This is a genomic window from Exiguobacterium sp. s50 (assembly GCF_018618175.1).
GTDB lineage: Bacteria > Bacillota > Bacilli > Exiguobacteriales > Exiguobacteriaceae > Exiguobacterium > Exiguobacterium chiriqhucha.
In genome coordinates this window covers 1-57,671 of the sequence record NZ_JACSLP010000006.1, presented here as the reverse complement: position 1 = coordinate 57,671, position 57,671 = coordinate 1, and the positions used below count along the sequence as shown (strand labels likewise).

The 57,671-nt window shown below is 54.7% G+C and carries 57 protein-coding genes, 1 pseudogene and 1 riboswitch (1 of these 59 running past the window's edge); of the genes and pseudogenes, 4 read left to right on the top strand and 54 right to left on the bottom strand.

Features of this window, described 5'->3' with window-relative positions:
• From thiT to gmk, 13 genes and pseudogenes are all read right to left on the bottom strand, one after another.
• Positions 1-234 carry the beginning of an energy-coupled thiamine transporter ThiT gene (gene thiT / locus KNP68_RS09790; RefSeq protein ID WP_021067081.1) on the bottom strand. It extends 339 nt beyond the left edge of the window, so the window shows 234 of its 573 coding nt (coding positions 1-234); the start codon lies at positions 232-234; its stop codon lies beyond the left edge, outside the window.
• Positions 235-310: 76 nt separating this feature from the next.
• A riboswitch (TPP riboswitch) is annotated at positions 311-411 on the bottom strand.
• A gap of 19 nt (positions 412-430) precedes the next feature.
• The gene (gene rpe, locus KNP68_RS09785) at positions 431-1,087 is read right to left on the bottom strand and encodes a ribulose-phosphate 3-epimerase (protein ID WP_029595716.1); all 657 of its coding nucleotides are present in this window, start codon (positions 1,085-1,087) and stop codon (positions 431-433) included.
• A 1-nt stretch (position 1,088) separates the two neighbouring features.
• Complete coding sequence (gene rsgA / locus KNP68_RS09780; RefSeq protein ID WP_021067079.1) at positions 1,089-1,973, bottom strand: ribosome small subunit-dependent GTPase A; 885 nt, start codon at positions 1,971-1,973, stop codon at positions 1,089-1,091.
• Between the two features lie 44 nt (positions 1,974-2,017).
• A complete protein-coding gene (pknB, locus tag KNP68_RS09775) occupies positions 2,018-3,961 on the bottom strand; it encodes a Stk1 family PASTA domain-containing Ser/Thr kinase (protein ID WP_029595717.1) in 1,944 nt (647 codons plus the stop codon).
• A 5-nt stretch (positions 3,962-3,966) separates the two neighbouring features.
• Complete coding sequence (locus tag KNP68_RS09770; RefSeq protein ID WP_021067077.1) at positions 3,967-4,701, bottom strand: Stp1/IreP family PP2C-type Ser/Thr phosphatase; 735 nt, start codon at positions 4,699-4,701, stop codon at positions 3,967-3,969.
• Between the two features lie 8 nt (positions 4,702-4,709).
• Positions 4,710-5,795, bottom strand: a complete 1,086-nt coding sequence (rlmN, locus tag KNP68_RS09765; protein WP_021067076.1) for a dual-specificity RNA methyltransferase RlmN — start codon at positions 5,793-5,795, stop codon at positions 4,710-4,712.
• Positions 5,796-5,797: 2 nt separating this feature from the next.
• Positions 5,798-7,126, bottom strand: coding sequence for a 16S rRNA (cytosine(967)-C(5))-methyltransferase RsmB (gene rsmB / locus KNP68_RS09760; RefSeq protein WP_021067075.1), 1,329 nt, complete (start codon positions 7,124-7,126; stop codon positions 5,798-5,800).
• 1 nt (position 7,127) lies between these two features.
• The gene (fmt, locus tag KNP68_RS09755) at positions 7,128-8,042 is read right to left on the bottom strand and encodes a methionyl-tRNA formyltransferase (RefSeq protein WP_353048041.1); all 915 of its coding nucleotides are present in this window, start codon (positions 8,040-8,042) and stop codon (positions 7,128-7,130) included.
• Between the two features lie 45 nt (positions 8,043-8,087).
• Positions 8,088-8,513: pseudogene (def, locus tag KNP68_RS15305) on the bottom strand (peptide deformylase); the annotation flags it as partial.
• Positions 8,514-8,524: 11 nt separating this feature from the next.
• Positions 8,525-10,849 carry a primosomal protein N' gene (priA, locus tag KNP68_RS09750; RefSeq protein ID WP_131471150.1) on the bottom strand — a complete coding sequence of 775 codons (2,325 nt, stop codon included), beginning with the start codon at positions 10,847-10,849 and terminating at the stop codon, positions 8,525-8,527.
• A complete protein-coding gene (gene coaBC / locus KNP68_RS09745; RefSeq protein WP_131471149.1) occupies positions 10,846-12,036 on the bottom strand; it encodes a bifunctional phosphopantothenoylcysteine decarboxylase/phosphopantothenate--cysteine ligase CoaBC in 1,191 nt (396 codons plus the stop codon). Before coaBC ends, priA begins: the two co-directional genes overlap by 4 nt.
• Positions 12,037-12,095: 59 nt before the next feature.
• Entirely contained in the window at positions 12,096-12,305 is a 210-nt protein-coding gene (gene rpoZ / locus KNP68_RS09740) for a DNA-directed RNA polymerase subunit omega (RefSeq protein ID WP_021067071.1), read from the bottom strand.
• On the bottom strand, positions 12,305-12,952 hold the full coding sequence (gene gmk / locus KNP68_RS09735; protein WP_165569409.1) for a guanylate kinase: 648 nt from the start codon (positions 12,950-12,952) through the stop codon (positions 12,305-12,307). The genes rpoZ and gmk overlap by 1 nt, the downstream gene beginning before the upstream one ends.
• Before the next feature lie 131 nt (positions 12,953-13,083).
• On the opposite strand from gmk, the gene KNP68_RS09730 reads away from it, so the two are divergent.
• Positions 13,084-14,772 (top strand): Rqc2 family fibronectin-binding protein, encoded by a 1,689-nt coding sequence (locus KNP68_RS09730; protein WP_131471176.1) that lies wholly within the window; start codon positions 13,084-13,086, stop codon positions 14,770-14,772.
• Positions 14,773-15,173: 401 nt separating this feature from the next.
• Here the strand turns inward: KNP68_RS09730 and KNP68_RS09725 are convergent, their stop codons facing one another.
• From KNP68_RS09725 to KNP68_RS09550, 36 genes are all read right to left on the bottom strand, one after another.
• Positions 15,174-16,109, bottom strand: a complete 936-nt coding sequence (locus KNP68_RS09725; RefSeq protein ID WP_021067068.1) for an FUSC family protein — start codon at positions 16,107-16,109, stop codon at positions 15,174-15,176.
• On the bottom strand, positions 16,106-16,906 hold the full coding sequence (locus KNP68_RS09720; protein ID WP_251131492.1) for a hypothetical protein: 801 nt from the start codon (positions 16,904-16,906) through the stop codon (positions 16,106-16,108). The genes KNP68_RS09725 and KNP68_RS09720 overlap by 4 nt, the downstream gene beginning before the upstream one ends.
• Positions 16,907-17,037: 131 nt before the next feature.
• Positions 17,038-17,667 carry an orotate phosphoribosyltransferase gene (gene pyrE / locus KNP68_RS09715; RefSeq protein WP_214799516.1) on the bottom strand — a complete coding sequence of 210 codons (630 nt, stop codon included), beginning with the start codon at positions 17,665-17,667 and terminating at the stop codon, positions 17,038-17,040.
• Positions 17,651-18,355, bottom strand: coding sequence for an orotidine-5'-phosphate decarboxylase (gene pyrF / locus KNP68_RS09710; protein WP_214799514.1), 705 nt, complete (start codon positions 18,353-18,355; stop codon positions 17,651-17,653). The genes pyrE and pyrF overlap by 17 nt, the downstream gene beginning before the upstream one ends.
• Entirely contained in the window at positions 18,330-19,256 is a 927-nt protein-coding gene (locus tag KNP68_RS09705; RefSeq protein ID WP_021067064.1) for a dihydroorotate dehydrogenase, read from the bottom strand. The genes pyrF and KNP68_RS09705 overlap by 26 nt, the downstream gene beginning before the upstream one ends.
• On the bottom strand, positions 19,253-19,972 hold the full coding sequence (locus KNP68_RS09700) for a dihydroorotate dehydrogenase electron transfer subunit (RefSeq protein ID WP_214799512.1): 720 nt from the start codon (positions 19,970-19,972) through the stop codon (positions 19,253-19,255). The genes KNP68_RS09705 and KNP68_RS09700 overlap by 4 nt, the downstream gene beginning before the upstream one ends.
• On the bottom strand, positions 19,969-23,172 hold the full coding sequence (gene carB / locus KNP68_RS09695; RefSeq protein WP_214799510.1) for a carbamoyl-phosphate synthase large subunit: 3,204 nt from the start codon (positions 23,170-23,172) through the stop codon (positions 19,969-19,971). Before carB ends, KNP68_RS09700 begins: the two co-directional genes overlap by 4 nt.
• Before the next feature lies 1 nt (position 23,173).
• Entirely contained in the window at positions 23,174-24,256 is a 1,083-nt protein-coding gene (locus tag KNP68_RS09690; protein WP_214799508.1) for a carbamoyl phosphate synthase small subunit, read from the bottom strand.
• Positions 24,234-25,514 (bottom strand): dihydroorotase, encoded by a 1,281-nt coding sequence (locus tag KNP68_RS09685; protein WP_214799506.1) that lies wholly within the window; start codon positions 25,512-25,514, stop codon positions 24,234-24,236. The genes KNP68_RS09690 and KNP68_RS09685 overlap by 23 nt, the downstream gene beginning before the upstream one ends.
• Positions 25,511-26,416: an aspartate carbamoyltransferase catalytic subunit gene (locus tag KNP68_RS09680; protein WP_214752273.1), complete on the bottom strand. Its 906-nt coding sequence runs from the start codon at positions 26,414-26,416 to the stop codon at positions 25,511-25,513. Before KNP68_RS09680 ends, KNP68_RS09685 begins: the two co-directional genes overlap by 4 nt.
• 130 nt (positions 26,417-26,546) lie before the next feature.
• On the bottom strand, positions 26,547-27,848 hold the full coding sequence (locus KNP68_RS09675) for a uracil-xanthine permease family protein (protein ID WP_214752274.1): 1,302 nt from the start codon (positions 27,846-27,848) through the stop codon (positions 26,547-26,549).
• 50 nt (positions 27,849-27,898) lie between these two features.
• A complete protein-coding gene (pyrR, locus tag KNP68_RS09670) occupies positions 27,899-28,432 on the bottom strand; it encodes a bifunctional pyr operon transcriptional regulator/uracil phosphoribosyltransferase PyrR (protein ID WP_214752275.1) in 534 nt (177 codons plus the stop codon).
• Positions 28,433-28,633: 201 nt separating this feature from the next.
• Positions 28,634-29,545, bottom strand: coding sequence for an RluA family pseudouridine synthase (locus KNP68_RS09665; protein WP_214799504.1), 912 nt, complete (start codon positions 29,543-29,545; stop codon positions 28,634-28,636).
• Complete coding sequence (gene lspA / locus KNP68_RS09660; protein ID WP_021067055.1) at positions 29,545-30,018, bottom strand: signal peptidase II; 474 nt, start codon at positions 30,016-30,018, stop codon at positions 29,545-29,547. Before lspA ends, KNP68_RS09665 begins: the two co-directional genes overlap by 1 nt.
• Before the next feature lie 58 nt (positions 30,019-30,076).
• Positions 30,077-32,803, bottom strand: coding sequence for an isoleucine--tRNA ligase (gene ileS, locus KNP68_RS09655; RefSeq protein WP_214799502.1), 2,727 nt, complete (start codon positions 32,801-32,803; stop codon positions 30,077-30,079).
• A gap of 270 nt (positions 32,804-33,073) precedes the next feature.
• The gene (locus KNP68_RS09650) at positions 33,074-33,619 is read right to left on the bottom strand and encodes a DivIVA domain-containing protein (protein WP_021067053.1); all 546 of its coding nucleotides are present in this window, start codon (positions 33,617-33,619) and stop codon (positions 33,074-33,076) included.
• An 18-nt stretch (positions 33,620-33,637) separates the two neighbouring features.
• Positions 33,638-34,408 (bottom strand): YlmH family RNA-binding protein, encoded by a 771-nt coding sequence (locus KNP68_RS09645; protein ID WP_214799500.1) that lies wholly within the window; start codon positions 34,406-34,408, stop codon positions 33,638-33,640.
• Complete coding sequence (locus KNP68_RS09640; RefSeq protein WP_021067051.1) at positions 34,409-34,681, bottom strand: YggT family protein; 273 nt, start codon at positions 34,679-34,681, stop codon at positions 34,409-34,411.
• Positions 34,682-34,685: 4 nt separating this feature from the next.
• Positions 34,686-35,153, bottom strand: a complete 468-nt coding sequence (locus tag KNP68_RS09635; protein ID WP_029595732.1) for a cell division protein SepF — start codon at positions 35,151-35,153, stop codon at positions 34,686-34,688.
• A 23-nt stretch (positions 35,154-35,176) separates the two neighbouring features.
• Positions 35,177-35,830, bottom strand: a complete 654-nt coding sequence (locus tag KNP68_RS09630; RefSeq protein ID WP_214713827.1) for a YggS family pyridoxal phosphate-dependent enzyme — start codon at positions 35,828-35,830, stop codon at positions 35,177-35,179.
• Positions 35,827-36,588 carry a peptidoglycan editing factor PgeF gene (pgeF, locus tag KNP68_RS09625; protein ID WP_214713829.1) on the bottom strand — a complete coding sequence of 254 codons (762 nt, stop codon included), beginning with the start codon at positions 36,586-36,588 and terminating at the stop codon, positions 35,827-35,829. The genes KNP68_RS09630 and pgeF overlap by 4 nt, the downstream gene beginning before the upstream one ends.
• A gap of 54 nt (positions 36,589-36,642) precedes the next feature.
• The gene (gene ftsZ, locus KNP68_RS09620) at positions 36,643-37,788 is read right to left on the bottom strand and encodes a cell division protein FtsZ (RefSeq protein WP_021067047.1); all 1,146 of its coding nucleotides are present in this window, start codon (positions 37,786-37,788) and stop codon (positions 36,643-36,645) included.
• Positions 37,789-37,836: 48 nt separating this feature from the next.
• On the bottom strand, positions 37,837-39,132 hold the full coding sequence (ftsA, locus tag KNP68_RS09615; protein WP_214713831.1) for a cell division protein FtsA: 1,296 nt from the start codon (positions 39,130-39,132) through the stop codon (positions 37,837-37,839).
• Between the two features lie 227 nt (positions 39,133-39,359).
• The gene (locus KNP68_RS09610; protein ID WP_214713833.1) at positions 39,360-40,130 is read right to left on the bottom strand and encodes a cell division protein FtsQ/DivIB; all 771 of its coding nucleotides are present in this window, start codon (positions 40,128-40,130) and stop codon (positions 39,360-39,362) included.
• Between the two features lie 13 nt (positions 40,131-40,143).
• Positions 40,144-41,220, bottom strand: coding sequence for an undecaprenyldiphospho-muramoylpentapeptide beta-N-acetylglucosaminyltransferase (gene murG / locus KNP68_RS09605; protein WP_029595735.1), 1,077 nt, complete (start codon positions 41,218-41,220; stop codon positions 40,144-40,146).
• Entirely contained in the window at positions 41,217-42,554 is a 1,338-nt protein-coding gene (murD, locus tag KNP68_RS09600) for a UDP-N-acetylmuramoyl-L-alanine--D-glutamate ligase (RefSeq protein ID WP_251131491.1), read from the bottom strand. The genes murG and murD overlap by 4 nt, the downstream gene beginning before the upstream one ends.
• Positions 42,555-42,569: 15 nt before the next feature.
• Entirely contained in the window at positions 42,570-43,529 is a 960-nt protein-coding gene (gene mraY, locus KNP68_RS09595) for a phospho-N-acetylmuramoyl-pentapeptide-transferase (RefSeq protein ID WP_214799498.1), read from the bottom strand.
• A 21-nt stretch (positions 43,530-43,550) separates the two neighbouring features.
• Positions 43,551-44,858 (bottom strand): UDP-N-acetylmuramoyl-tripeptide--D-alanyl-D-alanine ligase, encoded by a 1,308-nt coding sequence (locus KNP68_RS09590; protein WP_251131490.1) that lies wholly within the window; start codon positions 44,856-44,858, stop codon positions 43,551-43,553.
• 58 nt (positions 44,859-44,916) lie between these two features.
• Positions 44,917-47,025, bottom strand: coding sequence for a penicillin-binding protein (locus KNP68_RS09585; protein ID WP_353048032.1), 2,109 nt, complete (start codon positions 47,023-47,025; stop codon positions 44,917-44,919).
• Between the two features lie 38 nt (positions 47,026-47,063).
• Positions 47,064-47,426 carry a cell division protein FtsL gene (gene ftsL, locus KNP68_RS09580; RefSeq protein ID WP_251130760.1) on the bottom strand — a complete coding sequence of 121 codons (363 nt, stop codon included), beginning with the start codon at positions 47,424-47,426 and terminating at the stop codon, positions 47,064-47,066.
• A gap of 23 nt (positions 47,427-47,449) precedes the next feature.
• Entirely contained in the window at positions 47,450-48,382 is a 933-nt protein-coding gene (gene rsmH / locus KNP68_RS09575) for a 16S rRNA (cytosine(1402)-N(4))-methyltransferase RsmH (protein ID WP_021067038.1), read from the bottom strand.
• A 168-nt stretch (positions 48,383-48,550) separates the two neighbouring features.
• Positions 48,551-50,107: a bacillithiol biosynthesis cysteine-adding enzyme BshC gene (gene bshC, locus KNP68_RS09570; protein WP_353048033.1), complete on the bottom strand. Its 1,557-nt coding sequence runs from the start codon at positions 50,105-50,107 to the stop codon at positions 48,551-48,553.
• A 24-nt stretch (positions 50,108-50,131) separates the two neighbouring features.
• A complete protein-coding gene (locus KNP68_RS09565; RefSeq protein ID WP_353048239.1) occupies positions 50,132-50,485 on the bottom strand; it encodes a DUF3397 domain-containing protein in 354 nt (117 codons plus the stop codon).
• Positions 50,485-51,324: a ketopantoate reductase C-terminal domain-containing protein gene (locus KNP68_RS09560; RefSeq protein WP_214799496.1), complete on the bottom strand. Its 840-nt coding sequence runs from the start codon at positions 51,322-51,324 to the stop codon at positions 50,485-50,487. Before KNP68_RS09560 ends, KNP68_RS09565 begins: the two co-directional genes overlap by 1 nt.
• Positions 51,325-51,432: 108 nt before the next feature.
• The gene (rpmF, locus tag KNP68_RS09555) at positions 51,433-51,606 is read right to left on the bottom strand and encodes a 50S ribosomal protein L32 (protein WP_015881300.1); all 174 of its coding nucleotides are present in this window, start codon (positions 51,604-51,606) and stop codon (positions 51,433-51,435) included.
• 22 nt (positions 51,607-51,628) lie between these two features.
• Positions 51,629-52,156 carry a YceD family protein gene (locus tag KNP68_RS09550; protein WP_029595742.1) on the bottom strand — a complete coding sequence of 176 codons (528 nt, stop codon included), beginning with the start codon at positions 52,154-52,156 and terminating at the stop codon, positions 51,629-51,631.
• Positions 52,157-52,313: 157 nt separating this feature from the next.
• Between KNP68_RS09550 and KNP68_RS09545 the strand changes: the two genes are divergently transcribed.
• Entirely contained in the window at positions 52,314-53,444 is a 1,131-nt protein-coding gene (locus KNP68_RS09545; RefSeq protein WP_214799494.1) for a tRNA(Met) cytidine acetate ligase, read from the top strand.
• Here KNP68_RS09545 and KNP68_RS09540 read toward each other — a convergent pair.
• From KNP68_RS09540 to KNP68_RS09520, 5 genes are read right to left on the bottom strand one after another with little or no spacing between them, the layout of a single operon-like run.
• Complete coding sequence (locus KNP68_RS09540) at positions 53,423-54,415, bottom strand: SepM family pheromone-processing serine protease (protein WP_214799492.1); 993 nt, start codon at positions 54,413-54,415, stop codon at positions 53,423-53,425. The genes KNP68_RS09545 and KNP68_RS09540 overlap by 22 nt on opposite strands.
• Complete coding sequence (coaD, locus tag KNP68_RS09535) at positions 54,412-54,909, bottom strand: pantetheine-phosphate adenylyltransferase (protein WP_029595744.1); 498 nt, start codon at positions 54,907-54,909, stop codon at positions 54,412-54,414. The genes KNP68_RS09540 and coaD overlap by 4 nt, the downstream gene beginning before the upstream one ends.
• Before the next feature lie 4 nt (positions 54,910-54,913).
• Positions 54,914-55,480, bottom strand: a complete 567-nt coding sequence (gene rsmD, locus KNP68_RS09530) for a 16S rRNA (guanine(966)-N(2))-methyltransferase RsmD (RefSeq protein WP_214799490.1) — start codon at positions 55,478-55,480, stop codon at positions 54,914-54,916.
• 53 nt (positions 55,481-55,533) lie between these two features.
• Entirely contained in the window at positions 55,534-55,797 is a 264-nt protein-coding gene (locus KNP68_RS09525) for a DUF2129 domain-containing protein (protein WP_021067029.1), read from the bottom strand.
• On the bottom strand, positions 55,781-56,227 hold the full coding sequence (locus KNP68_RS09520; protein ID WP_034777059.1) for a YlbF/YmcA family competence regulator: 447 nt from the start codon (positions 56,225-56,227) through the stop codon (positions 55,781-55,783). Before KNP68_RS09520 ends, KNP68_RS09525 begins: the two co-directional genes overlap by 17 nt.
• A gap of 130 nt (positions 56,228-56,357) precedes the next feature.
• On the opposite strand from KNP68_RS09520, the gene KNP68_RS09515 reads away from it, so the two are divergent.
• Together KNP68_RS09515 and KNP68_RS09510 are read left to right on the top strand one after the other, a co-directional pair.
• Entirely contained in the window at positions 56,358-57,113 is a 756-nt protein-coding gene (locus KNP68_RS09515; RefSeq protein ID WP_021067027.1) for an ATP-grasp domain-containing protein, read from the top strand.
• Between the two features lie 103 nt (positions 57,114-57,216).
• The gene (locus KNP68_RS09510) at positions 57,217-57,579 is read left to right on the top strand and encodes a YugN family protein (protein WP_021067026.1); all 363 of its coding nucleotides are present in this window, start codon (positions 57,217-57,219) and stop codon (positions 57,577-57,579) included.
• Positions 57,580-57,671: the final 92 nt, after the last annotated feature.

Here is a 57,671-nt window from a genome sequence, read left to right as displayed (position 1 = left end):
GACCGGCGTGAAGATATAGGCCCCGAACAGCAGTTGCAGCGTTCCGACAAGTGCACCGGTCGCAAGTCCGCCTTTCAAACCGTGACGATACGCCATGACGAAAATCGGCAACATCGCCAAGCTGATTGACCCGCCTTGCGGCATCCGGAACGGGATGAGCAAATCAAAAATCAAACCGAGTGCGGCGAACAATGAGATTTCAATGAGCGCCTGTAATTTTAAACGTTGTTTCATCTATTTCCCTCCTTAAAATATGAGCGAACGACAAAAAGCAGCATGACGTAAACGCCATGCTGCTATCGAGTAGCAACGTGCATTTTCGCCACATCCCTACGTCCGTGTGAACGGAACAGGTTCAAAGGGTTAGCGTATGCCTCTCAGCCACAGAATGTGACACCCCTTGCGACAATATTTGTTGTTCTATGGACGATTATACACGAGATGCGTTGCGAATGCTATCGATTGCGTCTTTATAGCTCGGCTCGTTATAGATGGCCGAGCCGGCCACGAGCACGTCAGCACCGGCATCGATACATAATTTCGCAGTCTCCGCGTTGACGCCTCCGTCAATCTCGATTTCAAAGTCGAGACGGCGCGCTTGGCGCATCTCGTTCAACGCCGCGATTTTCGGCACGACCGATTCGATGAACTTCTGACCCCCAAAGCCAGGGTTCACCGTCATGAGAAGTACCATGTCGACGTCACCGAGCACGTGTTCAATCAATGACAGCGGCGTATGCGGGTTGAGAACGACGCCACACTTGGCTCCGGCCGCCTTAATTTGTTGAAGCACGCGATGCAAATGGTTCGTCGCTTCGACGTGGACGGTGACGATGTCCGCTCCCGCCTTGATGAAGTCTTCGACGAAGCGCTCCGGTTGGTCGATCATCAAGTGGACGTCTAACACCATGTCCGACTTCTTCCGTAAGCTCGCGAGCACCGGGAGACCGATCGAGATGTTCGGGACGAATTGACCGTCCATGACGTCAAAATGGATATAATCCGCGCCGGCCTCTTGGACCGCCTTCACTTCTGCCTCTAGGTTGGCGAAGTCCGCCGCTAAAATCGAGGGTGCAATTTTAATCATGTCAGTACCTCCGTTGTCTATCGTTTAACTCTGCCATAAACGTAACATAATTCTCATAACGGGTGGAAGCGATTTCTCCCGCCTCGACGGCCGCTTTGACGGCACAACCCGGTTCGTTCAAATGGGCACAGCCTCGGAACTTACAGTCGTCATGCCGCTCGACGAACTCAGGGAAGCACCAGCGCATCTCCTCGACTTCGAGTTCTTCTGGGAACTCGAGGCTTGAGAAACCAGGCGTGTCAGCGACGAGCCCGTCAGCGAGCGTGATGAGCGTGACGTGACGCGTCGTGTGCTTGCCTCGGCCGAGCGACTTCGAGATTTTCCCGGTCGCGAGTTCTAGTTCCGGCGCGACCGCGTTCAAGAGCGAACTCTTGCCAACTCCGGTCTGTCCGGCAAACACGCTCGTCTTCTCTTTAAACGACCCACGAATTTGTTCAATCCCCGACCCGGTCTCCGTCGACGTCTCGATGACCTCATAGCCGATTGACCGATATAAGGCCGCTGCCGCTTGAATCGTTTCGAGTTCCGACTCCGTCAACAAGTCCATTTTCGTTAAGACAATAATCGGATGGACTTGCTTCGATTCGATTAAGACGAGGAAACGGTCGAGCAGATGGAACGAGAACGCCGGTTCCTTGACCGAGAACAGCAAGAACGCTTGATCGATGTTAGCGATCGGCGGGCGGACGAGATGGTTCGACCGCTCATCGACGGCCAAGATATAGCCTGTGCCGTCCCCTTGGTCTTGAATATCGACATCGTCGCCGACGACCGGCGAGATGTTCCGGTTGCGGAAATTGCCGCGGGCGCGACAACGGATCTCTTGTTTCTCTTCCGTCATGACATCATAAAACCCGCCTTGTAATCGAATAATCGTACCTTTCATCCTATGACCTCCTTAGAAAAAGAGGCGACGCGCGCGCCACCTCTTCATTGTGAATCTTTTGCTTGTGCGTACGTCACCGTATCCGTCCGGACGACTTCCCCGTCGACTTCGATCGTCGCGGTTCCGACTTCGTCCGGTGCAATGACGAGCGTATACGAGTAAGTCGTCGTCTCCGTTATCTTATCACGCAACACTTCGACTTCGCCACGGGCGTCTACCGTCCGAATGACGACCTCGAGTGCCACAGGTTCTTCGCCTTCAGCAGGCGGATCGATTTCGACGTTGACTTCCCGTTCAATCGAGACGTCGGTCGGTTCGACCCCTTGCGACACGATGACGGTCAATTCCGTCCCCGGGTCGACGGCTGTTCCAGCCGTCGGTAACTGACGAATGATTTGGTTGGCGGGCACGCTCGTTGAATACTCGTCTCGTTTGACGATTTTCAAGCTATTCTGTTCGGCGTACGTCGTCGCTTCCTCAAACGTATACCCGGCTAAATTGGCGAGTTCGACTTTATTGCTACCGGTCGAGACGACGAGCGTCACCGTCTCTTCAGACGGGACGACCTCGTTGTCCGGAGCAATCGACTGGGAGATGACATCGCCGCTGTCGACCGTCTCCGACGCCTCGGATTGAATTTCGATATCCGCAAAGTCGAGGTCTTTGAGCGTCCGCTCGGCCGCCGACTGAGACAATCCTTCGACGTCCGGCATCGCGACCGTCTCTTTCCCGGCCGACACGACAATCGTCACGGTCGTTCCGCGTTTCGGTTTCCGACCGGCTTGCGGTGTCTGCGAAATGACGTCGCCAGCGGCGATGTTATCGCTCGCCCGCTCTGTCGCTTCGACGACAAAACCGGCTGTTTCGAGTTCGGTCGTCGCTTCGTCGTTCGTCATCCCGACGACGTCTGGCACGACGGCACGGGACATCTCATCGGCGATGACATATGCCCCGATTCCGCCGCCAATCAACAAGAAGAGGAGTAGGAGCCAAAGCCACCACTTCTTCTTCCGTTTCGGCTTCGGGTTCGCTGTCTCAGGTTCGGTCGGTGCGACCGGTTGTTCCGGTGTCTCTTTGACGTTCGGTTCGTCCGGGACGACCGGTGACATGACGAGCGTCTGATCGAATGCGTCCTGTTCCGTACTGAGGCGTTTCGGTTCGTTCGCACGTTCCGGGTCGAGCGCCGTCATGCAATCCTTCTTAAAGGCGGCGACCGATGTGTGACGGGCGCCCGGTGATTTCGCCAGCGCCTGCATGATGCAGTTCTCAAGCGCTTGCGGGATGTTCGGGTTCAAATCCATCGGTCGAATCGGGTCGTCTTGCAAATGTTGAAGTGCGACGGCGACTGGCGTCTCCCCGATGAACGGAACGCGTCCGGTCACGAGTTCATACAGGACGGCACCGAGTGAATAAATATCTGACTTCTCATCGGCGAACTTTCCGCGCGCCTGTTCTGGAGAAAAGTAATGGACCGAGCCGAGCACTGACATCGTATGGGTCAGCGTCGCGTTCGACATGGCCACCGCAATCCCAAAGTCCGTCACTTTGACGTTGCCGCTCTGATCGATCATCATGTTTTGCGGTTTGATGTCCCGATGAATGATTCGATTCGCATGGGCATGGTCGATGGCATCACAAATCTGTCCCATGATGCGAAGCGCCTCGTCGACAGATATGTACTCTTCTTGCAAATATTGTTTGAGCGTCATCCCATCGACGTGTTCCATGACGATGTAATAGATGTCACGCTCGTCTCCGACGTCGTAGATGGCGACGATATTCGGATGGTTCAGACTAGTCGCCGCGTGGGCTTCCCGTTCGAACCGGCGTATAAATTGTTCGTTATGCGAGAATTCAGATCGCAACACCTTGATGGCGACGGTTCGGTTTAAAATCTCATCGTGAGCCCGGTAGACATTTGCCATGCCGCCGCTGCCGATTTGCTGTTCGATCCGATAACGATCGTTGATTCGTTCTCCACTTCGCATCGGATTCATCCTCTCTTTCTATCTGTGAACTGGACGAGGGCAACGGTGATGTTGTCACTCCCACCCAAACGGTTGGCTTGATCGATCAATTGATCCGCCTTGACGTCCGCCGAGACGGGACGTTTCAAGACTTGCTTGATTTCCTCATCAGTCAAATGAGTCGTCAAGCCGTCCGTACAGATTAAAATCGTGTCAAACTCGGGTTCGGCAAACACTTGCAGATCAGGTTCGACATGCTCATTCGAGCCGATTGAACGGGTGATAATGTTACGTTTCGGATGGACGCGCATCTCTTCCTCGGTCAATTCGCCGAGTTGTTTCAACACGTTCACGTAGGAATGATCTTCCGTCAATTGCTGCAGCTTATCATCTCTCAAGGCATATACACGACTATCCCCGACGTGGACGATGACGATCGTCTCGTCGTGCCAACAGACACCGGCAATCGTCGTCCCCATCATGAGGAGGTTGGCTTGTTTCGAGAAATCGAGCACTTGATCATTGGCCAGTTCCACGTTTTGGCGGAACCAATTCTCCATCTCCATCGGCGAGGCCGGAAGCGTCGAGAAGGCACGGCGAAACTGCTCGATGACGAGCTGACTCGCGACCTCCCCGGCTTCATGTCCCCCCATCCCGTCGGCCACGAGAGCAATTCCGGCATGTTCGTCCCCTAAAATCAAGACGGCATCCTCGTTCTGTGCTCTCACTTGGCCTCGGTCGGTTCGGTATGCTAATTCCATCTTCGTGATTACCTCGTTTCTTGTTCGCGCTCCTTCGCTCGAAGCTGCCCACAAGCCGCATCGATATCCGAACCTTGTTCGCGACGAATCGTCACGTTCACTTTTCGATCTTTGAGCACTTTTTCAAAGGCAAAAATTTGTTTACGTGGTGTGCGGACGTAATCGCGCTCGAGCACGTGGTTGACTGGAATCAAGTTGACGTGGCATTTAACGCCTTTCAACAAGTCAGCGAGTTGATGCGCGTGTTCTTCCGTGTCGTTAACCCCGCCGAATAAACCGTATTCGAACGTGATGCGGCGACCGCTCTTCTCTGTATAGTAGTTGACGGCTTCCATCAACTTGTCCAAGTTGTAAGCACGGTTGATCGGCATAAGGCGTGTCCGAATCTCCGTCGTCGGTGCGTGAAGCGAGATTGCGAAGTTGATGCGCATGCCTTCATCGGCAAACTTGTAAATCTTCGGTACGATCCCACTCGTCGACACGGTGATGTGACGTGAACCGATGTTCAAGCCGTCATCGTGGTTGACCGTGCGCAAGAAGCGCATCAATTCGTCGTAGTTATCGAACGGTTCGCCGATTCCCATGACGACGACCGAGTCGACCCGCTCTTCGCTCGCGTCGAGCGCGCGCTGGACGTCGAGGACTTGGGCCGTGATTTCACCGGCCTCTAAGTTACGTTTCAAACCACCGAGCGTCGAAGCACAGAACGTGCAACCGATGCGGCAGCCGACTTGCGTCGTGACACAGACCGAGTTTCCGTACTCATGGCGCATGAGTACCGTCTCGATAGAATAACCGTCTTGAAGCTCGAACAAGAACTTGATTGTCCCGTCCTTTGATTCTTGACGGACGAGTTCTTTCAATGTCGTCAATTGGAACGCCGCGTCTAATTTCTCGCGGAGCGGTTTCGAGACGTTCGTCATATCGTCGAACGATGTCACACGCTTGACGTACATCCAGTCATATAACTGTTTCGCGCGGAACGATTTTTCTCCTGCCTCAATCAGCCATTGTTCGAGCTCTGAGTACGTGAGGGAATAGAGTGACGGCTTGGCACCGACTAATGGATTTTTTTCAACTGCTTTTGGATTCATGTTTATACCTCTTTCTTGAATGCGGCGATATAGAAACCGTCCGTCCCGAACGACGTCGGGAGTAATTTGAGTTCAGCGCGGTCCGATGACATCATCGGGTGCAATACTTGTGGAAGACGGTCTTGGAGTGTCTCATCCCACGTCAATCCGTTCGACAAAATGTAATCTGCCTGCTGTTCATTCTCAGTAGGGTCGATGGTACATGTCGAGTACACTAGCGTACCACCTCGTTTAAGCAGTGGCAAGACGGCGTCAATGATTTCACGTTGGACTTTCGGCAGTCCGGCGAGGGCGGACTTGTCTTTCGTCCATTTGATATCGGGCTTGCGACGGATGACACCGAGTCCCGAGCATGGGACGTCGAGTAAAATCCGGTCGAAGCTCTCCGGTTCAAATTTATCCCCGGCCTGGCGGGCATCGAGGGCAAGTGCGGTCACTCCATCGATATGCAGACGCTTCGCTTGACGTTCAATCAACTTCGCTTTATGCGGATGCAAGTCGAGGGCGACGAGCGTTCCACCGTCCATGCGTTCTGCCGTATGCATCGCTTTTCCACCTGGTGCGGCACACGCATCGAGGACGCGTTCCATTTTCCCGGCTTGAAGCGCATCGGCGACGATCATCGAGCTCTCATCTTGAATCGACAACAAGCCCATATCGATGAACGCTGTCGAGTGAACGTTTCCGGATTCGATGATGAGTCCGTCCGCTGACAGCTCCGAGCGTGTCGCGACGACATCGACTTCGGCGAGCCGTTCAATCATCTCTTCGACCGTGACGCGCTGGCGGTTGACCCGAACCGTGACCGGAGCCGGCTCATTGTTTAATTTACACATCGCCTCGGTCGCTTCGACACCGTACGTTTCCACCCATTCGGCGACGAGCCAATCGGGATGGCTATGTTCGATGGCAATCCGTTCAGCGTCCGGAAGCGTGCTCAAATCCGGGAACCCGTCCCGAATGACGTTGCGCAACACGCCGTTGACGAACTTACCGGTACCCGAATGGCCCCGTTTTTTCGCAATCTCTACCGCTTCGTGCAAGACGGCCCGATCCGGAATCTTGTCGAGGTAAAACAGTTGATAGACACTCATCCGTAAGAGCGGCAAGACGAAACGGTCCAATTTTTTCGGGTTTTGAACCCGCTTCTCTAAAATATAATCGAGCGTCCGTTTCCGGCCGAGCGTCCCATAGACGAGCTCTGTGTATAGGCCGACATCTTTCGTCGCCAATTTCTTCTGTTTCAATAAATCGTTGACCGCAATCGTCGAATAGGCGCCGCCTTGTTCGATTTTGATTAGCGTATCCAGTGCTGCAACTCGTACGTTCATATTATCCTCCTAGTCGATCGCCGACTTGTAACTTTTGGCCGGCCCCACGCATAAATGTGGCCCCGTCCATTCGTTTTTTACCAGATGGTTGCAAGTCGACCACTTTAATGGCGACCGCGTCGCCTGTCGCGACGACAAATCCATCCTCTTCAAGTCGTACAATCGTTCCCGGTTCACCCGTCCCTGTCGTTTTCGACCCGAAGAACAGTTTGACCCGTTCCCCGGCAATCGTCGTATACGCCGTCGGGAACGGATTCATCCCTCTGATGTGGTTATAAATATCTGCACCGGCACGGGTCCAGTCAATCTGTTCCCGCTCTCGGCTAATGTTCGGTGCGAACGTGACGTCACGCTCGTCTTGCGGTACGGCTTCAATCCAACCAGCGAGGAAGGCAGGAAGCGTCTTGAGCAACAAGTCTGATCCTGCGACCGCGAGCTTGTCGAACAACGTACCGACCGTGTCCAATTCTTCAATCGGGACGACCGTGTTGGCAATCATGTCGCCAGCATCGAGCTTATCGACCATATACATGATGGTGACACCCGTCTCTTTGTCCCCATCGAGGATGGCTTGATGAATCGGCGCGCCACCTCGATATTTCGGCAACAGCGAGGCATGGACGTTGATGGCGCCATGTTTTGGTGCTTCTAACAGTTCGGTCGGGACGATTTGTCCGTACGCCGCCGTCACAATCAAGTCCGGTTCGAGTGCCAAGATATCCGCGAAATCGGTCCGCACCTTTTCAGGCTGTAACACCGGGATATTGTGGCGCAGGGCACACTCTTTCACCGGCGTCGGTTTCAGTTCGCGTTTACGGCCGACCGGTTTGTCCGGTTGCGAGACGACACCTACGACATTGTATCCTTCTTCGAGCAAGCGCTCAAGTACGGATACGGCAAACGTCGGCGTCCCCATGAAGACGATACGCTGATCCGTCCCTTTGTCCGGCACGGCGAGCTTGTCCGTGAACAATACTCCGTCCAAATGGTCGATCTCATGTTGAATCGCCCGAGCGAAGAATCCGCTCGCCTTCACTTGTTGGGTGCGGCCTTTCAAATCCTGCGTCTTGACGACGATCGTCTCATGCCGTTCGACGAAACCGAACTCACCCGGGATACTCAAGCAGCCTTCAAGACCGATCTCGGTCCCGGACGTCTCGATGATTTCCGGATTGATCAACACGAGCGGTCCCGTCTCATCATCCGTATGGACGACAGCGAGCCGTTGATTCAAATTGACCTGTGGGGCGGCCACGCCGACCCCATCATATTCATACATCGTGTCGAACAGTCGATCGACCGTCTGACGCAATTTTTTATCAAACTTTGTCACCGGATCACACGTGACCCGTAAAATCTCATTTGGAATCTCTACTACTTTATACATCTGGTTCCACCTCACATGAATACGTATGGGTTTACGTCGATACTCAATTGATATTCTTTTTTGCTAATCGCCTTTGCCCGTGCCTGTTGCAGCGTGGCGAGGACCGGATATAACGCTTCCGGATGTTTCGTCTTGATGAACAACTGATAGCGGAACAAGTTCTTCAGTTTCGACAACGGTGCCGGCATCGGCCCGTTCAGTCGCGACTGGGCCACGTGCGCCTCGACGAAATCGGCGGCGAACAGCTCGGCCTCGGCTTGGGCGACGAGCGGACTTTCCGCCGCGAACGTGACGAGCGTGACGTACCAATATGGGGGATGATTACCGACTTGGCGCAGTTGCATCTCCCGGGCGTAAAACGATTCATAATCATGTTCACTCGCCGTCTCGATGACATAATGGTCCGGGTTGTACGTCTGAACGTACGCCTCACCCGGCAGACTACCGCGTCCGGCCCGACCGGCGACTTGGGTCACGAGTTGGAACGTACGCTCGGTCGCCCGGAAATCGGGCATGCCGAGCGTCGCATCCGCCGCGAGCACGCCGACGAGCGTGACGTTCGGGAAATCGAGCCCTTTGGCGATCATCTGGGTACCGAGCAAAATGTCGGCCTCCCCATCCTCAAAGCGTTTCAATAGTTGTTCGTGCGACCCTTTGCGTGACGTCGTGTCTTGGTCCATCCGAATGATCCGCGCCTCAGGGATGCGATTCAACAGCTCGGTCTCGATCTTTTGCGTCCCGGTGCCGAACTGTTTGATTTTCTTGCTGTCACACGACGGGCACTTCGACGGCATACCGATCTCATAGCCGCAGTAGTGGCATTTGAGCCGGTCGCCGTGTTGGTGATACGTCAAGTTGACGGCGCAGTGCGGACAGGTAAGCCCTTCCCCACAGTCGCGACACATGACGAACGTCGTGAAACCACGACGGTTGAGCAAGATGACACACTGTTCTTTTTTCGCGATGCGGTCGTTGATGGCGACAAATAAATCTTCTGAAAACATCGTCGTGTTGCCTTTGGCGAGCTCACGCCGCATGTCGATAATATGGACAGGCGGCATCTCGCCACCGTACCGTTCGCTCAGTTGCAAATAGCGATAGACGCCTTTTTGGGCGCGGGCGTAAGACTCGAGTGACGGGGTCGCACTTCCGAGGACGACCGGGCACTCGTGGTACTCGGCCCGCCAAATCGCGACGTCACGCGCGTGATAGCGCGGGTTCTCTTCTTGCTTGTACGTCGTCTCATGCTCTTCGTCCAAGATGATGAGGCCGATGTTTTCGAGCGGTGCGAAAATCGCCGAGCGTGCCCCGACGACGACATCGACTTCACGTCGTTTGATTTTGCGCCACTCGTCATATTTCTCTCCTTGTGACAAGGCGCTATGGAGCACGGCGACCCGGTCTCCGAAGCGACGTTTGAATCGTTTGACCATCATCGGCGTGAGCGAGATTTCCGGGACGAGCAAAATCGCCTGCTTGCCGTCATCGACGACTTGACCGATCGCTTCTAAATAGACCTCGGTCTTCCCACTGCCGGTGACACCGTGCAAGAGTAACGTCTCCCCGGCTTCCGCATCGCGGATGGCATGGACAGCCGTGGCTTGACTTTCATTCAGTTCGACCGTCTCGATGACCTGTTCAATCGTGGCGTACGGGTCGCGGTTCAGTTCGACCTCGGTCACTTTGACGGCACGGAGCGACTCCATCTTTTGCAGTTGTGCGCGCGACAAGCCAATTTGACGTAACGACGACCAATACATCCGCGGGACGTCCTTTAGCAACTGAATCGCTTCTTGTTGTTTCTTCGCCCGGGCCGGGATGAGCGTCGCATCGATGAGTTCGATGACGAGGTCCGTCTTCACCGTCCGTTTCTCTTTTAACACCGGCGCGAGCAAGATGTCCCCTTTTTTGGCGAGCGCCAAGATGATGGACTGCGTCTCTTTCGGATACTCCGAAAGATGGGTGCCGGCTCGAACGCCGTCCGGGAGCGTCTCGCCTTTAATCTCTTTGTCGTAACTCACTTTCAGCGCTGCCGGCAACATGGCGAGGAGTGCCGACGACCGGAAACAGAGCGTCGTCTCTTTCACATGGGTCGATAAGTCGAGCAACTCGTCCGTCAGTGATGATTCTTCATCTAATAGGGCTTCGAGCGGTTTCAACCCTTCGCGCGTCCCTTCTGAGACACCGGTGACGATTCCGAGCAGGCGTCGTGAGCCGAACGGGACCGAGACACGCATGCCCGGTTCGATTAACGTCTCGAACTGGGGCGGCACTTCATAATCGAACGGACGGTCGATCGTGATGACGGGCGCATCGACATGGACGTGGGCGATCATCGCAAATCTTCCTTAAAATGTGTGAGCAACTCGACAGCGAGTTCACGTTTGCTCTGTCGCGGTAAGCGGACATGAGCCCCGTCCGCCCGAAACAACGTGACTTCGTTGTCATCGGCGCGGAAGCCGATATCTGGCTGGGACACATCGTTGGCGACGAGATAGTCAACCCGTTTACGGGCGATTTTATCGCGGGCGTGTTGCTCGAGATTCTCCGTCTCGGCCGCAAAACCGACGAGGAGCTGATGCGTCTTCTTCTCCCCGAGCGTCTTCAAGATATCGGTCGTCTCTTCGAGTTCGATCGTCAACGGGCCGTGCACTTTTTTATGTTTCTCGCTATGGACCGTCTTCGGGCGATAGTCGGCGACGGCGGCCGATTTGATGACGAGGTCTTGGTCATCGAAACGCGCGAGCACCGTCTCGAGCATATCCGTGCCTGATTCGACGGCGATGGCGGTCACGCCGTCCGGTACGGGTACTTGCAGCGGTCCGTGGACGAGCGTGACGTATGCGCCCATATCGCGGGCAGCCGCGGCGAGCGCGACGCCCATCTTGCCAGAGGAGTCGTTCGATAAAAAGCGGACCGGGTCGATGCGTTCGACCGTCGGACCGGCCGTGATTAGCACGCGTTTCCCGAGCAGATGTTTCGGGACGAACTGGCTCTCGACGATACGGACGAGGTCTTCCGGTTCCGGAAGGCGTCCGCCACCGATCCACCCGCACGCGAGATTGCCGACGCCCGGTTCGATGATTTGATAGCCGAACGTTTTGAGCGTCTCGATATTGCGGCGCGTGGCCGGATGTTCGAGCATATTGACGTTCATCGCCGGTGAGACGATGACGGGACATTTGGCCGCTAAAATCGAGGTCGTGATGAAGTCATCGGCAATACCGGCTGCGAGTTTCGCAATCATGTTCGCCGTGGCGGGTGCAACGACGATCAAGTCACTCGTATCGACGACGTCGATGTGGGCGATTTTGGTCGGATCGTGTTCCTCGAACACGTCGGTGTATACCGGATTTCGGCTGAGCGCCTGAAACGTCGCTTTGCCGACGAATTCTTCGGCTGACGCGGTCATCGCCACTCGAACGTTCGCACCGGCCTGGACGAGTTTCGACGTGAGCGCGCACGCCTTATACGCCGCGATACCGCCGCTCACACAAAGCAAGATATTCCGATCGTTCAACATTCACAATTCTCCCCCTTATAGACAATGAGACCCAAGTCGTATCCGACTTGGGTCACACTTCATCCGTTGTTTTTTTCGTTCGTGATGATTGTCGTGTCACCCGAATACAATTCTTCAAGCGCTTGACCGACCGGCTTATACGATTTTGGCGCGGCGATTTTTGTTGCTTTTCCGTCCTGGATTTGGCGGGCCCGCTTCGCGGCCACCGTGACGATTGTGTATTTCGACGGGATGATACGTTGTAAGGCATCAATCGAAGGGTATAACATTAAATGACCTCCATCATGGCTTTTTTATAGAGAGACGCGACACGTTCACGTTTACAATGTTCGGCCGTCACGATCGCTTTGATAAGATCGATCGCTTTATCCACTTCATCATTCGTAACGACGTAATCGTATGCATCCATCAATTCAATTTCTTCCCGGGCGACGAGCAAGCGTTGCTTGATCACGTCTTCCGATTCCGTGCCTCGACCGACTAAGCGGTTACGTAGTTCTTGCAGGCTTGGCGGAGCCAAGAATAAAAAGACCGCTTCCGGGAAACGCTCTTTCACTTGGAAAGCGCCCTGGACTTCAATCTCGAGGATGACGTCCTTCCCGCTTTCGAGTGTCTCACGAACCCATTCAACCGGTGTCCCATAATAGTTGCCGACAAATTCAGCGTGCTCGAGCAATTGTTTATGCTCGATCATGTGTTCAAATTGTTCTCTCGTCTTAAAGAAGTAGTGTACGCCTTCCACTTCTCCTTCGCGCGGTTTGCGGGTCGTCGCCGAGACCGAATATTGAAGGTTGTTGTCCTTCTCTTCACGGAGTACTCGACAAACGGTACCTTTCCCGACGCCGCTCGGGCCAGACAAGACGATTAATAATCCTCGTTCTTTAAAATTCACTGCAAGACCTCCATCTTCTAACATCACATTTAATTATAATAGCAGTCAATCAATTGTTCCGGCAAGAAGAAGTTCGGATTTCCTACTTCATCGTACCATATTTTCCGTGAATCTGATAACGTAGAGACAGAAAAAGAACAAAGGTGATGAGACTAGTGGCATATGATGGATTAATGACATATCGTGTTGTAACAGAATTACAAGCGCTCGTCGGGGGGCGCATCAATCGCGTGCACCAACCGTATTCGCTCGATTTGATGATTCAAGTCCGCTCGAACCGCCAAAGCGTCCAATTGCTCGTTTCGGCGAATGCGATGTACGCACGGCTCCAACTGACCGACAACCCGACCAAGAACCCGCAAGAACCGCCGATGTTTTGTATGATGCTCCGAAAACACATCGAAGGCGGCTTCATCACGGCAATCGAACAAGTCGGACGTGACCGTGTCATCGTCCTGTCGATCCGTTCACGAAACGAGCTCGGCGACGAAGAGAATAAGAAAGTGTATATCGAACTGATGGGGCGTCACTCGAACGTCGTCTTGACGAACGAGGACGGCAAGATTTTAGACGCCATCAAACATCTTCCGCCGTCACAAAACACATACCGGACAATCATGCCGGGCAGCGAGTACTTACTGCCACCGGCCCAAGACAAGTGTGATCCGTTGACGGAGCGTGAAGCCGGTGTGAAACGTATCGACTGGAACGCCGGCTCGCTCGACAAGCAGCTCGTGGCCAGTTTCGCCGGGCTCAGCCCGCAAATCGCCCAAGAGATCGTCCACCGGGCCAAACTCCCGAACCGGGCCAGCATCGAGGAGTCGTTCGTCAGCGTGATGAGCGACCTCGAAGGCCCTTACGTCTTCCAACAGCTCGCGTCGGGCAAAGAGCGCTTCAGTCCGATCGTGCTCACGTCCGGTGAGATCACTTCTGAAGAGCGCTATGAGACGAGCAAAGACGTGCTCGACCGTTTCTTTTATGAGAAAGCGAACCGCGACCGTGTCAAACAACAAGCCCACGATGTCGAGCGTCTGCTCAAGTCCGAGCTTGAGAAAAACCTGTTGAAACGTAAGCGACTGCTTGACGATTTGAAGGCGACGGAACGGTCCGACGAACTTCAGAAATACGGGGAGCTGTTGACAACGTACTTGTTCCAGCTCGAGAAAGGCATGACCGTCGCCCACGTCGTCGATTATTACGACGAGGAAGGCGGCATGATCGACATCCCGCTCAACAAGCTCAAGACACCGAACGAGAACGCACAAGCGTACTACAAGAAATACAACAAGTTGAAAGTCGCCAAAGTCGAAGTACAGAAACAAATCGAATTGAACGACGCCGAAATTGAGTATTTAGAGACGCTCGTCGCCCAGCTCGACGTCGCCTCACCGGCCGACATCGTCGAGATTCGAGAAGAGTTGGCCGAAGGCGGCTACATGAAGCAACGGAATCAAAAGAAGAAACAGACGAAGAAAATTTCGCTCGAGGCGTATACGTCGTCGACGGGGACAGAGTTCTTCGTCGGGAAGAACAATACGCAAAACGATCATTTGACGTTCAAGTTCGCCCGTCGCGACGAGATTTGGCTTCATGTGAAAGATATTCCCGGATCCCACGTCATCATCCGTTCGGGCGAACCTGACGAGACGACGTTGCTCGAGGCGGCGACCGTCGCCGCTTATTTCTCGAAGGCCCGTGCCTCGAGCGGTGTGCCGGTCGATTACACGAAAGCACGTTACGTGAAAAAGCCGAGCGGTGCCAAGCCTGGATTCGTCATATATACGGACCAGCAGACGGTGTACGTCACGCCGGATGAGCGGCTCGTCAAATCACTCCAGCAATGAGTTCTGGCCACGTCACATGACGTGGCTTTTTCTTGTTAGCCCATGGTCACTCGTCCTCTCGGCGCCTACGCTTTCCGCAGGCAACCCCGGAGCCGCATCGCGACTCAATGTCGCTGCTGGGTCTCCGTTGGGTTGCTTTCCTGCAGGAGTCGGGACGCCGGCGGACGAACGAAAGGATTGGTACACGTCTGATCGACAGGCGAGCAGACACATGCCAAGGCCGGCACCCGAACTCCTAGGGGATAGCGATGCAAGGATGACCCTGTAAAGTGCGGCACGCACTGCGGAGGCATCCGCATCGCCCCAGGAACGGAGGGTGTCGCCAAAGGCATGTGTAAATATGACATCTTCACTTACATTGACAACAAATAAAGGCCCCGTCGCTAAAACGGGGCCTTCGTTTATTTCGGATTATGTTTGAACGCTTCGAGCTGTTCATGATAGTCGAGCAAGTGCCCGTGTAAAATTTCAGAAACGGATAAATCCTCATGCGGCAACGTGAACAGCGCATGCGGCTTGTCACACGTATAAAGGATATCGTGATGATGCGCGAGGAGGTATAAAAACTCGGACTCGAACACCCGGCGTTCTTCCTCGTCCATGACCAATAGCGCCTCCCGATGTTCAGCGAGACTCTCGAGCAACAAGACGAGCTTGTCCTCAAGGTGAATCAATAACCGGTATTGCTTCATCGTCAAATGCTTCAATTTCACGTTCGTCACTTTCATATCCTCTTGGAGCATCATGTGCAGCTCCTGATGGCCGAGGATACGGGCCCGCGTCTCGAGCAACTCGGACGGGGACCCGACGAGCTCGCGCCAGTGCTGGAACATATACGCCGACGTCTTCCGAATCTCACTGAGCAACCGCTCCTCGTAACGAGGCGGCATGAACGCATAGTTGACACCGAGCGAGACGAAGACACCGACGGCCGTCAACAATGAACGGGTCCACGCATAGTGGAAGAAGTCGGTCGTCGGGTTCTCGAGCATGAGCACGATCGCGAACGCCGCATACGTCGACATGTGCGTCTTATCGAACGTCGTATTGAGCGTGAGAGCGACGATGACGGCGAGCCCGATTGAAATCGGGTTGACCCCGAACGCATAGACGATCAGGAGACCGCACATGAGCCCGACCATCGTTCCGAAGATGCGGCTGAAGACGATTTTCGATGACCGCTTCACGGTCGGTTGCATCGCGACGACGGCCGCGATGGCCCCCATGCCTGAATAGATGCCGAACACGTACCAGGACAAAGCGATGGTGATGGCGACGGCGATGCCGGTTTTCAAAGTTCGAAGTCCGACTTTTGGGATGTAACGTTTGTTCATCATTTAAGCTCGACCTTTCCTGTCTCGGAAATGAGTTCGATGTTTGGTCGGTTCGAGTTCGACAGATGGTACACGCCGCCCCCGATTTCGTTGAACCGTTCCGACGCCGTCACGTTGCCTGTGGTCGTGACGTTCACTTGTCCGGTCGCATTACGCGGCGCGTACGCGAGCGTCCCCGCCTCCGTCTGAATCGTCATGCTTTGATTGACGACGATGTCGCTCACGGTCGCGTTCCGATATGAACGGATATCTCCCGTGACGACACGGACGGTTTCGAGTGTCGTATCACTCCGTGTTTCGACGCGAAGCCGATCACTTTCGAGTTTTTTTACATTAACGGCGTTCGCCTCCAAGACGATCGTCTTGGCAATCAATCCTTGGCCGGTCACTTGCTCGGCCTCGACTTCAATCGATGTCATCGAGCTCGGCAAGGCGACTCGGATTTTATAACGGGATGGTTCATCACTCGCCCGACTACCGAATTGACTGAATTGGCCGTAGCGCTCGACGACCGAAATCGTATCGCCGACCGATTTGACTTTGATGTGACGCTCTTTCGAGTTCGTCTGTAACACATCAATGTGGATTTTCTCATTCGTGCTACGAACGAATTCGACATTGCCGTGCGCCGTCTCGAGCCGAAGTTTCTTCATTTGATAGCGGTCCTCGTACGTGTCCCCAAGTGCCAACACGTGACTGAATATGAATAAATTCAAGAAGAAAATGAGGGGCAAGACGGTGAGGACGAGTCCGAACGCAAGTTTACGATGTTTCGGGATCGCTTGAAAACGGACTTTCAAGGATTTTCCCTTCATTCTAGAATACGCCATACACATCTCCTTTATTGACTGCTTTCCCTATTCTAACATGTTCAGTATGCCATGTACCGAATAGAAAAAGAATCCGCCCGGAGGTGGATTCTCGTTACAGATTATGAAGATAAGACACGTTCGCTCCAACCTGTCGGATCGTTTCGCCAGTCCCGTAAGGAAGCATATTCTTCTTTACTGATGATTCGCTTCTTGACGGCAACGTCGAGCAAATCCGAAAGTGTAATCAGTGCATGCGCAGTGAAGCCCGAGTCTAACAGATTGATGGCGAGGCGGCTCAGACTATAGGAGAAAATCGCTTGAATCTTGACGACTTCCCCGCCGGCTTCCTCAATCGCTTTGGCGGCCTCGATGCTCGACGAGCCGGTCGACAACAAGTCTTCAATCACGACGACACGAGCCCCCGGTTCAAACCGGCCCTCGATTTGATTCCCTTTCCCATGTCCTTTCGCACTCGAACGGACATAGACGAGCGGCAACCCGAGCCGGTCGGCGACAAGCGTCGCATGGGGAATTCCCGCTGTCGCTGTCCCGGCGATGACGTCGACATCGAGCGGACGGATCACCTCAACGAGCGCATCGATGATGAGGTTGCGGACGTCAGGATAGCTGAGCGTCAAGCGATTGTCACAATAAATCGGACTCCTCATCCCGCTCGACCACGTATACGGGTTTTCCGGTGACAGGGTCACGGCCTCGATTTGTAATAAAGCTTCAGCGATTTGTCTCATAAGTTCGACTCCATTCTTGTAAGTAGTATGCATAGGCAGCGTTCGGGTCTTCGGCCCGGGTGATGGGTCGGCCGACGACGATGGCCGACACGCCTGCGTCACGAGCCGCTTTCGGCGTGGCGATCCGGACTTGGTCGTCCGTTGTTTCGTTCACCCGGATACCGGGCGTCACGGTCAAAAATGACGAGCCGAGCGCTTGGCGAATCGAGTGGGCCTCATGCACGGACGCGACGACTCCGTCGAGCCCGGCCCGGTCGGCCATGGCAGCCTGGCGAAGGACGGCCTGTTCCAATCCCCCTTCGATGTGTAGCTCTTCGGCGAGCATTCGTTCATCGGTCGACGTCAACTGGGTGACCCCAATCAATTTCGTCGTATCGGTCACCTCGCGTAAACCGTCCAAGGCGTAACGCATCATCGTCTCGCCGCCGAGCGTATGGACGTTCGTCAACTCGACGCCGAGGCGGCCGATTTGACGGAGCGTCCGCCGTGCCGTCTCCGGGATGTCATGAACTTTGACGTCTAAAAAGACCGGGTACCCGCTGTCGACGAGTTGCTCGACAAAGCGGCCCCCTTCCCGATAGAACAGTTCCATCCCGACTTTGACGGCCGGTTTTTGTTCGATTCGTTCCAATAATCGGAACGCGTCGGCGCCCGTTTCGACATCAAGCGCGAGATACAGTCTGTTCATAAGCTTTCCCCCTGATGTCTAAAATATGATCGATCCCAAGTTCGTCAAGTCGTCCTGGTAACGCTTCGATGATTTCCTGACAGACGTAAGGATTTTCAAAATTGGCCGTTCCGACCGCGACTGCCGAAGCACCCGCATAAATGAACTCCAAGACGTCGTCGACCGTCCGCACGCCGCCCATCCCGATAATCGGGATCTCGACGGCTTGGGCGACCTCATAGACCATCCGAATGGCGACCGGTTTGACGGCCGGTCCAGACAAACCACCGATGCGGTTGGCGAGAATCGGCTGCCCGGTCGTGACGTCGATGCGCATCCCGACGAGCGTGTTGATCATCGTAATGCCATCGGCCCCGGCCGCTTCGACCGCTTTCGCCATCGCTGTGATTGACGTGACGTTCGGTGACAGTTTGACGTATACCGGTTTTGTTGACGCCGCTTTGACGAGTCGGGTCAATTCCGCCGCCATGTCGGGATCGGTCCCGAACTGCATCCCCCCGCACTTCACGTTCGGGCACGAGATGTTCAGTTCGAGCGCCTTGATGGTCGGGTCGGCACTGAGCTCTCGCGCGACATGAATGTACTCTTCGGGCGTCGAGCCGGCCACATTGGCGATAATCTCGGTATCGAACGCGGACAAGAACGGTAATTTGTGTTCGATGATGGCGTCGACACCCGGGTTTTGGAGGCCGATGGCGTTCAACATGCCTTGTGCCGTCTCGGCGACCCGCGGCGTCCCGTTGCCGAATCGTGACTCGCCTGTCGCCGCTTTAATCATGATACCGCCTAACATCGATAAGTCATAGAGTTTGGCGAACTCTTCCCCGAATCCGAAACAGCCTGATGCCGGCATAATCGGATTCTTTAACTGTAAGCCTGGCAAATCGACGTGTAGTCTCATAGTGTCACCTCTTCTGCCCGAAATACCGGTCCGTCACTGCACACTTTGACGTAACCGCCTGGCGCTTCGCACACGCAAGCGAAACAAGCGCCGATGCCACACCCCATCCGATTCTCAATCGAGATATATCGCTCTTCGATATGTGACGCGGCGACCGCTTTCAGCATCGGTTCCGGCCCGCAGCTGAATAAGACATCGGCGTCGACCCGCGCGAGCGGACCTGTCACAAATCCCATTTCTCCATACGTTCCATCGACCGTCGTGATGATCGTCTCCCCCAGTTCACGGAACGCGTCTTCATAAAAAATGCTCGTTTTCGTATCAAACCCGAGAATTGCTACCGTCTCGATGCCACGGGCGGCGAGCAGGCGCCGCGTGTAGTAGAGCGGCGGCACCCCGATGCCCCCACCGACGAGCACGACCCGTTTACCCGTCTGTTCGAGCGGGAAACCGTTGCCGAGCGGTCCGAGGACGTCTAAGACGTCTCCCGTCCGACGCGCGGCCAAATCTGCCGTCCCGCTGCCGATCACTTTATACAGGAATGTGACGACGTTGTCTTCGACGTTCGCGACCGAGAGCGGCCGGCGCAACAGCTCTGACGTCTTCACATGGAAGAACGTGCCCGGCGCAACGGCCTGCGGTGCGATCTCGATTTTCATCTCCATCGTCGCCGGCGCAATCAATCGGTTCGATAAAATGGTCGCGAGTTGTCTCATACGGTCACCCCGAATGTCGTGAAGGCCGGTAAACTCGTCGTTTGGAACGACAGGCTCTCGATGACTTGGAGCAGCGCCTCGACCGTGTCGAGCGACGTCAGGCAGAGCACCCCTTGCTCGGCCGCGGCCCGACGGATGATGAACCCGTCTTTCGTCGCAAGGGCGTCACGCGTCGTCGTGTTCAAGACGATATCGACTTCCCCTCGTTCGATGACGCTCAGCATCGTCTCTCCGGCCTCATTGATTTTCCCGACCGGGTGGACCGGCAAGCCATCTGTCGAAAGCGCATGCGCCGTGCCAGACGTGGCCATCAGGCGGAATCCGAGTCGGTTGAAACGGCGGGCGATGTCGAGCGCCTCTTCCTTGTCTTGGTCGGCGACCGTCAACAGGACGTTCCCTTTCAAGGCGATCGTCATGCCGGCGGCGACGAGTCCTTTATATAACGCCTTTTCGAGCGTGCGATCTGTCGCCATGACTTCACCGGTCGATTTCATCTCCGGCCCAAGTGATGGGTCGACTTCTTTCAGTTTCGCGAAACTGAATACCGGGACTTTGACCGAAATCGCGTCCGCTTCCGGATGTAAGCCGGTCCCTAAACCGAGGTCTTTCAAACTCGTTCCGAGAATCGTCTGCGTGGCGATGCGTGCGACCGGAAGGCCCGTCACTTTAGAGATGAACGGGACGGTCCGGCTCGCCCGCGGGTTGACCTCGATGACGTATAAGTCGTCCGCGTAGACGAACTGGATATTGAGCAACCCTTTGATCCGGAACGCCTTGGCGAGTTTAATCGTGTAATCGACGACTTTCTGTTTCAACGCTTCGCTCAACCGCTGCGGCGGGTACACGGCAATCGAGTCGCCCGAGTGGACCCCGGCCCGTTCGATATGTTCCATGATGCCCGGGATGTAGACGTCCGTCCCGTCACAGATGGCGTCGACTTCAATCTCGATGCCCGTCAAGTAGCGGTCAATCAGTACGGGACGGTCTTTCGAGGCGACGACGGCGTGGCGCATATACCGCTCGAGCTCCGAGCGCTCATAAACGATTTCCATCGCCCGGCCGCCGAGGACGTATGATGGGCGGACGAGTACCGGATAGCCAAGCATGTCGGCACACGCGACGGCCTCTTCGACCGTGACCGCCGTCTTGCCTGGAGGTTGGGCGAGCTGTTCGGCCGAGAGCGTCGCTTCGAACGCTTTCCGGTCTTCGGCGCGATCGATGTCTTCAAGCGATGTCCCTAAAATCTGGACCCCTTCTGCTTCGAGCGAGGCTGCCAAGTTGATGGCCGTCTGGCCACCGAACTGGACGATGACGCCGAGTGGCTGTTCGTTGCGGATGACCTCGAGTACGTCCTCGGTCGTAAGCGGTTCGAAGTAGAGCCGGTCCGAGATTGAGAAGTCGGTCGACACCGTCTCCGGGTTGTTGTTTATGATGATCGCTTCATAACCTGCGTCACGAATCGTCTGAATCGAGTGGACGGTCGCGTAGTCGAACTCGACACCTTGACCGATGCGGATTGGGCCCGAGCCGAGGACGAGAATCGACGGCTTGTCCGTCTTCACGGCCTCGTTCTCAACTTCGTACGTCCCGTAAAAGTATGGTGTTTCCGAGGCGAACTCAGCCGCACACGTGTCGACCATCTTGTACACCGGACGGATGCCCCAGTCGTTCCGAAGCGACGTCACCGTCTCCACGTTCTCGTTTATGATGCGGGCGATCATCTTATCGCTGAACCCGAGACGCTTCGTTTCGACGAGTCGTTCTTTCGTGAGCGGCTCAAGCCGGAGCGTCTCTTCATGTTGCCAAATCCGTGCGAGTTTCGATAGGAAGAAACGGTCGATTTTCGTCAGCTCATGCAGCTGTTCCGTCGAATAACCGCGACGGAGTGCCTCATAAAGCATCCAGAGTCGCTCATCAGTCGGCGTCGTCAACTCGCGATTGAGCTCATCCGTCGTCAATTGTGCGAGCCGTGGTACGGCCAAGTCTTCTGTCCCGAGTTCAAGCGAACGGACAGCCTTAAGGAGCGCTTCCTCCAAGTTGCGGCCGATCGCCATCACTTCCCCGGTCGCTTTCATCTGAGTGCCGAGCCGGCGGTCAGCCGTCTCGAACTTATCGAAAGCGAAGCGCGGAATCTTAGCGACGACATAGTCGAGCGCCGGTTCGAACGAGGCGTAACTTGTCTCCGTCACCGGGTTCTTCAATTCTGACAACTTGTACCCGACCGCCACTTTCGCAGCCAACTTGGCAATCGGGTATCCCGTCGCTTTCGAGGCGAGCGCCGAACTGCGCGAGACACGCGGGTTGACCTCGATGACGTAGTATGTGAAGCTGTCCGGGTCGAGGGCGAACTGGATATTGCATCCCCCTTCGATGCCGAGGGCGCGGATGATGTCGAGCGAGACGCTGCGGAGCATCTGATAGTCGCGGTCCGACAATGTCTGCGTCGGAGCGAAGACGATCGAGTCGCCCGTATGGACCCCGACCGAATCAAAGTTTTCCATCGCACAGACGATGATGGCTTGGTCGCTCGAGTCACGCATCACTTCATACTCGACTTCTTTCATGCCCGCAATCGATTTCTCGAGCAACACTTGTGTCACTGGACTCGCTTTCAGTCCTGATTCGACGTACTGTTCGAATTCATTCCGGTCATGGGCAATCCCGCCACCGGTTCCTCCGAGCGTGTACGCCGGACGGATGATAATCGGATAGCCGATCCGGTCGGCAAAGCCCCAAGCCGACTCGAGCGACTGCACGATCTCACTTTCCGGGACCCCGTGTCCGAGCTTATACATGAGGTCGCGGAACTGTTCCCGGTCCTCAGCTTGTTCGATGGCCGATAATTTTGTCCCGAGCAATTCGACGCCGCAATCTTCAAGCACTCCGCGACGATCGAGTTCCATCGCCAAGTTGAGGCCGGTCTGGCCGCCGAGTGTGGCGAGGAGCGCGTCCGGACGTTCTTGACGGATAATCCGTTCGACGAACTCCGGTTCGAGCGGTTCAATATAGACACGGTCCGCCGTCGTCGGGTCGGTCATGATTGTCGCCGGGTTCGAGTTGACGAGGATGACTTCATATCCTTCTTCTTTCAAGGCAAGACACGCCTGGGTACCAGCATAGTCAAATTCTGCCGCCTGTCCTATGACGATTGGGCCGGATCCGATTACAAGGATTTTCTGAATATCTGGTCGTTTTGGCATGTCACATTCCTACTTTCTGTTTGTTTTCTTGAACGAGTTGCATGAAACGGTCAAATAAGTCGTTGGCATCGTATGGTCCCGGTGCCGCCTCAGGGTGGTATTGAACCGAGAACGTCGGATGATGCAGATGTTTCACACCTTCGACCGTGCCATCGTTGACGGCGCGGTGCGTGACGACGAGTCCTGTCGTCGCGAGTGACGCTTCATCGACGGCGTAGCCGTGGTTTTGGGACGTGATCGTCACCGCTCCAGTCTCAAGTTCGAGCACGGGATGGTTGGCACCGCGATGGCCGAACGGGAGCTTGAACGTGTTGGCACCGCTCGCGAGCGCGATCAACTGATGGCCGAGACAGATTCCGAAAATTGGGAGTGTCGGCATGAGGCGTTCGATGAGCGGTAGAGCCGTCGGGACGTCTTTCGGGTCCCCCGGTCCGTTCGACAACATGACGCCGTCCGGTTCATAGCGCATCACTTCTTCAGCCGTCACGTCGTGCGGCAAGACGACGACTTCACAGTCGCGCTTCACGAGTTCACGCATGATGCCGAGCTTCGCGCCGAAATCGATGAGGGCAATCCGGGGGCCGCTGCCGGTGCTAACGTACGCCCGCTTCGTCGAGACACGCTCGACTTGATTGGTCGGCTGGAGAACATCGAAGCGGTGTTTGACCGTCTCCCACGTCGAGTCGCCGTCGACCATGACACCGCGCATGACGCCAAGTGAGCGCAAGTGACGCGTCAACATACGTGTGTCGACTCCTGCCAACCCTGGGATGTTGAAGCGTTTGAGCGTATCATGAAGCGTCGCGGTCGAGCGGAAATTCGACGGTGCGTCGCACACTTCTTTGACGATGAGCCCTTTCGCCATCGGGATGGTCGTCTCGAAATCTTCGCGGTTGACGCCATAGTTCCCAATCAACGGATTTGTCAACACGATAAGTTGGTCACAGTAAGACGGGTCGGATAACATCTCTTGATACCCGGTCATCCCGGTCTGGAAGACGACTTCCCCGATCGTCTCCACACTTGCACCAAACGCTGTTCCTACAAATGAAGTACCGTCCTCAAGCCATAATGTTCGTTTCATCGAATCTCCCCTTATATACGATTTTTCCAGCCACGATGGTCATTACCGGCCAGCCAACTAATTTCTTCCCAGCGAACGGTGTGTTCTTCCCTTTCGAGCGGAACGTCGTCGGATCGACAATTCGCTCCGTCTCCGGGTCGATGAGGGCGAAGTCCGCCGCCCGGCCGACTTCAATCACACCGTACGGCAATCCGAACACGTCGCTCGGTCGTTTCGTCATCCACTCGATGAGCGCCGCCTCTTCCATCTGTCCCGTTTTGACAAACGTCGTGTACAGGAGTGGAAACGCCGTCTCGAAACCGGTAATCCCGAACGGGGCCCGTTCCATACCGGCCGCCTTTTCCTCGGCCGTGTGCGGGGCGTGGTCGGTCGCGATCATATCGATTGTGCCATCGAACAAACCTTCGAGTAACGCCTCCCGGTCGTCCGCGCTCCGGAGCGGCGGGTTCATTTTAAAGTTCGGGTCGAGGCCCGGGATGTCGTCTTCACAGAGGACGAGATGATGCGGTGTCACTTCGGCCGTGACCCGGATACCGGCTCGTTTGGCGTCGCGGATGACGCGCACCGACTGTTGGGACGAGACGTGGCAGACGTGATAGTGACAGCCTGTCTCTTCGGCGATCAAGACGTCGCGAGCGATATGGATGCTCTCGGCGAGGCTCGGGATGCCTTGGATGCCATGTTCTTCACTGAACCGGCCTTCGTGGACCGAACCGGCCTTGAGCGTATTGTCCTCGCAGTGAGCAACGATTGCCTTGTCGAGTCGTTTCGCTTCCCGCATCGCCGCGCGCATCATCGCCGCAGATTGGACGCCGACCCCGTCATCGGTGAAAGCGAACGAATCTGCGAGAGAGGCCATGTCGACTTGTTCGGTGCCGAGCTGCCGTTTCGTGATGGCGGCGTATGGCAGGACGCGCACGATGGCGTCTTGCTCGATTTTAGCCAACAGCTGGTCCATCGTCTCGCGGTCGTCCGGGACGGGACGCGTGTTCGGCATCGCACAGATGGTGGTGAACCCTCCGGCCGCAGCCGCCTCGGTCCCAGTTTTAATCGTCTCTTTCTTCTCCCCGCCTGGTTCGCGCAAGTGGACGTGGACATCGACGAGTCCCGGCATGAGCAGCATCCCTGTCGCATCGATCACATCATGTCCTTCGCTCGTACCGTTATAGTCGATCGAGCGGATCTCGCCGTCCTCAATCAATAGCGTCGTCGTCCGTTTCGTGTTCCCGTCATACCAAGTTGCGTGTTGAAGTATCATAATTGTCCCCCTAATGCTCGATTTAAGATGGCCATCCGGGCGTAAACGCCGTTCGTCATCTGTGGAAAGATGCGTGACTGCGGATGTTCGATTAAACTACCGGCAATCTCGACGTCCCGATTGACCGGGGCCGGATGCATGATGATGGCGTGTGGCTTCATCCGCTCGACGCGGGCCGGCGTCAAGCCGTAGCGCACATGATAATCTTCTTTCGAGAAGATATCGCCCATGATGTGACGTTCGTGCTGAACGCGTAGCAACATGATGACGTCACAGTCGGCCAACACGTCGTCGAGGTCGCGATGCTCGAGCCCCATCGACTCGTCCCACCAGGAAGCGGGACTGCAGCCGACGACGTTCGCGCCGAGCCGCTTGAGCACCGAGGCGTTCGAGCGGGCGACACGGCTATGGACGAGGTCACCGCAGATGGCGATATTCAAGCCCTCGAACGTCTTGAACTCTTCAAAGATTGTGACGAGGTCGAGGAGTGACTGGGACGGGTGTTCCCCGCTCCCGTCCCCGCCGTTCAACACCGGGATATTCAATTTTTCGACGAGTTCATGGTAGTAACCCGACTCCGGATGGCGGATGACGAGGGCGTCGACCCCGATCGCCTCGAGCGTCTTGCACGTGTCGTAGAGCGTCTCCCCTTTCGTCACCGATGACGTTGCCACGTCGAACGGGATTTCCTGGACTTTCAAGTGCCGTTCGGCCATTTGAAACGAGTTTTTCGTACGCGTCGAGTTTTCAAAGAACAGGTTCGCGACCGTCTTCCCGTCGAACAGCGGAGGCATGTTGCCTTGTTTATAGCGGAGCGACTCCTCAATCAAGCCCATAATCTCGTCGAGGGATAGCGTGTCCAGGCTGACAAAATGCTTCGGTTGTTGTTTGATGATGTTCATGTTCGTCTCCTCCTTTTATATGAAGGCAAAGAGAAAAGGCGCCTCTTCACCTACGTGAAGGGACGCCTTTATCTGGGCAGAACACACCCAAATAAACGAGCCTTCACTTTGCCGACCTCACGGGATCGAATTAAAAGTTACTTGCTTGTCGTGTGTCTTCAGTTGTTTCGGCAGCAGGTTCTTCCACGCTCTCCGCTTTTGGCAAGAAGGCGTTCAAGAGAATCCCGACGACCGTTGCGAGCGCCATCCCTTGGACCGGGAAGCTACCGAGTTGGACCATCGCCCCACCGAGTCCGATGACGAGGATGACTGAGGCAATGATGAGGTTACGTTTCTCGGCAAGGTCGACGTTGCTCTCGACCATCGTCCGGAGACCGTTCGAGGCGATGACCCCGAACAAGAGGATCGAGATGCCGCCCTTGACCGGGTTCGGGATTGTCGAGATGAACGCTTCGACGTGTCCGAGGAATCCGAAGCTGATGGCCATGAGTGCAGCTCCGGCGATGACGTAGACGCTATACACTTTCGTGATGGCCATGACCCCGTTGTTCTCACCGTATGTCGTACATGGTGGACCACCGAGCGCCGAGGCGACCGCTTTCCCGACCCCGTCACCGAGGAGTGTCCGATGGAGACCTGGGTCTTTCATCGTCTCACGTCCGATGATTTTCGACGTGACCATCTGATCGCCGATATGTTCCGTCATCGTGACGAGGGCGACCGGGACGATGGCGAGCAATGCCCCGACCTGCCACATTGGCATGTAGTCGACGAACACCATCGTAAAGTCAGGCAGTTGGAACAAGCTCGCTTGACCGATTGCCGAGTAGTCGATGATGCCGAACAGCGCGGCGATAAGGTAGCCGCCGATGATGCCGAACAAGATCGGCACGGCGCCCCAGACACCTTTGAGCGTCGTCATGGCGAGAATCGTGATACCGAGCGTGAGAAGCGCGATCGTGATGAACGTGCCGTTGTAAGCCCCATCCTTATTCATCGACATGTCGATGGCGACCGGCGCGAGCGATAAACCGATGACCATGATGACCGGACCGACGACGACCGGCGGCAACAAACGCAGCAACCAGTTCACGCCTGTCTTATAGATGATGAGCGAGACGACACCGTAGACGGCACCGGCGATGATGCCTCCGAACAAGGCGGCTTCGACACCCCACTGTTGACTGACGGCGATAATCGGCGCGATGTACGCGAAGCTCGATCCGAGATACGTTGGGACTTTGAATCGTGTGATGGCTAGGAATGAGAGCGTGGCCACACCGGAAGCGACGAGGGCGACGGACGTGTTCAACCCCGTCAAAATCGGGACTAAAATCGTCGCTCCGAACATGGCGAAGACGTGTTGCAGGCTGAAGAGCAGCCATTGCGGTAAGTGAGCGGGACGCTCGTGGATGTTGAGGATGGGTTTCATATGTGGTTCTCCTTCCTGGCCTCTCTGGACCACCTTAAAGGTTTTTTAGGTTATTGCTGTTTGATGAATACTTCGTCGGTCGCGTCGACTTCACTGAGTCTGACGACGACTTGTTCCGACTTCGACGTCGGGACGTTCTTGCCGACAAAGTCGGGGCGAATCGGCAATTCGCGGTGGCCGCGGTCAATCAAGACGGCGAGCTGGATATAGTCCGGCCGACCGTGGTCGACGAGCGCATCCATGGCGGCCCGCACTGTCCGGCCTGTGTAGAGGACGTCGTCAATCAAGACGACCGTCTTGCCGTTGATGTCATGCGGTAACTCGGTCGCCTTCACTTCCGGGTCGAGTGATTTCTTCGATAAGTCGTCCCGGTAGAGCGTAATGTCTAAGTTGCCGAGGGCGATCGATTTACCTTCGATCTCTTCGATACGGCGGGCGAGTCGGTCGGCGAGCGTCTCGCCTCGGGTTTTAATCCCGACGAGCACGACGTTGTCCGTCCCTTTGTTCCGCTCGATAATCTCATGGGCGATTCGGGTAAGTGCGCGACGGATCGCCGCTTCATCCAAAATGGTGGAACGTTTCAACTGGTTCCCCCCTCTCACAAATAATATAAAAAAAGAAGACTTCCTCATCCGGCTGGAAAAGGAAGTCTTCATATATGAGGGCAGACCTCTGCCTCAAATAATCGACGTGTCGTGGCCGCGGCCACAATCCTTTCACAGCCTCTCTGGACTGGGTTTAAAGGTGTTATGCTTCCTAGACTATAAATCGGAATCGGTTGAAAGTCAACGCGTTTTCTCGATTTTGTCTAATTTCGCAAGCTCCGCCTCGAAGTCGGCCGGGAGTTTCGCCTCGAATTCAAGCCATTCGTTCGTGCGCGGATGGAAGAAACCGAGCGTCGCCGCGTGGAGCGCCTGACCGTTCAATTGAATCGTTCGGCGCGGACCGTATTTCGGGTCTCCAGCCAGCGGATGGCCGATATAACGCATATGAACGCGGATTTGGTGCGTCCGTCCCGTCTCCAATTTACACTCGACGAGCGTGAAGTCTTTATACCGCTCGAGCAGACGGAAGTGTGTGATCGCTTCTTTCGCGTTCTTGTCCGTCACCGTCATCCGTTGACGGTCGTTCGTGTCACGCCCGATTGGCGCCTCGATTGTCCCGAGTTCATGGGCGACTTCGCCGTGGACGAGGGCGATATATTCACGCTTGATTTTACGATCCTTTAACTGGTTCGCGAGCGATTCGTGGGCCACATCGTTCTTCGCGACCATGAGCAGACCTGTCGTATCCTTGTCGATGCGATGGACGATACCTGGGCGTTTGACACCATTGATGCCTGACAAATCGTCACAGTGGTAGAGGAGCGCGTTGACGAGCGTCCCTGACGTATGGCCGGCCGCCGGATGGACGACCATGCCGCGGGCCTTGTTGACGACGATGACATCCTCGTCCTCATAGACGACGTCGAGCGGGATATTCTCAGGCAATACTTCAAGCTCGACGGCATCTGGTACCGTCACGACGATTTCGTCGCCTTCTTGCAGCTTATAGTTCGGCTTGACGACCTTCCCGTTGACGAGCAGATCTCCCGCCTTGATCCAGTCTTGGATTTGCGAACGTGACCAGTCACTTTGTTCGCTCATCCATTTATCGATACGAGCCTTTTCTTCGGCGACAAATGTGTAAGTTTCCATTACGATTGTCCCCTTTCTTTGTTTAATTTTTCTTCGAACAAGACGCCGATAATCATAAAGATGACACCGAACGTGAGCGCCATGTCGGCGACGTTAAAGATGGGGAAATTGTATCCGAACGGATATGTGTCGACAAAGTCGACGACTTCTCCGCGGAAGAGACGGTCGATAAAGTTCCCGATGGCACCGGCGAGCAGTAACCCGACGCTATAACCGAGCAGATCGAACCCGTTCACTTCTTTGTGCAGGAAGTAAATCAATCCGACGACGACGATGGCCGTGACGATGAAGAAAAACACCATCTGCCCTTCGAGCATGCCCCAAGCCGCACCTTTATTGCGGTAAGACGTCAAGTACAGCAACCCAGGGATGAGTTCAATCGACTGTCCGATTGTCATCGTCTGGACGACGATCCATTTTGTCACTTGGTCGAGCAAAATGAGGAAAAGTGCTAATCCGTAGTAACGTTTCATCAGATTCTCCTTTCAAGTCATAAGAAACCGAAGTGGACGATCGCCACTCCGGTCCGGCTTATGCGATGACTTCTGTACAACGCGGGCAAAGCTCTGGGTGCTGTTCGTCTTGACCGAGTTCGGTCGAGTACGTCCAGCAGCGGGCACAAGGGGCACCGTCAGCTTTCAAGACGCTGATTTCGGCTGTCGCATAATCGACATCCGCCGAGTCGACGTAATCGAGCTGTGACACTTGCAGCAATTGGCGCACGTTGTCGATCGTCTCGAGCAACTGCTTCGTCTCACCTTTCGGCGCGACGAGCAACTTCGCTTCGAGCGGTTTCCCGATCAATTTCTCACCTCGGGCGATCTCGATCGCTTTCAAGACGTCATCCCGGAACGTGAGGAATTTCGACCATTTCGCGAGCAACGCCTTCTCGTCTTCCGACAATGCCGCTACTTCGTCTAGGTCCGTCAAGAAGACGCTATCCGCTTGTTTCGCCGGCACTTCTTGCCATACCTCATCCGCCGTGTGCGGAAGGATTGGAGCGAGCAATTTCGTGAGCGTGACGACCGTGTCATACATGACCGTTTGAACGGCACGACGACGTGCGTCATCTTCGCGCTCGATATACAGGATATCTTTAGTGAAGTCGAGATAGAATGACGACAACTCGTTGACACAGAAGTTATGGCTCAAGTGATAAACGGCCATGAAGTCGAACGTGTCGTACGCTTTGACGACTTTCGCTTGAAGCTGTTTGAGTTTTGTCGCCATGAAGCGGTCCGCTTCCGGCATGTCTTCGAACGCGACACGCATCGACGGGTCGAAGCCGTTCAAGTTACCGAGCAAGAAGCGCAACGTGTTGCGGATTTTCCGGTATACTTCCGACACTTGTTTAAAGTTATCGTGTGACGCTCGGACATCTGACTGATAGTCGACCGACGACACCCAAAGACGGACGATTTCTGCTCCGTACTGTTTGACGAGGTCGTTCGGTGCAATCGTGTTACCGAGTGACTTCGACATCTTGCGTCCGTCTCCGTCGAGAACGAAACCATGGCTGAGCACATTGCGATACGGCGCTTTGCCAGTCGTCGCGACAGCCGTCGAGAGTGACGAGTTGAACCAGCCGCGGTATTGGTCCGATCCTTCAAGGTACAAGTCGGCCGGGCGGCGCAAGTTGTCGCGCTGTTCGAGTACGCCCGCATGTGACGAACCTGAGTCGAACCAAACGTCCATGATGTCGAGCTCTTTACGGAACTCGCCGTTCGGGCTGTTCGGGTGTGTGAAGCCTGCTGGCAACAAGTCTTTCGCCTCGCGCTCATACCAGACGTTCGAGCCGTGTTCATGGAACAAGTTGGCGATATGGTCGATCGTCTCGTTCGTGATGATTTCTGTGCCGTCTTCGGCATAGAAGATCGGGATTGGAACACCCCAGGCGCGTTGACGGCTGATGACCCAGTCCCCACGGTCACGGACCATGTTGTAAAGACGTGTCATGCCCCATTCCGGCACCCAGTTCACTTCTTCGATTTCACGGAGCATATCGGCCCGGAAGTCTTTGATTGAGGCGAACCATTGCGGAGTCGCGCGGAAGATGACCGGTTTTTTCGTACGCCAGTCGTGCGGGTACGAGTGTTTGATGAATTTCAAGTTGAGCAAGTAGCCGTTCTCTTCGAGCTTCATCCCGATTTGTTTGTTCGCGTCTTCATAGAACAAGCCTTCGAAACCTGGCGCCTCATCCGTCATATAACCACGGTCGTCGACCGGGCACAAGACGTCGAGTCCGTACGCTTGTCCGACACGATAGTCGTCTTCCCCGTGTCCAGGTGCCGTATGGACGAGACCTGTCGCGTCAGCCGTGACGTGATCGCCGATCATGACGAGCGAGGTCCGGTCGTAGAGCGGGTGTTGCGCCGTCATGTACTCGAACTCACGTCCGTTCCAAGAACCGCTCACCGTGTAATCCGTCCACTTGAGTGCCGTCGTCACTTCTTCCACGAGCGATTCGGCGACGATATACCCTTTGCCGTCATGCTCGATACGCGTGTACGTCAACTCGTCGCTGACCGCGATCCCGAGGTTGGCTGGAATTGTCCACGGTGTCGTCGTCCAGATAACGAAATGATCGGTCGTCTGAAGAACGTCTTTCCCGTCGACGACTTGGAACGCCACGTAAATGGCCGGTGACTTCTTGTCGTAATATTCGATTTCTGCCTCAGCGAGCGCCGATTCAGAAGAGGGTGACCAATAGACCGGTTTCTTCCCTTTATAGATGTAGCCCTTTTCGGCCATCGTCCCGAAGAGACGGATTTGAGCCGCTTCGTATTCTGGGAGGAGCGTGATGTACGGGTTGTCAAAATCAGCGAGCAACCCGAGGCGTTTGAACTGTTCACGTTGCGAGTTCACTTGTTCCATCGCATACGCTGCACACTTCTCACGGAACTCGGCGACCGTCATTTCTTTGCGGTTGACACCCGCTTTTTGAAGCGCGTTCTCGATTGGGAGACCGTGTGTGTCCCAGCCCGGAATCATCGGTGACTGGTAGCCGTTCAATGATTTGAAACGGACGATGATGTCTTTCAATACTTTGTTGAGCGCGTGGCCCATATGGATGTCGCCGTTCGCGTACGGAGGTCCGTCGTGAAGGATGTATTGCGGTTTCCCGGCGTTTTTCTCTTGGACGCGGTTGTATAGGTCCATTTGTTCCCAAGCCTCATGCATCGCTGGCTCACGTTTTGGCAGATTTCCGCGCATCGCGAACTCTGTGTCAGGCATCAATAGTGTGTCTTTGTAGTTCATTGAAACTCCTCCTGCATCTTTTTTTGACAACAAAAAAACCCGCCCCTAATAGGGACGAGTTGGTCGACTCGCGGTACCACCCTACTAATCTCAGGGAAAACCCCGAGACCGCTCTTGGTAACCGATAACGAGGTCAGGCGGTCGCGCTTACTAACTTCAGCCCGACACTCATAGGGGATACCGATAAAGTCTTTCTCTTAGGCTTGCACCTTCCCTAAGTCGCTTCGTAGGTATGACTTTATCGACGTGTCCTAATCGACGTATTGTGTATTATCCGTGATGTTTTGTTGGTATGACTTCGTCGTCATTATACGCAAGTTCGGTCGTATCGTCAAGAACCGTCTGGACCGGCGGCTCCCCGACAATCGTGTCCCATTCCGTGCTGTTCAAGAGCTCCATCTGAGCATCGACGAGGACGCGGAACCGGGTCCGGTACAATTCGACTTTCTTGAGCATTTGAATGACTTCACGTTCGGCGAGTTGCTCTTTGCGTGACGCTTCTTCCTCACGGGCGAGCGCCTCGCGTTCGGCTTGCTTCAAAATGAGACTCGCTTCCTTGGCCGCGTTCGTCTTCACTTCTTCAGCTGCCTCTTGGGCGACGATAATCGATTTGTTCAACGTGTCTTCCATCGAGGAGAAGTAGTCGATACGGGCTTGCATATCGTTGACGAGCTCTTCGTACCTTCTATTCTCACGAATCAATAGTTCAAATTCTTTAATGATTTGATCTAAAAATTCATTGACCTCATCGATATCGTACCCGCGAAAACGAGTCGAGAACTCTTTATTATGAATATCAATCGGTGTCAACGCCATTCGACTTTCCTCCTAAGTTCAACGTATGATGCCATACTGGATTTTTATTTTCTCACGCTTTGTCGAGCCGAGAATCGCCGTCAGTTTGACACGGCCATACCCTCGGATTGAGACCAAATCGTCTGGTTCAAGGATGAAGCTCGGATCATCAATCGGTTTATGATTCACTTTACAGTCTCCATGTTTGACGAGCGCCTGCGCTTTTTGCCGAGATAAACCGAGCACTTCGCTGACGACCGTGTCAAACCGGAGTGATGAGACGATACCGAACTCCTCGCTCCATTTGACTTCAGGTACGACGAGCACAGCCTCAGGCGCCACTTCGGAGATGCGAATCCGAGCCTTGCCGACCCGATCGACGTTCATCTCGATGAAACTAGCCGCGTCACGCGTCGTGGCGAACTGGGCGATGCCATCATCAAGGACGACGTCGCCAAACTTCTGCCGCTTCAACCCGGCGTTCAAGAGCGTTCCCGTCACTTGACGGTGCGTCAATTCGACGAACTTGGTCGGATAGTCGATTTGACGAATCGCAATCTCGAAATCGTTCGGGTCGAGCTCGTAATAATCCGGAGCCAGGATCAGACGACGCCGTTCCGCGCCGACAAATCCGCCATCCTCGTAAATCGCGAGCTGCTTTCCGACGAGTTGCCGGACGATTTGTTGCTCGCGTGGATCTAAAAAGTCCGTCACTTTCAACATATAGTTGTCCTCGACTTGTTGAACCCAATCGAGCACTTGCTCGATAAATGCCCGTTCATTCGGTCGATAATGATCGAAGACGCTCATTTAAATACCGAAAATCGCACGCACTCCAAATTGCGCCATCCGTAGCACAAATAAAGCGACGATTGGGGAGATGTCGAGCATCCCGCCGATTGGTGGGATGATGCGACGAAACGGATTCAAAAACGGTTCGCAAAGATATGACAAGATTTGACCAAACTTTGATTCACGCGCATTTGGGAACCACGATAATAAAATATAGGCAATCAAGACCCAACTATAATATCCAAGTAATGTAACGATCGTGTTGCCTAACGCAGGTATAGCATTTTCCATTCAGTTACCACCCTTTACTGTTGAGTTCGTCCTCCGAAATCAAGTTCGAGATTGACCCCGTCAACTCGATGTTGTTCGGAGTACATAGAATCGTGTTATGTCCAATCGACGTCATCGTCCCTTCTAACGCATAGACGACACCTGACAAGAAGTTGACGACTTGACGAGACTGCTCTTTCGACATCCGTTGAAGGTTGACGATGACGGCCCGGTTTTCTTTCAACTGGTCGCTGATGTCTTGGGCTTCAGCGAATACACGCGGCTCGGCCAAGACGACTTTTGAACGTTCTTTCTTCTTCGTGTTCAACGCGACGATATTGTTCGATGTTTTCGGACGGTCCTCCGTTTTGACGATTGCCTCCGTCATCGGTTGTGTCTTCGTTTCGGCGACAGCATACTCGTCTCCTTCGAACTGGTTGTTCGGATCTTCCTCGAGTCCAAAGAAGTCCTTCATTTTGTTTTTGATTGACATAACGGATTCCTCCTTAAAATATATTATTGCACAAGTACGGTTCCAATACGAACAAACGATGCGCCTTCTTCGATTGCCAACGTGTAGTCGTTCGACATACCCATTGACAGTTCGGTACACGGTGCATGCGCATAGGCATGACGCGCGACGTCATCGCGCAACTGTCTCAAGTTTCGGAACGTCTCCCGAATCACCGTCTCGTCCTCTGTGAACGGGGCCATCGTCATCAGGCCGATGATCCGCACGTGAGGATACTGTTTACAGTTCTCGATGAACGGGATGACTTCCTCTTTTTCGAGACCATGTTTTGACGCTTCGCCCGATACGTTCACTTGCACGAAACAATCGATCACGCCTTGGGCGCGTTTATCGATCTCTTCGGCGAGCGAGATGCGGTCGAGCGAATGAATCGCTGCCACATGGTCGATAATTTGTCTCACTTTACGTGTCTGCAGGCTGCCGATGAAATGGAACTTGGCATCAGCCGGCAACTGCTCGACTTTCTCAAGCAATCCTTCGGGACGATTTTCGCCGAAGTCGCGGATGCCTTCTGCATAGAGGGCGTTCGCCACGTCGGGACCGACCGATTTCGTGACCGCGATGAGCGTCACCGCTTGATCGGCCCGATGCGCGTCGATCGTCTGTCTGACTTGCTTCACATTATTGGCTATACTCACGATTTCTTCTCCTTGACGAGGACGGCCGCAAAACGACGCTTGGCGTCTCCATTCCGATACGAGAAAAACGTCTGATCAGAAACGGTCGACAAGTTCGATTGGGTGACCTCGATATTTCGTTCCACAGCGAGCGTCTCGTTCACTTGCTGCAGGGATAGACGGGCATGGCCCGCTCGTTCGTCCATGACCGCTGATGCATACGCAGCCGGTGAGACCGCTTCGACCGCATCCAGGACGCGGCGGTCGACCTCATAATGTTCGGCTGTGATGGCCGGCCCGACGAACATGTCGATGGCTTCGGCCGGAACGCCGAGCGTGGCGAACGCATCCGTCATCGCGGCGACGATATTCCCGACCGTCCCTTTCCACCCGGCATGGGCCACACCGATGACGCCATGGTCCTCGGCACAGAAGAAGAGCGGGACACAGTCGGCAAAGACGAGGGCGAGTGGCAACGCGTCGGCCGTCGTGATGAGGCCGTCCGTCGCCGGAATCGTCTCGTCATAGGAATACGCGCCTTTGCCGCGGTCGGCGTCACCGACGACTTCGACGTTCGTCTGATGGACTTGGTCGGCCCACACCGAATCCGCGAGGGCAAGACCGGCCGCGTCAAAGAAGTACTCCCGATTGGCGACGACCTGATCTGCGTCATCGCCGACGTGGAGTCCGACGTTGCCTTCATTATGTCCGTCCGTCCGGGTCGTCACATAAGCCTGATAGCGATACGTTTCGGTTTCCCATGTATGTAACAGTCGCATATGATTCTCCTTTTTTAGAAAAAGGGGATGCCGAGAACCGGCACCCCCTGTTGTTTAGTTACGGCGTTGTCTTACGAACGCTGGGATGTTGATCGTCTCGTCTGGGACGTCCCCACCATAGACCGGTCTATGGAAGTTCCCTTCATCTTGTGGCGCAGCTTCTTGCGCTTTCGGTTGAGCCTCACGGTTCACTTCAGCTTCCGGTTGTTTCTTCGGTTGTTGAAGGAACGGGTTCGTCCCTTGCGCTTCTTCTGCGAATTCAGTTGCGATCACGGTAACGATAATCTCGTCGTTCAAGTTTTCGTTGATGACCGAACCGAAAATCAAGTTCACTTCTTCATCTGCGGCACTTTGAACGATTTGAGCTGCTTCCGTGACTTCATACAAGCTGAGGCTAAGTCCGCCTGTGATGTTCATCAAGACACCTTTCGCGCCTTCGATTGAAGACTCGAGAAGTGGAGATGAGATGGCTTTCTTCGCTGCTTCGACGGCACGGTTCTCGCCAGTGGCGACACCGACACCCATGAGTGCCGAACCTTTTTCCGTCATGATCGTCTTGACGTCAGCGAAGTCAAGGTTGATGAGACCAGGAATGGCGATCAAGTCCGTGATCCCTTGGACACCTTGGCGAAGGACGTTATCCGCTTCACGGAACGCTTCGATCATCGGCGTGTTGCGCTCGACGATTTCAAGCAACTTGTCGTTTGGAATGACGATGAGTGTATCGACTTTTTCTTTGAACGCTTGAATCCCGTGTTGGGCGTGTTGCATCCGTTTGCGTCCTTCGAACATGAACGGTTTCGTGACGACACCGACCGTGAGCGCTCCGATTTCTTTTGAAATCTCGGCGATGACAGGTGCTGCCCCCGTTCCGGTTCCTCCGCCCATACCAGCTGTGACGAAGACCATATCCGCGCCATCGAGCGCTTCAATCAACTGCTCGCGGCTCTCTTCCGCCGCTTTTTTACCGATATCCGGATTCGCGCCGGCACCGAGGCCACGCGTCAATTTCGCTCCGAGTTGAAGCTTAACGTCCGCTTTCGACATGTTGAGTGCTTGCGCGTCCGTGTTGACGGCGATGAACTCGACACCTTGTACTCCGTGCTCGATCATGCGGTTGACAGCGTTTGACCCGCCGCCCCCGACTCCAATTACTTTAATTTTTGCTACGGCGTCAATCGCCTCATCAAAGTACATCATTTCAGGTATCCCCCTACGTAATTTCCAATTGTTAACACAACGTCAAATTTACACGCCAAATAATTTTTCCATTAATCGACCGAAACCGTTTTTCGTCTCGCGGTCGTCCGGTTCCACATCATCGTCGTGGTCTTGGACGTTCCCGGTTTGAGACGTGCCGTCTGGTTTTGCGACGGCCACACGGTCATCCGGCTTTTCAAGTCGTGACTTCGAGACGTGGTGATCGCTCATGAGCACGTACTTGAGGACGCCGACCGCGGTCGCGTATTTCGGATGTCTGACGCCAATCGACGATGGCTGATACAGTCTCGTCTTTTGACCCATGACACGAGTCGCTAGTTCTTGGATGCCAGGTAAAGCAGCGGCCCCACCACAGAGGAGATAACCTCCGCTGAGCGTTGGAACGCCTACCTTTTGCACTCTATTCAACACAAGCGTGAACATTTCCTCTATTCTTGCCTCTAAAACGTAACTAATTTCTGACTGCGGTTCGAACGTGACTTCCCCGTTGATGTTCGTGAACGAGAACCCTTCTGAGGCGTCCGCCATCTCTTCGAGGGCAAGTCCGTACTCTTCTTTCGCCACTTTGGCGTCTTGGTATTTACAGTTGAGCTTGTACACCAAGTCGCGCGTCATATGATCGCCTCCGACCGGAAGGATATATGAGTAGACGAGGTCGCCTCGATAGAAGACCGAGACGGTCGTCTTTTCATGACCGATATCGACCAAGCCGATGCCTAAATCGATTTCATCGACCGATGCCGCACTCATGCCGAGCGCCAAGTTGCCGAGGACGAAACCTTCTAGTTTCAGTCCCGCCCGTTCGATGGAACGACGAATGCTATGTAAAATCGTCTTCGAACCGGTCACCATCTTGCCGTGCATCTCTAAGCGATAACCGAGCATGCCCCGGGGATCGACGACACCTGTCTGTTGGTCGACCGTGAAGGAAGACGGAATCACATCGATGACACTCATCTCATCCGGCAAGCGCATGACTTGCGCCGAATTGATGACTTCGATGACGTCTGTGTCCGTGATTTCTTGGTCTTCTCGTTTGACCGATGCAATTCCATGACATGGGGCGATTTGGATATGTTCCCCTTCGATGGCAACGTATACCGACCGAATTTGATCACCGAGCGCCGCTTCGGCATGTTCGACGGCTTGCTTGATGGCTTGAACCGTCTTATCGATGTCGACGACGGCGCCACGTTTTACTCCTGCAGACGGGGCACACCCCTCCGCCAAAATGTTAAGCGTTCCCCCGAGTAGTTCACCCACGACGAGCTTAATTTCTGACGTTCCTATATCCAATGCGGCCACATAACCATTCGCTTCCAAAAGGGAAACACCTCCGCGCTTTAATTTCTGTGCTTGAATTCCGTTACATTGTTACAGATATCCAAAAATATTGTTAGGTCCGGCAAGATATCTCACGTCTAAGTTTACAACAAATAAGATAGTGAGAAAAGGTAGAATCCTACAAATTACGCGGTTTTGGGGTGTCAATTCGATTACAATCGATAAAAAAACAGCCCTTATGTGTCTAAGGGCTGTAAAAATTCAGATTATTCTTTCGGTTTTTCGTACGGAACGAAATAATATCCGCCATCCATGACGACGGTTCCCCGCTGTCCTTTTGGAATATTCTCATAGATTTCGCCGTACTTGGATACCGTTTGACTGAGCTTGAACGTCGGCGTCTGAATCGTGTTGCCGTCGTTCATATAAATCTCATATCGTGTCGGTTCGCCTTTCTGTTTCGAGAAGACAATCTCTGACATCCTGGCCCGCATCGCGTCATCGACTTGCTCGAGCTCACTCGCGATTTTCTCGAGTTCCGCCGCATCGGTGAATTCACGCAACAACGGACCGTCTTTTAGCTTCTCTGGATCCGTAATCGATCCAGTCGGGTGCAAAGAACCGTCAGCGAGGACGACGACTTCCTCTTCGTCCGTTCGTGAATAGGCGATCATTTTCTCTTCTTCGACGTCAATCGTCACGACGTTATACCAGGAGCGATCGACCGAGACGTCTTTCACGCCAGGCACTTTACGAAGTTCCCGTTCAATCCCGTTCGGCGACACTTGAACGATTTTCGTGGACGTGTCGATATCCGTTTCGGCGAGCACATACGCTTCTGTCAACCAGGACAGGCCGTTCACGTTCACCGCTTTCACGTCAGACACCGATGTCTGCATATATACGACGAGCGCAATCAACACCGCGAACAACAACAGGATCGTCGACAAACGTCGGTTCGCTTTCTTACGACGTTGATCTTTCATATACGGGATTCGGTCTTCCAAACTACGAACGGTATTCTGACGTGTCTCCATGGCTACTCTCCTTTCAAGCGCGGACTTCTTCGACGAGGTCGGCGAGCGACTCCGCGGCGTGCGGGAATCCTAACCGTTTCGAGGCTGCGGCCATCTCATCATGATGGGCCAATACGTGTCGGATCGAGCGAACGAGCGTCTCGCCCGACAAATCCCCTTCTTTAATCAGTTCGGCCGCGCCGCTTTCGACGAGCGCCGAGGCGTTTTTCGTCTGATGGTCGGCCGTCACGTACGGACTCGGAATCAAGATGCTCGGCAAACCGAGCGCCGTCAATTCCGAGATGGTCGAGGCACCGGCCCGCGACACGACGAGACTCGCACACGCGAGCAGTTCAGGCATGTCGTAAACGTATGGCAACACATGGACGTTATCGGCTTTTGGCGCCTTCGCCACGACGTTGTCATAATGGACGTTCCCGGTCACGTAGAGCACGTTCACCGGTTCGGTCGCAAGTTCCGGGATGGCCTCGATGACGGCCCGGTTGATGGCCTCGGCTCCGCGGCTGCCGCCGTAAATCAAGACGATTGGACGTTCATCGATACCATATTCGGCCCGGACGGACGTTTCGTTCACCGTCGTCTTCAACACTTCGCTCCCGCGCGGGTTACCGATGACGCGGACGTTCGCATCAGGGAACTGTGATTCCGAACCGGCGAACGACAAGGCGACCCGGTCGGCTTTCTTCGACAAGAACTTGTTCGTCAAGCCTGGGATGCTGTTCTGTTCATGCAGAATCGTCGGGATGCCGAGTTGTTGTGCGGTGAAGACGACCGGACCTGAGACGAATCCGCCCGTGCCGATGACGACGTCCGGACGGAACGTCTTCATCTCTTTACGCAACGTCAGGACAGATTGGACAAACCAATAGGCCGTCTTGACGTTATCTAGCGACAACGACCGTTTGAGCCCGGCGATTCGAATCGATTTGAACGGCACACCAGCGCGTGGGACGAGATCGGCCTCGAGACCGTTCTCAGTGCCAATGTAGAGCACCTCGAGGTTCGGATGGCGCTGTTTGAGCGTATCAAGGAGAGCGAGTGCCGGGTAGATATGACCACCCGTTCCTCCACCAGAAATCATGATTTTCATCGATTGGCCTCCTCATATGCATGGACGAGGCGGACGAAATGTTCGCCGCGCTCTTCAAACGTCTTATATTGGTCCCAGCTCGCACAGGCCGGTGACAATAAAATCACGTCGTCTGGGGCTGACTGTTCAAATGCGAGCGGGACGGCTGCGTCGAGCGTATCGACCGCGAACGATGGAATCTGCTCGGCTTCACCGAGTGCTTGGAAACGCCCTGCCGTCTCACCGTACGAGACGATGGCTTTGACGCGTCCGAGCGCCGGAATGAGTGAATCCAATTCGGCTCCACGTTCAAGTCCCCCGCACACCCAAACGATCGGAGCATCGAATCCGCTCAATGCCGCTTCGGCCGCCACGTTGTTCGTCGCTTTCGAGTCGTTATAAACCCGGCGTCCGAGCACTTGGCCAAGACTTTCCGTTCGGTGGGCCACGCCACCGAACGTGCGCAACGCACGATCGATATGTTCGGCCGGGATATCGAACGGTTCAACGAGCAACAAGGCTGCCAACACGTTCTCCACGTTATGGGCCCCGCCGAGGGCGAGATCCTCGACCCGGATGACCCGCTTGCCGTGCAACGTAATCCAGCCGTCGGTGACATGCGCATCCCCGCTGTCGTAACCGAACGTCGAAGCATCGAGATCGGCCGGGACGCGTTTCATCACTTCGGTGTCACTGCCTTTGACGACGACACGGTCTGATGCCGTCATGTTCCGGAACAAGTTCCCTTTGGCGTCGGCATACGATTCGAAGTCACCATGATAATCCAAATGCGCCGGTGACAAGTTCAACAGTGCCGCCGCTTGCGGATGGAACTGCTCAACGCCCATCAGTTGGAAGCTCGATAGTTCGATGACGATGATGTCGCCCTGCTTCGCTTTCGATGCGACTTCGATTGCCGGGAAACCGATATTCCCTGCCACATGGACAGGACGACTTCCCCCTTTGAGCAATTCATGAACGAGCGTGGTCGTCGTCGTTTTCCCGTTCGAGCCGGTGATGGCGACGAACGTGGCATCGGTCGCCAAGTAGGCGAGTTCCACTTCTGTATAAATCGGGATGTTCCGCTCAAGCGCTGCTTGAAGGAGCGGGATGTGATACGGGATTCCCGGGTTTTTGACAATCATGTCCGTCGTGTCGAGCAATTCGAGCGGATGGGCACCGAAAACGCCGTTGATGCCGAGCGCTTCAATTTTCATCCGTTCTTCCGTTGACGGTTCGCTCCCGGTATTGAGGGTCACGTCCGCGCCGACATTTCTTAAGTAAGCGGCTGCGGCGATGCCGCTCCGTGCCGCGCCGAGTACGAGGACTCGTTTATCGTTCCACTGTTGTTGCATGTCTTCCACCATCCATTACATGAGTAGTAACGACAAGACTGCCGTGATCAAACTAATTCCACCGAACGTCAAGACGATGCGCCATTCTGACCAACCGACCATTTCGAAATGGTGATGAATCGGGCTCATCTTAAAGATTCGTTTGCCCGTCGTCTTGAACGAGAGCACTTGCAAGATGACGCTGAGCGTCTCGATGACAAAGATGATACCGACGAAGACGAGCAACAGCTCGAGCTTGAGCATGAGGGCAAGGCCGGCGACCGCACCACCAAGGGCGAGCGAGCCCGTGTCCCCCATAAAGATTTTCGCCGGGTATTTATTGAAGACGAGGAAACCGAGCAAGGCGCCGACCGCACTGAAGGCGAACCAAGCGATGCCCACTTCGTCTTGCCCGAGGGCATAGATGCCGAAGAAAGCGAACGTCGGGATGGCCGAGAACGAGACGAGACCGTCGAGGCCGTCCGTCAAATTGACCGCGTTCGAGAAACCGACGAGCCAGAAGATGACAATGGCGACGTACAACCAGCCCGTATCAAACGCGATCGAAGTGAACGGGATTTGAATCGTCGTATCAAGTGCCCCACCGAGTGAGAGGAACCAAACGAACAAGACCGAGACGACGATTTGACCGATCAATTTCTGAAGCGACGTCAAACCGAGGTTGCGTTTGTTGACGACTTTAATGTAGTCGTCGAGGAAACCGATCACCCCGAAGGCGAGGGTCACGAACAAGAGCGTACCGAACCCGGCGACGGCTTCACCGAAGACGACCGAGACGAGAAAACCGATGATGAGGGCGAGCAAGATGACGATGCCGCCCATCGTCGGCGTACCCGATTTCTTTTGGTGCCAACCCGGACCTTCGTCACGGATTTCTTGGCCAAACTTTAAGTTACGAAGTGCCGGGATGGCCCGCGGCATGACGACCAATACGGTCAATAATGAACTGATTAAGACGATTAAACTGATTAACATGTTCGTACCTCACTACTCTGTTTATTGAACTAGACGCTCGAGCGCCAGTCCTCGCGATGCTTTTAACAATATCACAGTCTGGGGGCGTTGATAACTGCCGAGGAGGACTTTCGCTTCCTCGACCGTCGGCACCATTGTCACGTTCACACGCGGGTCGGTGATACCTGCCGCGATCCATTTCGCTTTTTCTCCGATGAGGATGCAATCCGTGACCGGGGCCGTGATGGCGTGGCCGACTTGTTCGTGCTGGGCGACCTCGTCCGTCCCGAGTTCATACATGTCCCCGAGGACGAGGACGCGGCGTGAGAACCCTTCTAACGTTTTAATCGTCTCGACGGCGGCAATCATCGAGGTCGGGCTCGCGTTATAGGCGTCATTGACCAAGTGGGCATCGCCGAACATCCGTTTTTCCATCCGCATCGACGTTAACTGGACGCGGTCGAGACCTCGTTGAATCGTGTCATGTCCTAATCCGAACTTGAGGCCGCAGGCGATCGCATAGGCGGCGTTAAGGATTTGATGGGCCCCGAGCACTTTCAACTCATACAGCTCGTTATTGTAGCGGAAAATCGAGGCGTCAAACGTCGCCTCTACGACTTCGAGCTTTCCGTCCGCGGTCGAATCGTATCCGACGCGGTACCCGCCTGCCTCACGGAGGAGCGGTTCGTCGGCATCGACGATTAAGACGCCATCCGGTTTCAACCCGGCTTTAATCTCGAGCTTCGCCTTGGCGATCCCCTCGCGCCCTCCGACTTGTTCGCCATGTGACTCGCCGATATTCGTGACGAAAGCGATGTCCGGTTTGGCGAGCTTCGAAAGCAACTCGATTTGCCCGAACCCGTTCATGCCCATCTCGAGGACAGCGACTTCGGTGTCGCGTGGCATCCGGAGCACGGTGAGCGGCAATCCGACGTCCGAATTGAAGTTCCCGGCCGTCTTGTGCGTCTTGAACGTCTCACCGAGCACGACGGCAATCATGTCTTTCGTTGACGTCTTCCCGTTCGAGCCGGTGATGGCGACGACTTTCGGATTGATTTCCGCCAAATAGCGGGCCGCCGCTTCTTGGAGCGCTGTCAACGGTGATGCGACCGGGATGGCGATAATCCCTTCCGGTAACGGACGGTCTTGTTCCCAAAACGTCACGATCGCCCCTTGCTTGATGGCAGCCTCGATGTAATCATGTCCATCGACGCGTGCCCCGATAATCGGGACGAACAAGCCGTCGGCATTGTCGTCTCGCGAGTCGGTCGCGACGTGGCGTACCTCACGCGAATCCTGTATTTCCATCCCAAACCAAGATGCGAGTGTTTGAATCGTCAACTGTTCCATAACCATTTCCTCCTGTGACAAAGGAAAAGAGAGCCGAGGCCCTCTTCATCCCTTTGCGTTAGTTCGACGGTGACGCGAGCCTCACTTTGAGTGTCGCTCCCGTCTTGACGGGCTTGCCTTTCCCAATCGATTGGGACGTGACGAAGCCGGTGCCGTCTATTTCTAAATTCAATTGATACAGCGTCGCCAGTCGTTTCACATCACGAAGTGACCAGCCCTTGAGCGTCGGCATCGTGAACGAGTCCTCCGTCTTTAACAGCAACCGCTCACCGACGACGTACGGTTGGCCTTCGACCGGACTTTGCGCCGTCACCGTCTCCCCGTTGCCGAGTGCCACCGGTGTGAACGCGGCCGCTTTGGCTTCCTTCACGGCGTCTTCACGGCCTTGGTCGACGAACGAGGCCGTCGTTTTCGTCGAGGCGTCAATCGATTTCGCTTGTTTGTTTGGCTCGACGCTCCGATAGCGGAGCGCGACGTCCATCACATCTTTGAACAGCGGTGCCATGATGCGTGGTCCCGTCGTCGACGAGTCACTGTTCGGGCGGTCGACGGCGATATACATGACGAGTTCCGGGTCATCCTCCGGCGCCATACCGACGAACGAGTGGATGTATTGTCCACTCAAGTACTTCCCGTTCTCGGCAATTTGCGCCGTCCCGGTCTTCCCGATGACGCGATAGTTGTCGAGGGCGTACAGTTGCCCCGTCCCGACGTCGCTGTTGACGACGCCATCGAGCGCTTCCCGCGTCTGTTTGGCCGCCTCGGCCGTGATCGGCTGTCCGACGATTTTCGGATTCGTCGTCCGAATCGTCTCGCCGGTCTCACGGTTGACGACTTTCTTGATGACGTGCGGTTGTTTCATCGTCCCATCGGTCGCGATGGCCGACGTCGCTTGTAAAATCTGCATCGGCGTGACGGCCGTCGATTGGCCCCATGCCGTGATCAAGACGTTCAACGGGCTCTCGAAGTCGTATTGACTGTTGACCTCTCCTGGCAAGTCGACGCCCGTGCGTTGATCGAACTTGAAGGCGTTGAAATAATCTTCATAGCGGCCCAGGCCGAGACGCTCGTTCGCGAGAATCGAGAACGCGACGTTCGACGAGTGCCAGACGCCTTCTACCATAGGAATCGTACCCCATCCGGTAATGTTGTAATCATTGAATACGGTCTTGCCATACTTATACGAACCCGATTTATACAGTTCATTCGGATTATAGACGCCTTCGTTGATGGCGGCGGCCAACGTGAAGATTTTCATCGTCGACCCCGGCTCGAAACGAGACGACACCGAGAAGTTACTATACGAGCTGATTTCGCGCGTGTTCGGGTCGAACGAAGGACGGTCCGACAAGGCGATGATTTCGCCGGTCTTCGGGTCCATAATGATCGCCGTCGCATTCTTCGGCTTGTATTCTTGATACAGCTCTTCCATTTTCGTATCGAGCAGCTGTTGAATCCGGTGGTCGAGCGTGAGTTGCACGTCGGCCCCGTCTTCCGGGTCGATTTTCAATTGCTCGTCGCTCGAGACGATTTGGCGTCCGGCCAAATCTTTCTCGAACCGGTACAACCCATACGACTCACTCAAGACATCGTTGAGTGATTTTTCGATCCCGAGTTCACCGACGAGTTCGATGCGTCCGTTCTGGTCGACTTTCTGGGCATAACCGACGACACTCGATGCGAACACTTTGTTCGGATAGTAGCGCTTCGGTTCTTCGACGAACGTGATCCCTGGAATCTCGAACGCCTCAATCTCTTCCTTTTGATCGACCGTCAAATCGCGGCCCGGTACGCCGAACTCGATTTGACCGCGATCTTTGTTCTGCTCGAGCCGCTTCAAAATGTCGGCCTCGGTCATCGGAATGACGGTGGCGAGCTGTGAGGCGGCTTCGGCGAACTCATCGGGCATGAGCGTCTTGTCCTCGACCCGCTCGCCGCCGAGTTTCAACACGGCCACGATGCGGTACGACGGGATGTTGATGGCGATCGGCTGTCCGAATCGGTCAAAGATTTCACCACGCTCCGCTTTTAGCGTACTGACCGCTTTCCAACGCTCTTCCTCGGCGAACGCGAGCATGTTCTCTCCTTTATACGTCTGGAAGACGGACAAATAGAAGAACCAACCGACAAAAAATAAAAAGAGCGGTGTGAAGCAAACAATCGCCACCCACGCCACTCTTTTTTTACTCTGTTGTAGAGAATTCATCAGTCAATCACCTTGACGTTGTTCTCATTGAATTGCATTCCGAGCTTTTCAGCAATCGCATAGATTCTCTCAGGTGAGCTTAGTTGGGCGATCTCATACTTCAATTCTTCATTCTCTTTGGCGATCGTGTTCGTCTCTTGTGTGATCAGAGCCGTATCGCGCATGATGTTGTACGCTTCGTTATGTTTCGATACCGTGATGCCACCGAACAGGACAACTGAACAGATCATGGTCGGGTACAGGATGGCTTCGAACAAAGTCAACGTACGTCGTTTTGGAGCTGGTATTGGTCGTTCTTGCGGAATCGGATTTCGATTCGGCGTAACTTGAGGCTGCAGAGCCTTGCGAGCAGCTTCTGGCATCAGGTATCCCTCCTACGTACAGTCTATTTTTGTTTTTCTGCGACCCGGAGTTTGGCAGAACGGGCCCGGCGATTGCCTTCGAGCTCGTCGTCCCCGGCTGTGATCGGCTTGCGCGTGATCAATTTCAGTTCGGGTTCAAACTCTTTCGGGATGACCGGCAATCCGGGCGGTAACGGCGGATGCTGGCTTTTCTCTTTGAACACTTGTTTACAAATTCGATCTTCTAACGAGTGGAACGTGATGACGCAAATGCGTCCGTTGATGGCGAGCATGTCGATCGCGTCTTGGACGGCACGGTCGAACACGTTCAACTCATCGTTGACGGCGATGCGGATGGCTTGGAACGTCCGCTTCGCAGGATGACCGCCTTTGCGTCGGGCCGGCGCCGGAATCGCGTCTTTAATCAATTCGACGAGTTCGAACGTCGTCTCGATCGGTTTGACGGCACGGGCCTGCTCAATCTTGCGCGCAATCTGTTTGGAGAACTTTTCTTCCCCGTATGTAAAGAAGATGCGGGCAAGATCTCCGAACGGCCATTCGTTGACGACGTGATATGCGGACAGCTCGCGTGAACGGTCCATACGCATATCGAGCGGTGCGTCGTAATTGTAGCTAAAGCCACGTTCGGCCTCATCGAGCTGCGGCGACGACACGCCAAGGTCGAACAATACCCCATCGACCTGAGTGATTCCCCGCGCCAACAGTTCGTCTTTCAAATGGACGAAGTTGCTTTTAATGAACGTAACCCGGTCCTCATATGGAGCCAGCCGCTCACTCGCGTGCTTGAGCGCGACGTCGTCTTGGTCGAAGGCGTACAGATGGCCTGTCGTCAAACGCTTGACGATCTCTTCGCTGTGACCGGCTCCTCCTAACGTACAATCGACATAAATCCCGTCTGGCTTAATATTTAATCCCTCAATGGACTCCATTTTTAATACCGTTTCATGCTCAAACATACAAAAATCCTCTCAACCTACATTTTTCAACTATTTTATTACGTTTACTTTATCATAAAAATGTCAAGCGCCGCATAGCTTTTTAGCGAAAAGAGGAAACAAAAAGGTAACAAACAAAAAATGGTTCCCACAAATTTCTGGGAACCATCTCCATCGCACTCATTTCGCTTACAATTTGACCAAACATCGCTCGAAATCCACTTGTTCATAAGACCGGCGCAAGCGCTCGAACAAATCGAGGCCGTGACGGTTCAACAACGGGACCATCGACCATATCCGTTCTTGCGGGGCGTCCATCGGCAAGAGTCGTGTCGATAGATGAATCCGGCGACTGTTCAAGCGGTACTGGTCGCGCTTCGCTTCGGCACGCATCTCATCGGCGAGTCGTTCGAGCACATGGCGCGCCTTGGCATCAAACCGGTGCCCCTGCTTGCCTGCCTCGCGCCCGATCGCTTCCGTGAGCGTCCGGTACGCATACAGGTTTTGGTCGAACGTTTCGTCGTCGAACGTGTGGTCCGGTAACGGGTCCGCCAAATAGTCGACGAGCGTCACGCCTTCTTGGGCGAGCTTCTTCTCATCGTTCGCCGAGACGAGCACGGCCCCGAGCCGTGGAATCAACAGCGGCATCTTCCAATCGAGGACGTGGAACAAAGGCCGCAGTTGAAGCCAATAGGCGATTTCACCGGGACCGGCGATATAGGCGAGCGTCGGGAACAAGTGGTCCTGCATGAGCGGACGGGACACGACGTTGTTCGAGAACCGCTCTGGGTGCGCCTCCACTTGCTGAATCAGCTCGGCCTCGGTGAAGCGGTGTCCCCGTTTCGTCGTGAAGAGCCCGTCCTGCTTCGTCAACAGTTCGCGCGTCCCGTCGTGATAGAACAGATGGGCCGCTTCCCGGTTCAGCTCGACGGTCGGCATCCCGTCCTCGAACGCATCGTGCAGCGCCGCATGCAAGCGGTCGTGTTCCGTAATCAACCGTTTGAACGCATCGCGCTCGAGAGCCCGAACGTCCGGTTGATGCGGGTCGAACAAGATGAAGTCGGTGCCGACAAACCGGCGCATCATCTGACCGAAGAATTGCGCGAACGAATGGCTCGCTTGAATCACATCGACGAGCTCATGATAGAGCGTCGTCGTGTAGCGCGTCTCCGTCTCGGATAACAAGAGGTGCTGCAACATTTGCACGAGTTCGATTTTTAGGCGGTCGAACTCCAATTCCCCGACCGACGCCTTTCCGGCAAGCGGGACGGTCGAGAGCGCCTCTTTGCGCAGTTGACGCGACAGCGGTTGGCTGACGAAGACGTGGTTGATTTCCGCGTAGTCGTGATCTTCCGTCGCCATCCAAAAGATGGGGATGACCGGTTTATTCAATTTCGCTTCCGCCTGCTTGGCCTTCTTCAGCACGGTCAACAGTTTATACACCGCGAACAACGGACCGCCGAACACCCCGACTTGTTGCCCGGTCACCATCGTGAACGCCTCACCGGCGGCCAACGCTTCGAGTTTTGATTCGAGCGCCGGAGAAATCGGACCGTGGACGGTTTGTTGGTCTCGCAAAATGTCGACGAGCGCGGGCAAATGCGTGAAGGGACGGTTCGTCAATTCGTCCGCCCTCACCTCGAGCTCATCCATCCCTGTATAGTCCAGCCATTTCGAATAGCCCGTCTCCACTTGTATCATCGGGGACGACGGGGCGTACATGGCGTCTAGCGACTCTATCCTCACGTATAACGACTTCCTTTCAAACGATTAATACATCATCTCTCGTGCGATGCCGATCGTAAACAAGACGATGTGGGTCGGGACGAGCACCAAAAACAATAGGCGCCACCCGTGCACGAACATCTTCGAATAGACGACATCCTCATGGCGAATCCGTTGCCAAATCGCGTTGGCCGGAAAGATGGCGGCACAGACCGCAAGCAACAGCCAAATCAAATCGACCCCGACGATCGCTTCGAGCAGCACCGCACAGGCATAAAACCAAAGGATGACGCCGGCATCACAGGCGAGTTTGAACGTATTAACCGATTTCGGCATAATTTTTCTAAGTATCATATACACCATAAACCAAATGACGAGTGGAAATGAAACGATATACACTAGCACGATACGCTCGCTCCTAAAATTAATTTTTGCATGACCGGAATGACGGTCAATGTGACGCCTCGTTCATCGGCCCGTTTCAAGAGCGGCGTCAAGATGGCATCGACCTCGGTCTGGCGCCCCGCCTCGACGTCACGCAGCATCGAGGAACGATTGTGTGCCGTCTTGTCGATAATCGTATCGATATATGTATACGGGACGTGACGGTCGAACAACATCGTCAGTTCTTCGTAAATCGCCGTCGCGATATCGCGGCAAGGCGGTATGGCGACCGCGCCGTTCTCGACACGGCAGAGCGCCGTAATCGGATTGATGATTGCGTTGGCGAATAGTTTCTCGGTGACGACTTGTTCGATATCCGTCTCCCACACGACAGTGAGCGGTGACGCGTTGAACGACATCTTTTCGAGCGAGCCGAGGCTGCCGATGCGGATGCGCCCGAGCCCGGTATGCTGGAGCCGATCGCCGTCGCGGCTCACACCATGTTCGACCACACCGAGGTGGAATCCTTTCATACGTGCATAGTCGAGATGCGCGATTCCGTTCGAACAGATGAATACGGGCACGTCGCCGGACAATCGCTCCGTCGCCGCCTCGACCTGATGCGCTTTCGTCGTCACAAAGAACACGTCCTGCTCCGTCTCAATGATTTTCGTCACCGGACAGAGGCGAACCTGAACCGTTCCCTGCGTGACGCCGGTACGTTCGATCGTCACAGTCGATGCCTCGTCGACACGGCCATAGAGCGTCACCGTATAGTCCGGTTCGAACAGCGAAGCCATCAACATGCCGACGGCGCCGTTCCCGATAATCCCAATTCGTTTAATCGGCTTCATTGGCCATCCCTCCACGTCTAGTCTGCACTGAAAAGTTTACCACAATCTGTTTCCACGACCCAAAAATAAAAAAAGAAGCGGCCTCCGAGGAGACCGCTTCTTTTCGCATTATTTGCTTGTTACTTCTTTACCGTTGTAGTGTCCGCAAGATTTGCATACACGGTGAGAAAGCTTCATTTCGCCACAGTTCGGGCACTCGTTCATACCAGGTACGTTGAGTTTGAAGTGAGTACGACGAAGACGTTTGCGAGTTTTCGACGTTCTACGGAATGGTACTGCCATCGTTGTCCACCTCCTTGAAAAGTTAGCCGTTCTCGTCCTCTTTTTTAGAGAACAAGTCAGCGAGCCCCGCGAGGCGCGGGTCAATTTTTGGTTGGTCGTCCGGCTGCTCGTCAATGACGGACCAGCCTTCCCCTTCAACCTGAGTTTTGTCTGTTTCGTTCCCAAAGATTTGCATTGGGACGTCTAACATGATGAGCTCTTTTACGATCGGTCGCAGATCAATCGTATTTCCTTCTGGCAAATTGACATCATCGAATTGCTCCGTATAACGCCCATTCTCCAAAAAGAAAGGCTCGAGCGATTCAATATCGAATTCATAAATGACATCATCCAACGTACGCGCATCTGGCAACGTCAGGTCACCTTGAATCTTCAGATTGAATGTAACTTGATTAGATGTGAACGACGCATTCCCGTGCACATGCACCGGACGAATCGAACGGATATCCGGATGGAGCTGAGTAAGCTCTGGTAGTTCGACCATCTCATCGATGGTAAAACTGTCACCCTGGTTTCGTAGCTTAAGTAGCTGTGCAATAGACCACTTCATCCGAATCACCTCAATTGCAACAATATGAATTATAGATAGGCCAACTTGTTTTGTCAATGTTTTTTCTTTACACTAAAATCAGTTGACGACGGCGCTTTGCCAAAGCGTACTTATCCATCTTACACCAATCCAATCGACAATGCAAAGGAGTAATTTTATGCGAAAAACGGCCATCATTGCCGAGTACAATCCGTTCCATAACGGGCACCTCCATCAGGCGGAACGAGCCCGGATCGAAACCGACGCTGACGCCGTCATCGCCGTCATGAGTGCCCAGTTCACCCAGCGCGGCGAGCCGGCAGCTTTCGACAAATGGAGCCGGGCCCGCGCCGCCGTCCAAACGGGGGCCATCGACCTCGTCATCGAACTGCCGACGCGTTTCGGCGTGCACCGGGCCGATCGGTTCGCGAGCGCCGCGGTCTCCATCGCCGAGCGCGTGCGTTGTCAAACGCTGTCCTTCGGTAGCGAGAGCGGCGACATCAGAGCCGTGACCCAGGCCGCGGCGGCCAATATCGAAGCGACTCCGGCCTATCAGACGGCGTTCAAAGAAGCGTTGGACAATGGGCGTTCTTCCGCCAAGGCGTCGAGCGAGGCGTTCGGGTCTCTCTATCCCGACTTTGATTTGACGCTCCCAAACAACATCCTCGCCTATCACTACGCGAAAGCGGCGACGTCCATCGAACTGCACACGATTCGCCGTCTCGGGGCCGGATACCATGACCCGAGCGTCTCAGACGTCATGTCGGCCACGGGCGTGCGCGCCCACTACTTAGAGTCAGGTATGGTCCAGGCCGTCCCTGACGCCACGAGAACGCTGTTTCAGGACAATCCGATGGCGCATTGGTCACTTTATTGGCCCGTCCTTCAATATAAGCTGCGGACGACCCCGAAAGACGTACTTGAGCAACTCGTCGGTATCGACAGCTCGCTGTCGCCCCGCTTGATTCAAGCCGGGCTCGAGCCGACGTTCGAACAGGCGCTCGCCCGCTTATTGACGAGACGTTATACCCGGACGTCCATCCAACGCGCGCTCGTCGCCATCCTCATCCATTGGCGACAGGACGAGTTGCCGGAACGGTTCGACGACGTACCGTATATCCGACCGCTCGCGTTCAACACGATCGGGCGCACTGTGTTAAAGGACATAAAAAAAGACGTACCGCTCCTCAGCAAGTACCATCCCGATCTTGCGTTCGAGGCTCGAGTGACCGAGGCGTATCGCCTTCCGCTCGGAAATCGGTCACTCGTCGAACATATGCAAACTCCTCAATTCATCGACTCTAAATAATCGATGGCTTCCTCGACCGTCTTGACGGGAACGACTTCAATGTCGCTGTCGAGTCGGTCGAGCGACTCCATCGCCTCGTCGTAGTTCGACCCGGCCGGCACAAAGAACACGGATGCCCCAGCCTCGTCCGCAGCTACGATTTTTTGCCATGCCCCGCCGATCGGCCCGACGTTCCCTAACTCATCGACCGTTCCCGTTCCGGCAATGACGGCACCGCCCGTCAAATCGCCCGGCGTCAACTGATCAAAAATCTCGAGCGTGAACATGAGACCGGCCGACGGTCCGCCGACGTTCGTCAGTTCGAACGAGACGTCCGGGTCCGTGCGCACGTCCTGGACGGGCAGCGGCTCATAAATCCCAAGCCCGACCCGGTCCCCGCTCCGGTCAATCGGTTGAATCAGTGTATCGACCTCACGTTCGCGACCGTCACGTTCGAGCGTGACAGAGACTTCATCGCCGGCTTCAAATGAGGCGACGCGTTCGATAAAGTCAAGGCGCGACGCGAACGATTGGCCATCGAGCGCCGTGATGATGTCACCCGGCTTCAAGACGTTCGCGGCGAGCGACCCCGTGATTGGGGCCGAGACGTACATGCCGTCAAACGTCACCGTCACATCGGCGTCCGCCAGTTCATAGGCGTATTGAATCGCCGCTTGTTGCGACGACGACATCAACAACTCTTGTCTACGTTCGTAGTCCGCCTCGCTTTCCCCGTCATACAGATAGCGGCTGGCCGGGCTGGCCTCCGTGAACGGGGTGAACCAGCTGCCGACGAGCCAGAGCGGTGTCGCCCGGCGTTGCGAGATGGTCACCATCTTCAGTTCGCCCGGTTCTTTGTCCCCGCCCTCGACCGTCATGAACTCTTCGATCGTCGTCGCCTCGCCCGGATACGTGATGTAATACGGGAGGGGCACGAACAAGAAAATCAGGACGGCCACGAGCAGACCGAAACCGATTTTGAGCGACTTCATTGTCCGTGACTCACTTCATATTTTTGCCGCAACGCGAGTTCGACTTGCTCCGGGACGAGCTCGGCGACGGACGCCCCGTATTTGGCAACTTCTTTCACGATCGAGGAGCTGAGGAACGAGTACTGGCTGTTCGTCATCATGAACAACGTCTCCACGTTCTCATTCAACTTTTTATTGATCGATGCGATTTGAAGCTCATACTCGAAGTCCGAGACGGCACGCAGGCCACGGACGATGGTCGCTGCCTCACGCTTGGCAGCATATTCGACGAGCAAACCCCCAAACGCGTCGGCGGTGACGTTCGGTAAATGTGTCGTCACCTCACGAATGAGCGACAGACGCTCTTCCACGTTAAAGAGAGGTGCCTTACTCGAGTTTTCGAGCACGGCGACGATGACTTCGTCGAAGATGGCCGCCGCCCGCTCGATGATATCTAAATGGCCGTTCGTAATCGGGTCAAAGCTCCCCGGGCAAATCGCGATACGTTTTGACATGTTCTCACTCCTCGGTCGCTGCATACTCGTAAAAGCTGATCGTAATCACGTCCGAGTAGCGTTGCACCTTGATTTTTTCCAACTGTCCGACTCGGTCCGGCAACATCACGTCGCTGCCGTGCTCGCAGACGACGACGCCGTTGTCCGTCAACAGCCGGTTCGTTTCAATGATCTGTAAAAACGGCACATGTTCTTCCGCATGATACGGAGGGTCCATGAAAATCAGTTTGAACGGCTGACCTTTGAGGACGAGTTGGTCGAGAACCGAGCGGGCGTCTTGTTGGAGCACCGTCGCTTTCGACTCGTAACGTGTCGTCTGCAAATTGTCTGTGACCGTCTGGACCGCCTTCCGTTGCTTGTCGACGAACACGGCATGGTCACACCCCCGTGACAACGCCTCGATTCCTAGACCGCCGCTCCCGGCGTATAGGTCAAGCGCATCGCCCCCGGCGAAATAAGGACCGATGATGTTGAATAACGATTCTTTTACTTTATCTGTCGTTGGTCGTGTGGCCGACCCCGGGACCGCCTTGAGTCGGGTCCCTTTTCTTTCTCCTGAAATCACTCGCATATCCGTTCTCCTTCACCACAAAAGATGAAGGCGGTGCCGCCTTCATCTCTGTGTTATTTCTGCTTCGATTCATACGTCTCCGCGACGAACGGCCGCTCACTGCGGACGACCGCTTCGACGAACGGCAACGCGCTCACTTGTTCGAGAATCGCCTCATGTCCATCAAGGTCGGTATACAAGAAGGCGTACTTCTCCCGCTTTGACACGTAATACAGGTTCGCATAGCGACGCAACGCCTTCACTTGTTTCAACGATTGGACGTAGACGACGAACCCGATTCGACCATTCAACTCAAACGTCTCAGATGGCACATCCACAGCTTCCGCCTCCACAACTTCCTCCGCCTGAACATCCGCCTTCGTCGAAGAACGGGTTTCCGGTCGGGACTTTGATTTTTGGAGAAACCGAGAAGGCCAACAGCTCACTCACTTCCCCGAGCAGTTTATCTAAACTGCGTTCCGCTTTTTTAAATGCGGCCACTTCTGGCTGGACATCGAGACGCCGTTTGACGAGATGCATCTCTTTTTTAATGCGATCGTGGTCCGGGTGATGTTTCCCGAACCGCTGTACGTACTCGTAATCTTCTTTCATCCGCAAGAACTCACGTTCCACGAGGCGCGCTTCCTCTGATTGGGCTCGCGCTTGTTTCGTGGCGATATATGTTTGGAACGACTCGCTCGCTTCAATCAAATCGGCTAACGATTCCGTTTGATCGAGCAGGGCGATCGTCTGTTCAGTAATAATCATGGCTTTCACCCTTTCTGCCATGATTTTATCACATTTGATTCCCTCTGTAAGCAATCGGCTTTATAATTGAACGTGACTGTCAAGCGTCCAACCAGAAAGGAAGTGAACAGGTGCGCACCTGCACCTCGCTATGAAAAAAGTCTCATTCAATATGATTCGCTCGGCCGGCATTAAGACCGATTATGCGAAACCTGAATATTATTACGACCAGCTCGATAAAGTAAGAGCAGCCGACCTCGTCTTGTTCCCTGAATATTGGATGGTCAACTCAATCATCTATGGACTCAACAAACCGATTTTCCCGTCCCCGGCCACGTATCATCTCGGACACGATAAGATTGAGATGACGCGCGCCTTCAAGGCGACGTTCCCGCACCGAATCCCGAAGACGCTCATCTACGGGAAAAACCCTTATACGATCGAGCGTGTCTTGGAAGAGTTCGAATATCCGTTCGTCGCCAAGACGGCCAAGTCGTCGATGGGACAAGGCGTCTGGCTCATCAAGCATGAACAGGATTGGCTCGAGTACGTCGACAAGCACGAGACGTTCTACGTCCAGCAATACATCCCGAACGACCGCGACCTGCGGATCATCGTCATCGGTGAAGAAGTCGTCGGTTCGTATTGGCGTGTCAGCGAGGCGTTCTTGAATAACGTCGCCCAAGGCGCCCAGTTCTCGTATGACGATATCCCGGAAGACGTCGTCGCGGAAGTGCTCGACATCGCCAAGACGCTCCACATCAATCACGCGGCCTTCGACGTCATCGTCGCCGACGGTGAATTTTACATTTTAGAGTTCAACGTCTTCTTCGGCTCAGAGGGACTCATGCCGCTCGGGGTGAGGCTTTCGGACAAAATCGCCCAATACCTCGATCCCCGCGCTTGAGGCGTTCATCTTTTTTTCACAATTTGAACACACGTTATTCCAAGAACGTTTTCGAATATGATATGATGACATATGAGGTTTATTAGGGAAAAGGGGGATTATGATGAAATTTGAGCAGTTCCACATCGAGGGAAAAGAGATCCGCTTCGGTTTGCTCGAGACGATCATGGATCATCATCATTTCATCCGTGAAGGCGCTTGGGACTATGAGCGTGCAACGTATGACATGAAGTACGAGAAACAATCGACAGGCGAGACGTTCTACCTTCGCTTACCGGTATATGCAATCGAAGGCCAAATCGAGGACCGTCATGCGGTCGTCAAAATGTTGACACCGATTCTCGGAAAACATTATTACCCGCACGGCGTCGAGTACGACGAAGAGTTCCCAGAAGAAATCGTCCGTGATTGCGAGCGTCGTCTAGCCGCACTCGCTGAGACACTCGAAGTAAAACCCCTTGCATAAGCGGAGGGCACTGAAAAACCTCCGCTCTATCCGAGCGTGAACTGAAAAAAGGTGGATTGGACCGACTCACGTCGGGACAATCCACCTTTTTT

Coding starts and splice junctions, on each gene's coding strand:
- fmt (WP_353048041.1), bottom strand. CDS start 8,042: ATGGGGACGCCGACGTTTGCCGTATCCGTACTTGAGCGCTTGCTCGAA.
- rsgA (WP_021067079.1), bottom strand. CDS start 1,973: ATGAAAGGTACGATTATTCGATTACAAGGCGGGTTTTATGATGTCATG.
- ileS (WP_214799502.1), bottom strand. CDS start 32,803: ATGAACTACAAAGACACACTATTGATGCCTGACACAGAGTTCGCGATG.
- KNP68_RS09540 (WP_214799492.1), bottom strand. CDS start 54,415: ATGAAGTCGCTCAAAATCGGTTTCGGTCTGCTCGTGGCCGTCCTGATT.
- rsmB (WP_021067075.1), bottom strand. CDS start 7,126: ATGAACGTACGAGTTGCAGCACTGGATACGCTAATCAAAATCGAACAA.
- KNP68_RS09700 (WP_214799512.1), bottom strand. CDS start 19,972: ATGAGACAACTCGCGACCATTTTATCGAACCGATTGATTGCGCCGGCG.
- rpmF (WP_015881300.1), bottom strand. CDS start 51,606: ATGGCAGTACCATTCCGTAGAACGTCGAAAACTCGCAAACGTCTTCGT.
- rpe (WP_029595716.1), bottom strand. CDS start 1,087: ATGATTAAAATTGCACCCTCGATTTTAGCGGCGGACTTCGCCAACCTA.
- pknB (WP_029595717.1), bottom strand. CDS start 3,961: ATGCGAAGTGGAGAACGAATCAACGATCGTTATCGGATCGAACAGCAA.
- coaBC (WP_131471149.1), bottom strand. CDS start 12,036: ATGTTGAACGATCGGAATATCTTGCTTTGTGTGAGCGGCGGTATCGCG.
- KNP68_RS09520 (WP_034777059.1), bottom strand. CDS start 56,227: ATGATTATTACTGAACAGACGATCGCCCTGCTCGATCAAACGGAATCG.
- rsmD (WP_214799490.1), bottom strand. CDS start 55,480: ATGCGAGTGATTTCAGGAGAAAGAAAAGGGACCCGACTCAAGGCGGTC.
- rsmH (WP_021067038.1), bottom strand. CDS start 48,382: ATGTTTGAGCATGAAACGGTATTAAAAATGGAGTCCATTGAGGGATTA.
- KNP68_RS09510 (WP_021067026.1), top strand. CDS start 57,217: ATGAAATTTGAGCAGTTCCACATCGAGGGAAAAGAGATCCGCTTCGGT.
- ftsL (WP_251130760.1), bottom strand. CDS start 47,426: ATGCCAGAAGCTGCTCGCAAGGCTCTGCAGCCTCAAGTTACGCCGAAT.
- pyrE (WP_214799516.1), bottom strand. CDS start 17,667: ATGAGACAAATCGCTGAAGCTTTATTACAAATCGAGGCCGTGACCCTG.
- KNP68_RS09545 (WP_214799494.1), top strand. CDS start 52,314: ATGCGAAAAACGGCCATCATTGCCGAGTACAATCCGTTCCATAACGGG.
- lspA (WP_021067055.1), bottom strand. CDS start 30,018: ATGAAACGTTACTACGGATTAGCACTTTTCCTCATTTTGCTCGACCAA.
- KNP68_RS09690 (WP_214799508.1), bottom strand. CDS start 24,256: ATGAAACGAACATTATGGCTTGAGGACGGTACTTCATTTGTAGGAACA.
- KNP68_RS09635 (WP_029595732.1), bottom strand. CDS start 35,153: ATGTCAATCAAAAACAAAATGAAGGACTTCTTTGGACTCGAGGAAGAT.
- KNP68_RS09610 (WP_214713833.1), bottom strand. CDS start 40,130: ATGGAGACACGTCAGAATACCGTTCGTAGTTTGGAAGACCGAATCCCG.
- KNP68_RS09640 (WP_021067051.1), bottom strand. CDS start 34,681: ATGGAAAATGCTATACCTGCGTTAGGCAACACGATCGTTACATTACTT.
- KNP68_RS09675 (WP_214752274.1), bottom strand. CDS start 27,848: ATGAAACCCATCCTCAACATCCACGAGCGTCCCGCTCACTTACCGCAA.
- carB (WP_214799510.1), bottom strand. CDS start 23,172: ATGCCAAAACGACCAGATATTCAGAAAATCCTTGTAATCGGATCCGGC.
- KNP68_RS09770 (WP_021067077.1), bottom strand. CDS start 4,701: ATGGAATTAGCATACCGAACCGACCGAGGCCAAGTGAGAGCACAGAAC.
- KNP68_RS09550 (WP_029595742.1), bottom strand. CDS start 52,156: ATGAAGTGGTCTATTGCACAGCTACTTAAGCTACGAAACCAGGGTGAC.
- KNP68_RS09515 (WP_021067027.1), top strand. CDS start 56,358: ATGAAAAAAGTCTCATTCAATATGATTCGCTCGGCCGGCATTAAGACC.
- KNP68_RS09685 (WP_214799506.1), bottom strand. CDS start 25,514: ATGATACTTCAACACGCAACTTGGTATGACGGGAACACGAAACGGACG.
- KNP68_RS09680 (WP_214752273.1), bottom strand. CDS start 26,416: ATGAACATCATCAAACAACAACCGAAGCATTTTGTCAGCCTGGACACG.
- KNP68_RS09560 (WP_214799496.1), bottom strand. CDS start 51,324: ATGAAGCCGATTAAACGAATTGGGATTATCGGGAACGGCGCCGTCGGC.
- KNP68_RS09665 (WP_214799504.1), bottom strand. CDS start 29,545: ATGGAAACTTACACATTTGTCGCCGAAGAAAAGGCTCGTATCGATAAA.
- murG (WP_029595735.1), bottom strand. CDS start 41,220: ATGAAAATCATGATTTCTGGTGGAGGAACGGGTGGTCATATCTACCCG.
- KNP68_RS09645 (WP_214799500.1), bottom strand. CDS start 34,408: ATGAGCGTCTTCGATCATTATCGACCGAATGAACGGGCATTTATCGAG.
- coaD (WP_029595744.1), bottom strand. CDS start 54,909: ATGTCAAAACGTATCGCGATTTGCCCGGGGAGCTTTGACCCGATTACG.
- mraY (WP_214799498.1), bottom strand. CDS start 43,529: ATGTTAATCAGTTTAATCGTCTTAATCAGTTCATTATTGACCGTATTG.
- priA (WP_131471150.1), bottom strand. CDS start 10,849: ATGATCGCCCACGTCCATGTCGATGCGCCCGTCATCACGATCGACCGT.
- KNP68_RS09650 (WP_021067053.1), bottom strand. CDS start 33,619: ATGGCGTTGACACCGATTGATATTCATAATAAAGAGTTCTCGACTCGT.
- murD (WP_251131491.1), bottom strand. CDS start 42,554: ATGCAACAACAGTGGAACGATAAACGAGTCCTCGTACTCGGCGCGGCA.
- KNP68_RS09725 (WP_021067068.1), bottom strand. CDS start 16,109: ATGATGAACAAACGTTACATCCCAAAAGTCGGACTTCGAACTTTGAAA.
- ftsZ (WP_021067047.1), bottom strand. CDS start 37,788: ATGATGTACTTTGATGAGGCGATTGACGCCGTAGCAAAAATTAAAGTA.
- rlmN (WP_021067076.1), bottom strand. CDS start 5,795: ATGAATCCAAAAGCAGTTGAAAAAAATCCATTAGTCGGTGCCAAGCCG.
- rpoZ (WP_021067071.1), bottom strand. CDS start 12,305: ATGTTATACCCTTCGATTGATGCCTTACAACGTATCATCCCGTCGAAA.
- gmk (WP_165569409.1), bottom strand. CDS start 12,952: ATGTTAGAAGATGGAGGTCTTGCAGTGAATTTTAAAGAACGAGGATTA.
- KNP68_RS09705 (WP_021067064.1), bottom strand. CDS start 19,256: ATGAGACTACACGTCGATTTGCCAGGCTTACAGTTAAAGAATCCGATT.
- KNP68_RS09590 (WP_251131490.1), bottom strand. CDS start 44,858: ATGGAACAGTTGACGATTCAAACACTCGCATCTTGGTTTGGGATGGAA.
- pgeF (WP_214713829.1), bottom strand. CDS start 36,588: ATGCGACTGTTACATACATGGGAAACCGAAACGTATCGCTATCAGGCT.
- pyrF (WP_214799514.1), bottom strand. CDS start 18,355: ATGAACAGACTGTATCTCGCGCTTGATGTCGAAACGGGCGCCGACGCG.